General features: G+C 35.7%; 53 protein-coding genes, 1 tRNA gene, 1 riboswitch and 1 other annotated feature (2 of these 56 cut by a window edge). Of the genes, 46 read left to right on the forward strand and 8 right to left on the reverse strand.

Going from position 1 to position 57,671, the window contains the following annotated elements; translation table 11 throughout:
- Positions 1-421, reverse strand: the beginning of a protein-coding gene (gene ppsA / locus J2Z60_RS00280) for a phosphoenolpyruvate synthase (protein ID WP_209685189.1). 1,967 nt of this gene lie to the left of the window's left edge; the window shows 421 of its 2,388 coding nt (coding positions 1-421); the start codon lies at positions 419-421; its stop codon lies beyond the left edge, outside the window.
- 264 nt (positions 422-685) lie between these two features.
- Between ppsA and J2Z60_RS00285 the strand changes: the two genes are divergently transcribed.
- The 3 genes from J2Z60_RS00285 to J2Z60_RS00295 are packed head-to-tail and all read left to right on the forward strand — an operon-like array spanning position 686 to position 3,250.
- Complete coding sequence (locus J2Z60_RS00285) at positions 686-1,297, forward strand: GTP pyrophosphokinase (protein WP_209685192.1); 612 nt, start codon at positions 686-688, stop codon at positions 1,295-1,297.
- A gap of 1 nt (position 1,298) precedes the next feature.
- Positions 1,299-1,967 (forward strand): response regulator transcription factor, encoded by a 669-nt coding sequence (locus tag J2Z60_RS00290; protein ID WP_209685194.1) that lies wholly within the window; start codon positions 1,299-1,301, stop codon positions 1,965-1,967.
- 8 nt (positions 1,968-1,975) lie between these two features.
- Complete coding sequence (locus J2Z60_RS00295; RefSeq protein ID WP_209685196.1) at positions 1,976-3,250, forward strand: sensor histidine kinase; 1,275 nt, start codon at positions 1,976-1,978, stop codon at positions 3,248-3,250.
- 116 nt (positions 3,251-3,366) lie between these two features.
- Here the strand turns inward: J2Z60_RS00295 and J2Z60_RS00300 are convergent, their stop codons facing one another.
- Positions 3,367-5,751, reverse strand: coding sequence for a Xaa-Pro dipeptidyl-peptidase (locus tag J2Z60_RS00300; protein WP_209685198.1), 2,385 nt, complete (start codon positions 5,749-5,751; stop codon positions 3,367-3,369).
- A gap of 150 nt (positions 5,752-5,901) precedes the next feature.
- Here J2Z60_RS00300 and J2Z60_RS00305 point away from each other — a divergent pair, with 150 nt between their 5' ends.
- Positions 5,902-8,436 carry a M1 family metallopeptidase gene (locus tag J2Z60_RS00305; RefSeq protein ID WP_209685201.1) on the forward strand — a complete coding sequence of 845 codons (2,535 nt, stop codon included), beginning with the start codon at positions 5,902-5,904 and terminating at the stop codon, positions 8,434-8,436.
- Between the two features lie 82 nt (positions 8,437-8,518).
- On the opposite strand, the gene J2Z60_RS00310 is transcribed toward J2Z60_RS00305, so the two are convergent.
- From J2Z60_RS00310 to J2Z60_RS00320, 3 genes are all read right to left on the reverse strand, one after another.
- A complete protein-coding gene (locus tag J2Z60_RS00310; protein ID WP_209685823.1) occupies positions 8,519-10,144 on the reverse strand; it encodes an APC family permease in 1,626 nt (541 codons plus the stop codon).
- A 246-nt stretch (positions 10,145-10,390) separates the two neighbouring features.
- Positions 10,391-11,380, reverse strand: coding sequence for a diaminopimelate epimerase (gene dapF, locus J2Z60_RS00315; protein WP_209685204.1), 990 nt, complete (start codon positions 11,378-11,380; stop codon positions 10,391-10,393).
- Between the two features lie 3 nt (positions 11,381-11,383).
- Positions 11,384-12,742, reverse strand: a complete 1,359-nt coding sequence (locus tag J2Z60_RS00320) for an aspartate kinase (RefSeq protein WP_209685207.1) — start codon at positions 12,740-12,742, stop codon at positions 11,384-11,386.
- 126 nt (positions 12,743-12,868) lie between these two features.
- A riboswitch (Lysine riboswitch) is annotated at positions 12,869-13,041 on the forward strand.
- Positions 13,042-13,136: 95 nt separating this feature from the next.
- Here J2Z60_RS00320 and lysA point away from each other — a divergent pair.
- From lysA to J2Z60_RS00495, 35 genes are all read left to right on the forward strand, one after another.
- Positions 13,137-14,444, forward strand: coding sequence for a diaminopimelate decarboxylase (lysA, locus tag J2Z60_RS00325; RefSeq protein WP_209685209.1), 1,308 nt, complete (start codon positions 13,137-13,139; stop codon positions 14,442-14,444).
- Between the two features lie 16 nt (positions 14,445-14,460).
- Positions 14,461-15,171 carry a 2,3,4,5-tetrahydropyridine-2,6-dicarboxylate N-acetyltransferase gene (dapD, locus tag J2Z60_RS00330; protein ID WP_209685212.1) on the forward strand — a complete coding sequence of 237 codons (711 nt, stop codon included), beginning with the start codon at positions 14,461-14,463 and terminating at the stop codon, positions 15,169-15,171.
- Positions 15,172-15,173: 2 nt separating this feature from the next.
- Entirely contained in the window at positions 15,174-16,325 is a 1,152-nt protein-coding gene (locus J2Z60_RS00335) for an N-acetyldiaminopimelate deacetylase (RefSeq protein ID WP_209685214.1), read from the forward strand.
- Between the two features lie 2 nt (positions 16,326-16,327).
- On the forward strand, positions 16,328-17,257 hold the full coding sequence (gene dapA / locus J2Z60_RS00340) for a 4-hydroxy-tetrahydrodipicolinate synthase (RefSeq protein ID WP_209685825.1): 930 nt from the start codon (positions 16,328-16,330) through the stop codon (positions 17,255-17,257).
- On the forward strand, positions 17,250-18,029 hold the full coding sequence (gene dapB / locus J2Z60_RS00345) for a 4-hydroxy-tetrahydrodipicolinate reductase (protein WP_209685216.1): 780 nt from the start codon (positions 17,250-17,252) through the stop codon (positions 18,027-18,029). Before dapA ends, dapB begins: the two co-directional genes overlap by 8 nt.
- A 12-nt stretch (positions 18,030-18,041) precedes the next feature.
- Positions 18,042-19,229 (forward strand): aminotransferase class I/II-fold pyridoxal phosphate-dependent enzyme, encoded by a 1,188-nt coding sequence (locus tag J2Z60_RS00350; protein WP_209685218.1) that lies wholly within the window; start codon positions 18,042-18,044, stop codon positions 19,227-19,229.
- 1 nt (position 19,230) lies between these two features.
- Positions 19,231-20,289 carry an aspartate-semialdehyde dehydrogenase gene (locus J2Z60_RS00355; protein ID WP_209685220.1) on the forward strand — a complete coding sequence of 353 codons (1,059 nt, stop codon included), beginning with the start codon at positions 19,231-19,233 and terminating at the stop codon, positions 20,287-20,289.
- Positions 20,290-20,463: 174 nt separating this feature from the next.
- Positions 20,464-20,537, forward strand: a tRNA-Arg gene (locus J2Z60_RS00360).
- 127 nt (positions 20,538-20,664) lie between these two features.
- Complete coding sequence (locus J2Z60_RS00365) at positions 20,665-20,874, forward strand: hypothetical protein (protein WP_209685223.1); 210 nt, start codon at positions 20,665-20,667, stop codon at positions 20,872-20,874.
- A gap of 36 nt (positions 20,875-20,910) precedes the next feature.
- Positions 20,911-21,933 (forward strand): alpha-hydroxy-acid oxidizing protein, encoded by a 1,023-nt coding sequence (locus J2Z60_RS00370; RefSeq protein ID WP_209685225.1) that lies wholly within the window; start codon positions 20,911-20,913, stop codon positions 21,931-21,933.
- A 108-nt stretch (positions 21,934-22,041) separates the two neighbouring features.
- Positions 22,042-23,370, forward strand: coding sequence for a DUF2325 domain-containing protein (locus J2Z60_RS00375; RefSeq protein WP_209685227.1), 1,329 nt, complete (start codon positions 22,042-22,044; stop codon positions 23,368-23,370).
- An 83-nt stretch (positions 23,371-23,453) separates the two neighbouring features.
- Positions 23,454-24,293 carry a YitT family protein gene (locus tag J2Z60_RS00380; protein ID WP_209685229.1) on the forward strand — a complete coding sequence of 280 codons (840 nt, stop codon included), beginning with the start codon at positions 23,454-23,456 and terminating at the stop codon, positions 24,291-24,293.
- Positions 24,294-24,363: 70 nt separating this feature from the next.
- Positions 24,364-24,443: a sequence feature (ribosomal protein L21 leader region), on the forward strand.
- Positions 24,444-24,457: 14 nt separating this feature from the next.
- Positions 24,458-24,769, forward strand: coding sequence for a 50S ribosomal protein L21 (rplU, locus tag J2Z60_RS00385; RefSeq protein WP_209685231.1), 312 nt, complete (start codon positions 24,458-24,460; stop codon positions 24,767-24,769).
- Positions 24,770-24,786: 17 nt separating this feature from the next.
- Positions 24,787-25,086, forward strand: coding sequence for a 50S ribosomal protein L27 (gene rpmA, locus J2Z60_RS00390; RefSeq protein WP_209685234.1), 300 nt, complete (start codon positions 24,787-24,789; stop codon positions 25,084-25,086).
- A 63-nt stretch (positions 25,087-25,149) separates the two neighbouring features.
- On the forward strand, positions 25,150-26,259 hold the full coding sequence (locus J2Z60_RS00395) for an aminopeptidase P family protein (RefSeq protein WP_209685236.1): 1,110 nt from the start codon (positions 25,150-25,152) through the stop codon (positions 26,257-26,259).
- A gap of 84 nt (positions 26,260-26,343) precedes the next feature.
- A complete protein-coding gene (gene efp, locus J2Z60_RS00400; protein ID WP_209685238.1) occupies positions 26,344-26,913 on the forward strand; it encodes an elongation factor P in 570 nt (189 codons plus the stop codon).
- A 17-nt stretch (positions 26,914-26,930) separates the two neighbouring features.
- A complete protein-coding gene (locus J2Z60_RS00405) occupies positions 26,931-27,368 on the forward strand; it encodes an Asp23/Gls24 family envelope stress response protein (protein ID WP_209685240.1) in 438 nt (145 codons plus the stop codon).
- Positions 27,368-27,769, forward strand: a complete 402-nt coding sequence (gene nusB / locus J2Z60_RS00410) for a transcription antitermination factor NusB (RefSeq protein ID WP_209685242.1) — start codon at positions 27,368-27,370, stop codon at positions 27,767-27,769. The genes J2Z60_RS00405 and nusB overlap by 1 nt, the downstream gene beginning before the upstream one ends.
- 49 nt (positions 27,770-27,818) lie before the next feature.
- Positions 27,819-28,667 carry a bifunctional 5,10-methylenetetrahydrofolate dehydrogenase/5,10-methenyltetrahydrofolate cyclohydrolase gene (locus J2Z60_RS00415; RefSeq protein WP_209685244.1) on the forward strand — a complete coding sequence of 283 codons (849 nt, stop codon included), beginning with the start codon at positions 27,819-27,821 and terminating at the stop codon, positions 28,665-28,667.
- Positions 28,657-30,024 (forward strand): exodeoxyribonuclease VII large subunit, encoded by a 1,368-nt coding sequence (xseA, locus tag J2Z60_RS00420; protein WP_209685247.1) that lies wholly within the window; start codon positions 28,657-28,659, stop codon positions 30,022-30,024. Before J2Z60_RS00415 ends, xseA begins: the two co-directional genes overlap by 11 nt.
- Complete coding sequence (locus J2Z60_RS00425) at positions 30,008-30,250, forward strand: exodeoxyribonuclease VII small subunit (protein WP_209685249.1); 243 nt, start codon at positions 30,008-30,010, stop codon at positions 30,248-30,250. The genes xseA and J2Z60_RS00425 overlap by 17 nt, the downstream gene beginning before the upstream one ends.
- Positions 30,250-31,116: a polyprenyl synthetase family protein gene (locus J2Z60_RS00430; protein ID WP_209685252.1), complete on the forward strand. Its 867-nt coding sequence runs from the start codon at positions 30,250-30,252 to the stop codon at positions 31,114-31,116. Before J2Z60_RS00425 ends, J2Z60_RS00430 begins: the two co-directional genes overlap by 1 nt.
- Positions 31,116-31,931 (forward strand): TlyA family RNA methyltransferase, encoded by an 816-nt coding sequence (locus J2Z60_RS00435; RefSeq protein ID WP_209685254.1) that lies wholly within the window; start codon positions 31,116-31,118, stop codon positions 31,929-31,931. The genes J2Z60_RS00430 and J2Z60_RS00435 overlap by 1 nt, the downstream gene beginning before the upstream one ends.
- A 10-nt stretch (positions 31,932-31,941) precedes the next feature.
- Positions 31,942-33,618, forward strand: coding sequence for a DNA repair protein RecN (gene recN, locus J2Z60_RS00440; protein ID WP_209685256.1), 1,677 nt, complete (start codon positions 31,942-31,944; stop codon positions 33,616-33,618).
- Between the two features lie 10 nt (positions 33,619-33,628).
- On the forward strand, positions 33,629-34,078 hold the full coding sequence (locus J2Z60_RS00445) for an ASCH domain-containing protein (protein WP_209685827.1): 450 nt from the start codon (positions 33,629-33,631) through the stop codon (positions 34,076-34,078).
- A 120-nt stretch (positions 34,079-34,198) separates the two neighbouring features.
- Positions 34,199-34,813 carry a guanylate kinase gene (gmk, locus tag J2Z60_RS00450; RefSeq protein WP_209685259.1) on the forward strand — a complete coding sequence of 205 codons (615 nt, stop codon included), beginning with the start codon at positions 34,199-34,201 and terminating at the stop codon, positions 34,811-34,813.
- A 3-nt stretch (positions 34,814-34,816) separates the two neighbouring features.
- Positions 34,817-35,035: a DNA-directed RNA polymerase subunit omega gene (rpoZ, locus tag J2Z60_RS00455; RefSeq protein WP_209685261.1), complete on the forward strand. Its 219-nt coding sequence runs from the start codon at positions 34,817-34,819 to the stop codon at positions 35,033-35,035.
- Positions 35,036-35,096: 61 nt separating this feature from the next.
- The gene (priA, locus tag J2Z60_RS00460; protein WP_209685263.1) at positions 35,097-37,490 is read left to right on the forward strand and encodes a primosomal protein N'; all 2,394 of its coding nucleotides are present in this window, start codon (positions 35,097-35,099) and stop codon (positions 37,488-37,490) included.
- 17 nt (positions 37,491-37,507) lie between these two features.
- Positions 37,508-38,452, forward strand: coding sequence for a methionyl-tRNA formyltransferase (gene fmt, locus J2Z60_RS00465; RefSeq protein ID WP_209685829.1), 945 nt, complete (start codon positions 37,508-37,510; stop codon positions 38,450-38,452).
- Positions 38,445-39,764: a 16S rRNA (cytosine(967)-C(5))-methyltransferase RsmB gene (gene rsmB / locus J2Z60_RS00470; RefSeq protein ID WP_209685266.1), complete on the forward strand. Its 1,320-nt coding sequence runs from the start codon at positions 38,445-38,447 to the stop codon at positions 39,762-39,764. Before fmt ends, rsmB begins: the two co-directional genes overlap by 8 nt.
- Before the next feature lie 2 nt (positions 39,765-39,766).
- On the forward strand, positions 39,767-40,519 hold the full coding sequence (locus J2Z60_RS00475) for a Stp1/IreP family PP2C-type Ser/Thr phosphatase (RefSeq protein ID WP_209685268.1): 753 nt from the start codon (positions 39,767-39,769) through the stop codon (positions 40,517-40,519).
- Positions 40,519-42,507: a Stk1 family PASTA domain-containing Ser/Thr kinase gene (pknB, locus tag J2Z60_RS00480; protein ID WP_342590236.1), complete on the forward strand. Its 1,989-nt coding sequence runs from the start codon at positions 40,519-40,521 to the stop codon at positions 42,505-42,507. The genes J2Z60_RS00475 and pknB overlap by 1 nt, the downstream gene beginning before the upstream one ends.
- Entirely contained in the window at positions 42,507-43,397 is an 891-nt protein-coding gene (gene rsgA / locus J2Z60_RS00485) for a ribosome small subunit-dependent GTPase A (protein WP_209685271.1), read from the forward strand. The genes pknB and rsgA overlap by 1 nt, the downstream gene beginning before the upstream one ends.
- A gap of 11 nt (positions 43,398-43,408) precedes the next feature.
- Positions 43,409-44,071: a ribulose-phosphate 3-epimerase gene (gene rpe / locus J2Z60_RS00490; protein WP_209685274.1), complete on the forward strand. Its 663-nt coding sequence runs from the start codon at positions 43,409-43,411 to the stop codon at positions 44,069-44,071.
- Complete coding sequence (locus J2Z60_RS00495) at positions 44,059-44,733, forward strand: thiamine diphosphokinase (RefSeq protein WP_209685276.1); 675 nt, start codon at positions 44,059-44,061, stop codon at positions 44,731-44,733. Before rpe ends, J2Z60_RS00495 begins: the two co-directional genes overlap by 13 nt.
- A 75-nt stretch (positions 44,734-44,808) precedes the next feature.
- Here the strand turns inward: J2Z60_RS00495 and J2Z60_RS00500 are convergent, their stop codons facing one another.
- Together J2Z60_RS00500 and J2Z60_RS00505 are read right to left on the reverse strand one after the other, a co-directional pair.
- Entirely contained in the window at positions 44,809-46,128 is a 1,320-nt protein-coding gene (locus J2Z60_RS00500; protein ID WP_209685278.1) for an ATP-binding protein, read from the reverse strand.
- Entirely contained in the window at positions 46,128-46,841 is a 714-nt protein-coding gene (locus tag J2Z60_RS00505) for a LytR/AlgR family response regulator transcription factor (protein ID WP_209685280.1), read from the reverse strand. The genes J2Z60_RS00500 and J2Z60_RS00505 overlap by 1 nt, the downstream gene beginning before the upstream one ends.
- 156 nt (positions 46,842-46,997) lie before the next feature.
- Between J2Z60_RS00505 and J2Z60_RS00510 the strand changes: the two genes are divergently transcribed.
- From J2Z60_RS00510 to glf, 5 genes are all read left to right on the forward strand, one after another.
- Positions 46,998-49,424: a glycoside hydrolase family 3 C-terminal domain-containing protein gene (locus J2Z60_RS00510; protein ID WP_209685283.1), complete on the forward strand. Its 2,427-nt coding sequence runs from the start codon at positions 46,998-47,000 to the stop codon at positions 49,422-49,424.
- A 71-nt stretch (positions 49,425-49,495) separates the two neighbouring features.
- Complete coding sequence (locus tag J2Z60_RS00515) at positions 49,496-50,002, forward strand: hypothetical protein (protein ID WP_209685834.1); 507 nt, start codon at positions 49,496-49,498, stop codon at positions 50,000-50,002.
- A 29-nt stretch (positions 50,003-50,031) separates the two neighbouring features.
- Positions 50,032-51,048, forward strand: coding sequence for a glycosyltransferase family 2 protein (locus J2Z60_RS00520; RefSeq protein ID WP_209685285.1), 1,017 nt, complete (start codon positions 50,032-50,034; stop codon positions 51,046-51,048).
- Positions 51,049-51,232: 184 nt separating this feature from the next.
- Positions 51,233-54,238 (forward strand): glycoside hydrolase family 3 C-terminal domain-containing protein, encoded by a 3,006-nt coding sequence (locus tag J2Z60_RS00525; RefSeq protein ID WP_209685287.1) that lies wholly within the window; start codon positions 51,233-51,235, stop codon positions 54,236-54,238.
- Between the two features lie 74 nt (positions 54,239-54,312).
- Entirely contained in the window at positions 54,313-55,416 is a 1,104-nt protein-coding gene (gene glf / locus J2Z60_RS00530) for a UDP-galactopyranose mutase (RefSeq protein WP_209685289.1), read from the forward strand.
- Between the two features lie 122 nt (positions 55,417-55,538).
- Here the strand turns inward: glf and rpmB are convergent, their stop codons facing one another.
- Positions 55,539-55,724, reverse strand: coding sequence for a 50S ribosomal protein L28 (gene rpmB, locus J2Z60_RS00535; RefSeq protein WP_209685291.1), 186 nt, complete (start codon positions 55,722-55,724; stop codon positions 55,539-55,541).
- Between the two features lie 175 nt (positions 55,725-55,899).
- Here rpmB and J2Z60_RS00540 point away from each other — a divergent pair, with 175 nt between their 5' ends.
- A complete protein-coding gene (locus J2Z60_RS00540) occupies positions 55,900-56,262 on the forward strand; it encodes an Asp23/Gls24 family envelope stress response protein (protein WP_209685293.1) in 363 nt (120 codons plus the stop codon).
- A gap of 18 nt (positions 56,263-56,280) precedes the next feature.
- Positions 56,281-57,671, forward strand: partial view of a DAK2 domain-containing protein gene (locus J2Z60_RS00545; protein WP_209685295.1) — the 5' portion only. It continues 271 nt past the right edge of the window; only the first 1,391 of its 1,662 coding nucleotides appear in the window; it begins with the start codon at positions 56,281-56,283; the stop codon falls past the right edge of the window.

Here is a 57,671-nt window from a genome sequence, read left to right on the forward strand (position 1 = left end):
CAGCAAAGCTTGCATTTGGTAAATCTTCAGCCGTAGCACTTGATCTAACAGCTACAAACGGCTCGTTTTGATTCATTCTTTGAGCCAGTGAATCATATGCATTACTAATCTCATCTCTTAAGTCATCTGGCATTGGTGCATCAAGAATGAGCTTTCTAATTTGTGAGCAAACTTTATGAAGTTCCTCAGAATTTTCAGGATCTTTCAGCGAATCTAATAAGGCATCAATTTTGGGATTTAGGTTAGAATAGTTAATAAAATGACGGTATCCAGCAGCCGTTGTTGCAAAGCCAAATGGTACTGGGACATCAGTTTCTGAAGTTAATTCTCCAAGTGAAGATGACTTACCGCCAACAATATCTACATCCTTGCGATGTAATTGGTCAAACCATAAAACATAAGCCGAATTTCTATTTTCCATGTTTGTCACGACTTTCTATTGAAAACGCTTACTTAGTTTACAATTATTATTATAGCATTAAAACTGCATAATTTAGTTTTTTGATATTGTGGATCGGTCTAGATAGGCATGTTATATAGCGTCAAATCTTGAACTAACAGTGTTAAAAAAATTAAGAAACTATCTTTTTTCGTTAAACAAATATTTAAAAAATAAATTGTTTAGTGGTTAATTATTCTGCTAACAATATTTTTTGCTATCATAAAATAAAGGAGTGATTAATATATGGATATATATGGTGGCTATCGCCCAACATTAGAGAATATTTTAGATCAGGTATTAAATCGCTTTAAAGAAGTGAATCAGCTTTATCAAGACCAAACAGGTGATCGACTGTATGAGCATTTAATTGGGCGGGTGAAGACAGAAGATAGTATGACTGAGAAGTGTCAACGCAAGAACTTGCCACTTAGTCCATATTCAGCACTTAAGAAGAATCGTGATAGTATTGGAATTCGAGTAGTATGCAATTTTATTGATGATATTTATACTTGGATTGACTTGATTGATAGTTGGACTAGTACAAAAATTATTACCAAAAAAGATTATATTACCAATGCTAAGCCTAATGGCTATCGATCATATCATTTGATCTTGGAAGAAACATTTCCTTATCAAGATATTGAGGGCAATAATCCTGGCAAGTACTATATTGAAGTCCAACTGCGAACAATTGCAATGGATACGTGGGCAAGTTTAGAACACGAAATGAAATATAAACACCAAATTAAGAATCCTGAAATGATGGGCAATGAATTAAAAAGAGTAGCTGATGAATTGGCATCTTGTGATGTTAGTATGCAGACGATTCGCAAGTTAATTAGAGAAGAGGACTAGTATGAAGATCTTAATAGCTGAAGATGAACCACAATTATCTAAAGTTTTAGTCGCAGCAATGACTCATGTGAACTATGATGTAGATGCGGTGTATAACGGTAAGGAAGCTGTTGAACTAGCAGGTAAGAATTCTTACGATATAATTATTTTAGACATTATGATGCCAGTAATGGATGGAATTACTGCTCTGAAGAAGATCCGAGCTAGTGGTGATAAGACATATATATTAATGCTAACTGCTAAAGCTGAAGTTGATGATCGTGTCACAGGGCTAGATAGCGGAGCAGATGATTATTTAACTAAGCCCTTTTCTTTAAAAGAATTGCTTGCAAGATTGCGTTCTAAAGAGCGACGTGAAGATGACTTTACCCCGACAGAATTGGAATTTGGTGACTTGAGTTTAAATACCGAAGAACAGGAATTAATTAGTCATAATTCTATCCGCTTAAATAATAAAGAAACGCAATTAATGAATTATTTAATGCTTAACAAGGATAAAAGTTTGTCTACTGAAGATATTTTTAACCATGTGTGGAAGAATGAAGATAATGTAAACTCAGATATTGTTTGGATCTATATTTCATATTTGAGGAGTAAGCTAGAATCTATTCAAAGCAAGGTGCAAATTATCGGTGAAAAGGGTGGTAGCTTCACTATCATAGATAGGTAGGTGAGAAGATGATTCAAAGGTTTCGCTGGAAATTTATCTATATTTCACTGGCTTCGCTGTTTATTGTAATGGTTGTCACTATGGGGACATTATTGTTTATTAATTATAATCAATCTCAAAGTGAAGTTAGCCGGGTGATGACAGCTTTAATAAAGAATGATGGTCATTTAACCCCACGTAATGCTCAACCAGCCTTTGGCAATCAGGATGACGCAATTAATCGTACGTTTTTGGCGGGAAGATATAACCCTGAGGCTGTATATCAGTATCGTTATTTTTCTGTAAAAGTTAATTCTAAACAAAAAATTCAAATTTTAAATGATGCTAATGTTTATCAAGTGACTAGCAAGCAAGTTAAACAGGTTAGTAAAAATATCCTTAAACTAAATAAGGTAGAAGGAAATGTCGTCATTGGTCAAAACCGCTACCGCTATCGTAAGAGTAAAACTAAGCTTGGAGATAATATCATTGTTTTCTTAAATGAATCATTGATATTTACAAGATTTTGGTTATTATTAAGAATTTCGGTTGCCTTATCAATTGTAGCTTTAATTATCTTTGCTTTGATATTAATTGGTGTATCGAGGAGAGCGATCAAGCCGATCGTTGTAACTTACAATAAGCAACGTGAATTTATTACTAATGCTGGACACGAATTAAAGACGCCATTAGCTATTATTTCTGCTAATACGGAGATGGAAGAGATGCTAGGCAATGACTCTGAATGGCTACAGAGTACTAAAGAGCAGACTGAAAGGCTAACAGAATTAATTAACCGCCTGATTGCTATGGCCCGAACTGGTGAAACGGGTGAAGTTGTTGTAGGCAAGGTTAACTTTTCTGAGATTGTGAAGCAGGATGGGCAAGACTTCAAATCCATTATGCAAAAAAACGGACTCCACTATGATGTAAAAGTTAGTTCGAATATTTTTGTAAAAGGAGAGGAGCATTCACTAAAGGAAGTAGTTAATATCTTATTTGATAATGCTTGTAAGTACTGCGATAAAGGTGGACAAGTTAGCGTATCGTTAACTCGAGGACGATTGGGTAAGCATGCTATCTTGAGAGTTAATAATACTTATGTTGATGGTAAGGGAAAGGATTATCAGCACTTCTTTGACCGCTTCTACCGTCAAGATGAGTCGCATAGTTCTAATAAGTCGGGTTTTGGGATTGGCTTAGCGATGGCTAGAGATATAGTTGAAGCCTTTCAAGGTAAGATTGGAGTCCATTGGAAAAATGGTATGATTAGTTTTGTTGTTAACTTGAAGATAGTAAAGTAATTATTGAGAACAAAAATAGATCAAGAACTTTGTACTGAGATCTAAAAGTGTCTAACTTTTGAGGATCATTGCATTCTTGATCTATTTTTATTTATGTGCTTAATTTATTATAAATTTTACATTTGGCTATACTTAATCTCTGATTGACTAAGATCAATAGTATAAGTTTCATCTTCTAATGGACGCTTAGTCATACCTTGGTCAGTTGAGTAAACAATTAAGGTCAGGTGAGAGCTAGCAGGTACTCGGTAGAATGTAGGCTGTAATTCAAACTCTAGATTATAGAATTCACCTGGCTTAATTTCTTTTGCATGCTTCATGTCAGCGTAGTTTTGGACATTCATATGTCCTTTTGTAATTAACTTGGCATTGGTTTCTATATCGTTAACAAATTCTTTCATAACTTCAGTACCAAAGCGGTAACCTAGTTCTTGAATTTGGTCATTGAAAGACTTAGGAATAGGGGTTAGACGCTTTCTCTTGCCAACTTCAACTAGAGCTACAGAGATTTGACCTTTAGGAAGGCTAGTACTTACACGTAACTTTACCTTAGGGCGACCTACGATGGTAATTGGATGAATAAATTCATCTGTTTCAAAGCGGAGCTGTTGGTTGAGCCATTTTTCTTCACCGGAAATAAACTGGTATTGCCAGCTGCTTTCAGAAATCTTAGCCTCTTTGAATACCTTACCACCTTGGTCGATGAATGAAACTTTACTGTTATCTGCACCGCCACTCTTTAAGAGAGAGCCTTCTTTATCAGGGTAGTAAGTAACTTCTTGACCAAGTGAGTTATTCCAAGTAGGTTCTTGGTGCCAAGTGTCAGGGTAGAGGTTATCTTGAATCATGACATCATCCCATTGCTTATAGGCATTATTATCAACATTAAGTAATTCGTGGCAGAACCATAAATTCATAAGGTCTGAGAAGTCGATTGAGAGTAGGTTGTTCATATTGTAGTGAGGTCCTTGATGGAGGAAGAGCTTGTGAGCAATTGGAAGTTTAGCAACTTTTTGCCAAAGTTTATAAACATTTTTAGGTTTTACATTCCAATCATTTAAGCCGTGAACAGATATCCACGAGCATTTAATGCCATTAGTATGGTGACGATAATTGCGTGCTTCCCAGAAGTCGGAATATTGACCAGTTTCACGGTCAGATTTTTTGAGCAGGCGTTTTTGCATGGCGTCGAATTTAGCCTTAACCTTTACGTAATCACCAGCATCCCATAAGTTGGATTGACAGGTTTCGGCTAACATATCTAGATCCTCACCTTGGCATGCTTCTGGAGCAATAACTAATCCATGTTCACGATAGTAGTCATACCAAGAGGAGATAGCAGCTTCTGAAACGACAGTCTTTAAGCCAGCTACACCGGTTGTAGCAATTGCTATTTGTAATGTGCCAAGATAAGAGCGCCCAGTCATACCGATATTGCCATTGCACCAAGAGGCCTTGGTTTCATGCTGGCGAGTTCTGTCAGTATAGGCAATGCGGTCGCCATGTAGCCATTCGATAATTTCTTTAGCAGATTCGGTTTCTTCTGGTGCACCTGTAATTCTCAAACCATCACTACCGCGGGTGCCAATTGCACCAGCATAAACGTTAGCGAACCCTCTAGCAAGTAAATATTCATTTAGAGAATATGCTGCCTTATGCACCGCTTCTTCGCTTGCAGCAATATCTTCGCTAGATGGCTTGGCTGCCTTAACCTTAGGCATTGCTTCATACTTAGGATAAGTACTATTAGTTGCATCTTCTAAGTTTACATCAACATTGTGGTTACGTTGGGCATTATCAATGATCCCGCCAAAGTATGGATCAGCGGTATATAGAGCAGGAATAGGGAAGTTATTTGATTGATATGGTCTAAATACTGTTACTTGAAGCAAGTCAGCTTGACCGTCTTCATCAGTGTCTAAGTCGCTTTCAACGTAGACTACTTCGCGAATTACCTTGCTCATATCAAAAACTGGGAGCGATTTACCATTAAAGAACATGTGCTTGTTATTACCATAAAATTGGGTAAAGTAGCCACGCCCGGCTAAATTATCAATTAAAGTTTGACCGTTCTTAGCACGAGTATTAAGCAAGCGATAAAAGGCAGTTATTAAATCACTTTTATCAACTATGTCGTGATCGGCATAAGGTAATCCATTACGATTCATACGGTCAGTAGGGGCTTTTAAATCATAATCGTATCCCACATGATAACCTAATAATTGTAAGGCTACGTTGTAGAAAGCATCCCTACGTATTTTTTCAGGATTTTGAGCTATAAAGCTAGCCAAGGTTTGTTTATCGCTTACTGCGAATTCTGCTAGTTTAGCTTTTTTTGCTTCATAATTCTTAGCCTCGGCAAGGGAGTTTTCTACTAAAGTTGCCAATAATTCAGAAAAGGTAACTTCTTGCCAATCCGTAGGTAAGAAGTTAATTTCTTCTAATTCCTTAACTTGTTTATCGAAATCTGTTTTAATATAACCATATTGATTGTATTTCATTTTGAATCAATTCTCCTTTATCTAGGTCTACCTAGTTAGATTTTACTAGTTTTTTGATTAAAAAAGAAGAAAGGAAAATTCTAAAACTAGTAAGTAAAAGTTTAAAAGCTTATAATTAGTAGTTAAGATAAGAAAATTGGAGGAAACACAATGGCAGAAGTAAAACGTTTTTACGAAACTTTTCATCCTGAACACTATGATGTCTATTTAGACATTAGTCGTGCTGAGAAAAAATTCTCTGGTAAGGTTACCGTAGTTGGTGATGCACAAGAAGAATTGGTTAAATTAAACCAAAAATTCTTGAAAATTACTAACGTTAAAGTTGACGGGTCAGAAGTTAAATATGACTTCAATGACAAAGATGAAGTTATCAACATCGAAGCTGGTAAGGCCGGTAGTATCAAGTTGACCGTTGAATTTAACGGTCAGCTTACAGATTCAATGATGGGAATTTATCCATCATACTACAAGATCAATGGTGAAACTAAGCAATTAGTAGGTACTCAATTTGAAACTACATTTGCTCGGCAAGCATTTCCATGTGTGGATGAGCCTGAAGCCAAGGCAACATTTAGTTTAGCGATCAAGTATGATGAACAACCAGGTGAAACAATTATTTCTAACCAACCAGAAGAAAAGGTTGAAGATGGCGTTCACTACTTCAAAGAAACAGTTAGAATGTCTAGTTATTTAGTAGCTTTTGTCCTTGGTGATATGCAAAAGAAGCTTACTAAGACTAAGTCTGGTGTTGAAATTGGCATCTTTGCTACTAAGGCTCACAAGGCTAAGGAGTTAGACTTTGCTTTAGATATTGCTAAACGTGCAATTGAATTCTATGAAGACTACTACGAAACCCCATACCCACTAGAGCATTCATACCAAGTTGCATTACCAGACTTCTCTGCAGGTGCAATGGAGAACTGGGGATGTGTAACTTATCGTGAAGCATATTTACTTCTTGATCCAGATAATACTTCACTTGATATGAAGCAAGTAGTTGCGACTGTAATTACACATGAATTAGCTCACCAATGGTTCGGTGACTTAGTAACTATGAAGTGGTGGGATAACTTATGGCTTAATGAGAGTTTTGCCAATATGATGGAATATGTTGCAGTTGATGCATTAGAGCCTGATTGGAAGATTTGGGAAGCATTTCAGACCTCTGAAGTTCCTGCTGCCTTGCGTAGGGATGCTACTGATGGGGTACAATCTGTTCACGTAATGGTTAATGATCCAGCTGAGATTGATGCCTTATTTGATTCGGCTATTGTTTATGCTAAGGGTTCTAGAATGTTAGTTATGGTTAGAGCATTATTGGGTGATACTGCCTTGCGTGAGGGCTTGAAGAATTACTTTGCTGCTCATAAGTATAGCAACGCTACTGGTGATGACTTATGGAAGGCTTTAGGGGATGCAAGCGGCCTTGATATTGGTTCGATCATGCATTCATGGTTGGAACAACCTGGTTACCCTGTAGTTAATGCAAGTGTCAAGGATGGCAAGTTAACCTTATCTCAAAAGCAGTTCTTTATCGGTGAAGGTAAGGAAGTTGGCAGAAAGTGGCAAATCCCATTGAATGCTAACTATTCGATAGCTCCTCAAATTATGAAAGATAGAGAAGTTGTTCTAGGAGATTACGCTCAATTGCGCCAAGAAAATAGTTCAGCATTTAGACTAAATGTTGGTAATAATTCTGACTTTATTGTCAAATATGATAAAAAACTATTAGATGACATCTTGGCTGATGTTGATTCTTTAGCCCCAGTTGATAAATTACAATTACTACAAGACTTTAGGTTGTTAGCACAAGCAGGACAAATGTCATATGCAGATATTGTGCCACTACTTCCTAAGTTCGCAGATTCAACTTCGCCAATTGTTAATAATGCGCTTTACATGATTGCTAGTGCTTTACGTAACTTTGTTGAACCAGAATCTGATGAAGAAATGCAATTACGTAAGCTTTATGACATGCTTTCAAAAAAGCAAGTTGCACGTTTAGGCTTCTTAGCTAAGAAGGATGAGTCAAATGATGATAATTTAACTCGTCCATATGTATTAAGTGCCTCTCTTTATGCTCAGAATTCTAATACGATTGATAAGTTACACAGTCTTTACGAAGATAATAAAGACAATTTAGAAAGTTTATCAGCAGATATTCGTGGAGTTGTCTTAGAAAACGAAGTGAGAAACTTTGGCAATATGGGCTTACATGATAAGTTAATGCATGATTATGTAACTACTAGCGATCCAAGCTATAAGCAAGATCTTCGTGCTGCCATAACTTATACTAAGCAACCAGACTTAATTGATGCGATTGTTGATAAGTTTGAGGACTCACAAGTTATTAAGCCACAAGATTTACGTTCTTGGTATCGTGGCGTTCTAGCTAATAATTATGGTCAAGAGCAGGCTTGGAATTGGATTAGAGCTGAATGGTCATGGCTTCAAGATACTGTAGGTGGTGACATGGAGTTTGCAACATTTGTTACTGTAACTGCAAATATCTTCCATACTAAAGAGAGATTAGAACAGTTTAAAGAATTCTTTGAGCCTAAGATTAATACTCCAGGCTTAACTAGAGAGATTAAGATGGATATTAGAGTAATTGAAGCTAAAGCTAACTTAGTTGAAAAAGAGCAAGCCAGTGTTATTGCTGCCATCAACAAGGTTGTTAACTAATTAAAAATTTGCATTGCAAAAAATAAAAAAGATCGAGAATTTCATTTTAGAAATCTCGATCTTTTTTATAAGCTAATAAATATTAATCTTTAGTATTTACTAAGCCTGGCTTTCTATGACCAACTGCCCAGACAATAAGTAAGGCAATAATACCTTCAATAGCAATATATAGACCGCGAAGAGCAATCTTAGTGCCACCTAAGTATACACCGAAGGTGATGGCAGCAAGAATTAATACAATCATGATAATCCATTGACGCTTATCAAAGGCAATACCATATTGTTCTTCACGCTTTCTAATTCCAGGCAAAATTGCACCTAATCCAATCAAGACAATGACAGCAACGATATTGATGATCAACTCATACCACCAAGTTGCTGAACCTTGAGCAACGTCTTGTGGGGTAATACCCATGATAGTAGCTACTGCAGTAACTACTAATAAGAATAAGCCCACGCCCCAGGCAAGTTTGTTATTTTTAATGAAAACATATTGCGAAGGGAATTTGTCTGGATTCTTTCTGATTCGCATAAATGAATAGAAAATCCAACAAGTAACTCCTGGAGAAACGATTCCGTTCAAGTTAAGTAACCAGTTAAAGATGTCATTCATATCAGGTAAAAAAATACCCAAAATCATAATAAATGAAGACAGAGCAACTGTTAAGATATAGCCATTAACTGGTAATCCATTCTTGTCTTTTTTGCGTAAGAACTTAGGCATGTAGCGATCTCCGGTATCAGAGATTAACATTCTAGTCATTGCGTCTAATAGAACCGCTAATAAAGCACAGTTAAAGAAAACTGATGTCCAAGCCCAGAAGTATAATAGTCCCTTACCGATGCCATATTGTTGTCCAATCATGTCAAAGACATAGTAGGCACCGTTCATCTTCAAGTCGTTAGGAATATGGTAGGCATTGAAATAAATTCCAAGTGAAAATGATCCTAAAATGGTTAAAAATCCAGTAGTAACTGCTAAAGCAACCATTGCCTTGGGGAAGTCAAATTGTGGCTTCTTCATCTTAGTAACATAAGGTGCAACTAATTCTGAACCGTTCATGGCATAAATTAACATTGCAATAGTTGAGAAATAGTGCCAGTCAAATTTAGGCATGAAAGTCTGCATATTAATTGGTTGAGTTGCCATCTGACCGCCAGACTTGATCAAGCCAATAAAGCCTAAACCAACTAACATAATGATCATAATTACCATCATACCGCCACCAATGGTAGATAGAACTTCCATTGAATGTGAGAAGTGGTGTTCTACAACGATAAAGATAATAAAGATTACGAAAGTCATTAATGCAAATTGTGCATTCGAAATCTTGTCTTGAAATTTTTCTGATCCAGTTAGCGCCCATCCTAAGTCAACGATAATCTCGTTACCAGAGTCAACGGCATAAGGGATGGAAGCAGCCCAGTAAGTCCAAGCAGTGAAGTAGCCTAAGAATTCACCATCAGTTCCTCGAACCCAACTAGAAAGGCCACCACCTTCTTTATTAAAGACACTACCAAGCTGTCCGACCATTAATGAATACGGAATAACATAAAAAATTAACATTACAATCCAAGAAAAGATTACTGTCATTCCTTGATTTTGGAAGTTGTACATGATGTCATCAATACCGATAACTGTACATAGAGCCATTAAGAACAAGGTCTGCCAAGTAATATATTTCTTATTAGGATTTAGATCTTCTATTTTGTCCACGATATAACATCCTTTACTAGTATTATTAATTTGCTTTACTAGTAAAAATTGTCGGAGATTTGTTTTTTAATTTTACATTCAATTAAATTTTTCCTCTCAAATAGGTTAACGTTTTTATTGTACAAATTAATAAGAATATTTGCTAGATAAGAAAGCGATTACGATTTAAAAATATAAAAAATAGTTATTTTTTGCATGTTAAAAGAGAGCCTAATAGAGAGGCTCTCTTTATAAAAATTATAAGTTATTGTAATTGGGCAATTCACTAACAAATTTTTCGTAATTATTTTGTTCACCAGTTGACTCGACTTTTATTTTAGAGAAGTCTAAATTGTGCAAGTCACTTTCATCTATTTCAATTTTGTCGGTAAAGGTCGCATTGCCAATTAAATCCATCCAATATTGTTGATGATCGTAATGAACCGTAACTTTAACCATGCCACCAGGATTATAAACTTCAATAGGCGTGCCTAATTCACCCATTTCAGGATGGGTAAGGCATAGGGCAAGGGAAGTAGCTGACATTCCAGTTCCACATGCGTTAGTGAAGCCAACTCCACGTTCAAACGTTCTGACAAAGAGTCTGTTTTTGTCAATAATCTGAGCCAAATTAACATTGACTCCATCATAATAATAGGGATTATCAGAGTTGAGCGCTTTTCCAATTGCACCTAAAATATCGCTCGTAACTACTTCATGGTTAACAAAGCTAATTAAGTGCGGATTAGGTACTGCAATTGATGTGAATTTTAAGCCAGGATATAGTTCAGGTATAAACTGGTCAATAATTCTTTGATGACCTAAATTGGCAAAAGGAATATCTTTTTGATCAAATTTAACTGGCGAAATCTCTACGGCAAAGGAAGGTACACCTTTAGCAAGGTCAGCTTGCTTGCTGACATGAAGGTTAGCATTAAGAGTTTCAACTTCAAATTCATCTTGATTGTATTTTTCAGAGAGGTAACGTGCTACCGTGCGTAAGCCATTACCACACATTGAAGCTTCACTACCATCGGCATTAATGACTCTCATTTGCCCTAGCGCATTAGGCTGCTTAGAATTATTGACTACTAAGACCCCATCACTTCCATTGAGAATACCAGTAGTAGGGGAGGTAATCTTTTTAGCTAAGACTACTAATTCTTCATCAGTTAGTTGATTTTGTAACTTGGTCTGATCAAGAATGAAGAATTGATTTTGAGATCCGTGAACTTTTAATAATTGCATAGGCTACTCCTTAAAAAATTGTTGATAAATCTGTTTAACAGCTTGGTCAGCATCTTCTTTTTTGGTGCCGATCATAATAGAAATTTGGGATGCTCCTTGGTTTATCATACGAGGATAGATATTACTTTTAGCCAGGCAGTTAATCATTTCGCTATTGACATTATGATGTAACTTCATCCCTTCACCGACAACCATGATAATTGCATAATCTTCGATCCATTCAAGCTGGTCAGGGTTAACGGTTGATTGAATCTCGTCACAAATAATATCAATTAATTGGTCATTTAGATAATCTCTATTAAAAATAATAGTGATATCGTCAATCCCTGAAGGCATGTGTTCATAAGAAACATTGTGCTTAGAAAGAATCTGCAGGATCTTTAGGGTAAATCCGGCTTCTTTATTAAGTAAATACTTGTGTAAGTATAGTGCTGAAAAGTTTTTCTGACTAGTAACTCCAGTAATCATATGATTAGGGACGAAGTCTTTTTCAGGAAGGATCATTGTACCTGGGTTTTGTGGATCGTTGGTATTTTTAACGTTAATTTTGATTCCGCCTTGGATTGCTGGAATTAAGGCTTCATCATGAAAGACAGAGAAGCCTGCATAAGAAAGTTCTCGCATTTCTCGGTAAGTCATAGTCTTGATTGATTGGGGATGTGAAATAATATTAGGATTTGCTGCAAAAATACCATTCACATCAGTAAAGTTTTCGTATAAGTCAGCGTGTAAGCCTCTTGCCAAAATTGCCCCAGTAATATCAGAGCCGCCTCTAGAGAATGTAGCGATATTTCCTGATGGTGTAATACCAAAGAATCCTGGGAAAATGATTTTTTCATCGGGACTAATCTTTATTTTATCGAGGGTAATATAAGTTTCAGGACTAACAGCTGCATCGTTGGGTTGACCGGTGACTGTCAGGTTAACATCCGCAGGGTCGAGATAGCGCGCTTTAATATCTTGATGCCTTAGAATCATGGCAATTAGTCGGGCGTTTAATCGTTCACCATGAGCCTTAAAGTTAGCTAGTAAGTAATCATTAGTAGGATATTCTTGAGTAGCTAAATTAAATAAGATTTTTCTAATGTCATTTAATTCATTATCTTTTAATTTGAAGTAATGACCTATCTCTTCATAACGAGAAAAGATTGCGTTTTGTATTTGTTCAGTATTTTTATGTTCAAGTGTGGTCTTTGCATATTTGATTAAAAGATCAGTTACCTTGATGTCACCATCATATCGTTTGCCGGGTGCAGATACAACCACAACTTGACGTGATTGATCTGCTAAAATTATATCCAGTGCATGTTGGACATTTTCACCGGTAGCTAAGGAACTACCACCAAACTTTACAATCTTCACTATAGATCCTTCTTTCTGAGGAGAATTATTTTAATTGAATTCTAACATAGATTTTTAAAACTGCAATAAAAATTAAAAAAGATAAAAATACTGTTGACTAATTTTTAATATGAATATAAAATGAATTCAAATCGAAGAGGTGCAGCCGACAAGATTAACAATTAATGGTCTGGCAAGGCAATGATTAATTGTGAAAGGGGAAGTTGCCGAAGTGTAAGTAACGCCAACTACTTATGCTGGGTCGCAGTTTAAGAAATTGCGGACTGTCGCGAGACAATCGCGGAGCGCTATCGATCATAAGATTAAGATGAATTAATCCATTGTTTGTGATGCGCTACAAGCAATGGATTTTTTTCTTAGCGCTTCTCCTCAAAAGAAGTCAAAGGAGCATACAATGAATTCACAGATTATACCTAACCTAGTTAATGATAAAGGACATTTGATGATTGCTAATCTTGATACTCTTGAATTAGCTAAAGAGTTTGGTACGCCTTTAGTTGTTTATGATGTTGAACGAATTAGAAATCAAATTAGATCTTTTAAGAAAGTCTTTGAAGAGGAAAAGGTAAACTACGCTGTAAGTTATGCAAGTAAAGCATTTTCTACGATTGCAATGTATCAAGTCTGCAATCAAGAAGGCGCATATACGGATGTAGTATCTGCTGGTGAGTTATATACTGCGCTTCAAGCAGGGTTTCCAATGGAACGAGTAAGCTTTCATGGAAATAATAAGTCAAGACAAGAACTTGAAATGGCAGTAGATCACCATGTAGGTAAGATAATGGTTGATAACTTTTATGAAATTGAGTTATTAAGTCAAATACTAGAGCAAAAAGATTCTCATATTGATGTAATGCTTAGAATTACACCAGGAATTTCAGCTCATACTCATGAATATGATCAGACTGGTCAAGTCGATAGTAAGTTTGGCTTTGACTTAGAATCAGGACAAGCAGATCAAGCTTTGAAAGAAGTTCTAGCTAATCCAAGAATGAATATGCTAGGGTTACATGCACATATTGGCTCACAAATCTTTGAATTAAATGGCTTCCAAATGGCGGCTAAGAAGTTGATGGAAGTTGCTGCTCACTGGCGGGATAAATTTAACTACGAAAGTAGAGTTATCAATGTTGGTGGTGGTTTTGGCATTAGGTATGTAGCAAGTGACCAACCGTTGAAGGCCGAGGACTTTGTTAGAACAATCATTCAAACTATCAAGCAAGAAAGTCAAAAATATAATTTATCACTCCCCAAAATTGAGATCGAACCGGGACGATCTATTGCTGGCCCTGCAGGTTACAACTTATATACTATTGGCAGTCGTAAAGAAGTAAAGGGACTTAAGCCGTATATTACAGTCGATGGCGGAATGGGGGATAATATTCGTCCAGCCTTGTACCAAGCGGAATACGAAGCAGTGCTAGCTAAAGATCCACAAGCTCAAAGTATAGAAACTGTTAGAATTGCAGGCAAGTATTGTGAATCAGGGGATATCTTGATCTCTGATCAAGCACTGCCTAAGAGTGAACCAGGAGATATCTTAGTGATGCTTGATACTGGGGCTTATGGCTATTCAATGGCTTCTAATTATAACAGAAATCCTCGCCCAGCCGTTGTTTTTTGTGAAAATGGTCAAGCTAAATTAGTAGTAGAGCGTGAAAGTTTAACAGATTTAGTTCACCTAGATCGTTCATACTTATAAGGAAGGAAAAAGAAAAATGGCACAATTAGATGCAAAAGAAATTATTAGCTATATTGGTAATGCTCCTAAAAAGACACCAGTGAAAGTCTTTATTAAGGGAAATTTAAATAAGATAGACTTTCCCAAAAAAATTCAAAACTTTACTGAAAATAATTCTGGTGTAATTTTTGGGGATTGGAGCATTGTAAAGTTATTTTTAGATGAAAATCGTGATTTAATAAGTGACTATCATGTTGAGAATAATGCCCGCAATTCTGCAGTTCCGATGCTTGATTTAAAGAAGATAGATGCTCGGATTGAACCAGGAGCTTTAATTAGGGATCAAGTGATAATCGGCAAGAATGCAGTGATTATGATGGGTGCAATCATCAATATTGGTGCTGAAATTGGTGAAGGTACAATGATTGACATGGGAGCTGTCTTAGGCGGACGTGCTATTGTTGGTAAAAACTGTCATATTGGTGCTGGAACTGTACTTGCTGGTGTAATTGAACCTGCTAGTGCAGAACCTGTAAGAGTCGACGATAATGTTTTAATTGGTGCTAATGCAGTGGTAATTGAAGGTGTTCATATTGGGCAAGGAGCAGTAGTAGCTGCTGGAGCTATTGTGACACATGATGTTGAACCTAATACTGTAGTAGCCGGTGTACCAGCTAAGTTTGTCAAAAATGTTGACGAAAAGACCTCAAGCAAGACTGGCTTAGAAGATGATTTAAGAAAGATATAATTATGACAGTTTTAAGTGAATCAGAATTAATTCAAATTCGACGTCATTTACATCAAATACCCGAACTAGCTCTACATGAATTTCAGACGCATGATTATTTAATAGAAGAAATAAAAAAGTTTCGACAAGATTATTTAGAAATACAAGTACCTCAAGCTTTACCAACTGCAATTATGGTATTAGTTCATGGGAGCAATCCTCAAAGAACAATTGGTTATCGGGCAGACATTGATGCCCTGCCTGTTGAAGAAAAAACAGGTTTACAATATAGTTCTCAAAATTTGGGGATAATGCATGCTTGTGGTCATGACATTCATATGACGGTTGCTTTAGGCTTGTTAAGTTATTTTAGTGAATATCAACCAATAGATAATTTGATGTTCTTCTTTCAACCAGCAGAAGAAAGTGAGAGCGGTGGCAAAAAAGCTTATGAATTGGGCATCTTTTCAGAAAAGTGGCGTCCAGATGAGTTCTATGGACTTCATGATAATCCAGCTTTACCGGCTGGGAGTATTGGTTGCAGAATGGGAACATTATTTGCTGGAACTACAGAAGTAAATATCGACTTAATAGGCAAGAGTGGACATGCTGCTTTTCCTCAAAATGCTAATGACACTGTAGTAGCAATGTCAAGCTTAATTATGCAGATACAGACAATTATTTCTCGTAGTATTGACCCAATTAAGAGTGGTGTTATCACACTTGGTAAGGTTGAAGCAGGTACGATTAGAAATGTAATTGCTGGTCATACCCGGATCGAAGGAACAATTCGTGGTTTAAGTCAAAAAATGATTTTAGAAATTGATCAACGTTTAAGAGATATTTGTGCCGGGATTGCTCGTAGCTATAATATGGAAGTTAATTTAGACTTAAATCAAGGTGGTTATTGGCCAGTTGAAAATAATCCTAAACTGACCGAAATATTTATTTCTTATATGAAGAAAAATCCAAATGTTGAGTTTATTGAAACTGAACCAGCAATGACAGGTGAAGATTTTGGTTATTTATTGGCTAAATTTCCAGGGACAATGTTTTGGTTAGGGGTTAATGATGATTCACAGCTCCATTCGGCAACTTTTACACCAGATGAGAGTAGTATTTTTAGGGGAATTGAAGCAATTAAGGACTTTTTAAATTATAGAATGAAGGCGTAATGATGATAACTTTGAAGCAGGCAGACCTCTTAACTGCAATTGTCACTCCATTTAATGAAAAAAATAAAATAGACTTTGCAAGTTTAACAAAGCTGACTAATCACTTAATTGAAATGGGGTCGAATGGATTCGTAATTGGTGGGACAACTGGTGAAACTCCTACACTTACTCATGATGAAAAGATTGAACTTTATCGCAAATTTGGTCAAATCGTTGCTGGACGTGTACCAGTAATTGCAGGCACTGGATCCAATAATACAGCTGAAACTATTGCTTTTACTAACGAAGTAGCTAAGATACCGGGAATTGATTGTGCCTTAGTTGTAGTGCCACCTTACAATAAGCCTAATCAAAGAAGTATGATTGCCCATTTTACAGAGATTAGTCAAAAAGCTTCCTTACCAATTATTATTTATAATATCCCTGGTCGAACGGGAGTTAAGATGACCCAAGAAACTATTGTTGAATTGGCCAAATTGCCAAATATTGTCGGCATTAAGCAGTGTGCTTCATTAGAGGAACTAGAGTATGTAGTAGACCATACTGATGACTTTCAAGTCTTTACCGGTGAAGATGCCCAGGCTCTATCTGCAAGAGTATTGGGAGCAAGTGGAGTAATTTCAGTTGCTTCTCATAGTTATGCTAAACAAATGCGGGCGATGTATGATTCACTTTATGCTGGTAATTGGCAAAAGGCTGGTGCAATTCAGCGTTGGCTAACTCCGAGAATGGATGCCTTGTTCATGTATCCTTCACCATCGCCTATTAAGGCATTACTTACTGCTCAGGGATTTTCAATGGGCGGATGCCGTTTGCCTTTAGTTGCGCTAAATAAAGAAGAAAAAATTAATCTTGCCCAAAATTTGGGCCTAGCTAAAGATGCCTTATTTGGTGAGTTGCCTTTAGATTTAGGAGGGGATATTAATGACTAAAAAAGTTTTGATTGCTGGCTTTACTGGTGCAATGGGTCAAAAAGTAATTAAATTAGTCAACAGTTTAGATGATTTTGAAATAGTTGGTGGTCTATCTCCAGAAATAAAATATGAACCTAAAGAATATGGTCTAAGTAATGAAGTTAAACTCTTTAATCAAAGAGATGCAATACCGGATCAGTTCGCGGATATTTGGATTGATTTTACTACTCCAAGTGCAGTTTATGAGAATGTTAAGTATGCCTTGACTCATCACATTGCACCAATTGTTGGGACGACAGGATTAACCGATAGGCAAGAAGATGAATTAAGCCTTATTTCTAAAAAAGAAAAAATTGGTGGTTTAATTGCACCTAACTTTGGTATGTCGGCAGTATTGTTGATGAAGTTCGCTAAAGAAGCGGCTAAATATTTTCCTGATGTTGAAATTATCGAAATGCATCATGCCGATAAAAAAGATGCCCCTTCAGGTACAGCATTAGCAACAGCTAAAATGATTGCCCAAAATCGTCCACCTCATCAAAGCGCACCCGATGAAGTAGAAACTTTGAGTAATGTTCGCGGAGGTGACTATCAAGGTATTAAGATACATTCTATTCGCTTGCCAGGATACGTTGCCCATGAGCAAGTTATGTTCGGTGGGACAGGAGAAGCATTAACTCTTAGACAAGATTCATTTGATCGGCAAAGTTTTATGAATGGTGTCAAAGTTGCCCTAGAAAAAATTGATACGTTACATGAATTAGTTATAGGATTAGAAAATATCCTTTAGATAGGAGAAGTTATGCCAGAATTAGCACATGGTCTTGAAGATTCATTAAGTAAGAAAGTTAGCAGTATTGATGCTTCAGGAATTAGAAGTTTTGATGATGAAATATCTAGTATAGATGGGATTATTAAGTTAACTCTTGGTGAACCCGATATGAATACTCCAGAGCACGTTAAACAAGCTGCAATAAGAAGTATTCACGAAAATGACTCACATTACAGTCCTAATCCGGGTAAGCTTGAATTGCGTCAAGCTGTATCTAAATATCTAAAAAATAAAATTGGTATTGAATATGACCCAGAATCTGAAATAGCAATTACAGTTGGCGCTACAGAGGCAATTATTGATGCATTAAGTGGAATCTCTAATCCGGGAGATAAAATTATTATTCCAACTCCAGTATTTTCACTTTATTGGCCAGTAGCTGCCTTAGCTGATGCAGAGTCTATCTTAGTTGATACTTCACAGGATAATTTTATTTTGACAGCTAAACATTTGGAAGAAGTAATCCAAAAAGAAGGTCCAAGTGTTAAAGCTTTAGTCTTAAATTATCCTACTAATCCAACTGGAGTGGAGTATTCTAAAGAAGAAATTGTAGCTTTAGCTAAGGTGATTGAAAAGTATAACTTATTCGTTATTACTGATGAGATTTATAGTGACTTGATCTATGGTGTTAAGCATTATTCAATTGCTAGTCTTATCCCAGAGAGAACAATTTATATCTCAGGCTTGTCTAAATCTCATGCAATGACCGGCTACCGTCTAGGTTATATAGTCGGACCTAAACAAGCTATGCAGCAAATTGGAAAAGTCCATGCCTTTACTGTAACTTGTGTTAATGATGCTTCACAAGTAGCTGCAATCGAAGCTTTAACTAACGGCTTAGATGATACTGAAGAATTTAGAAAGATTTATGCCAGAAGGCGTGAATTTGTTTATCAAGCTCTTCAAGATATGGGCTTAGAAACCATTAAGCCGCAAGGTGCTTTCTATATCTTTATCAAAGTTCCAGATAGATATGGTAAGGATGACCTACAATTTGCTTTAGATCTAGCTAAAAAGGCTCGCGTCGGGATTATTCCGGGTTATGTATTTGGTCCTGGTGGAGAAGGATATGTACGTTTATCATATGCCGCTTCTGATGAAAAATTACATGAAGCGATGAAGAGAATGAAAGAATTTTTGGATGAGGAAGTTAACTAAAATGACTAGAGAATATAATGTTGCAATCTTAGGTGCTACTGGTGCAGTTGGACGCAGAATGATTGAACAATTGGAGCAATCTAGTATTCCTGTTAAAAGTGTAAAATTACTTGCTTCTGCTCGTTCAGCTGGTAAAAAGTTAAAATTTAAGGATCAAGAGCTAATAGTAGAAGAAACTACCCCAGAATCATTTGAAGGGATAGACCTAGTATTATCTTCAGCTGGTGGTAGTGTATCTAAGAAGTTTTTACCAGAAGCAGTTAAACGTGGTGCAGTCTGTGTTGATAATACTAGTGCTTTTAGGATGGATGAAGATGTACCATTGGTTGTTCCGGAAGTTAATAGCGAGCAATTAAAGCATCACCATGGCATTATTGCTAATCCAAATTGTTCAACTATTCAAATGATGATGGCGCTTGAACCAGTAAGAAAGAAGTTTGGTTTAAAGCAGATTATTGTTTCAACCTATCAAGCAGCTTCTGGTGCAGGACAAGCAGCAATTGAAGAATTAAAAAAAGAAGCGCAAGCTTACTTAGATGGTAAAGATATGCAAGCAGATGCTAAAATCTTGCCTACTAAAGGAGATAAAAAACATTATCCTTTAGCATTTAATTTACTTCCTCAAATTGATGTCTTAGAAGATAATGGCTATTCTCATGAGGAATGGAAGATGATCCATGAAACTAAGAAAATTATGTTAAATGATATGAATTCACAAGACATTAAAGTAACGACCACTTGTGTAAGAGTACCAGTTCCAATTTCTCATGGTGAAAGTATCTATTTCACAGTTGAAGATGAGAATGCGACAACTGATGAAATTAGAAAGGCAATTGCTAACTTCTCCGGTAACGTAGTAGAAGATGATATTAAAAATCAAATCTATCCGCAACCAATTAATGCCGAAGGAAAGCGCGAAACTTTTATCGGTAGGATTCGTCCTGATTATGAAAATAAAGGTGCTTTTAATATGTGGGTAGTTTCTGATAACTTACTTAAGGGAGCTGCTTGGAATACAGTTGAAATTGCTGAATACTTAGTAAAGATGGATTTAATTTAGTAGGTAAGAATCTTTTAGTTTTAACAAACTAGAAGATTTTTTAAATTAATGCTTGAGATTAACAGAAAAAAACTATATACTATTAGATGTTGTGAGAAATAACATAATTCTTTTAAGAAAAAAGTTATTGACAACTCCCTAGCAAATATGTATACTAGTATTTGTTCTGTTGATGGTTTGGTAGCTCAGCTGGATAGAGCAACGGTCTTCTAAACCGTGGGTCGTGAGTTCGAATCTCACCCGAATCACTTATGTTACGACATCCGTTAATTGGGTGTCGTTTTTTGTTGACTAAAATTACGAATTGTTTATTTCTTACTTTTCATAAGTTGTGGTATATTCTTTTATACTGATAAGTATAGAAGTGAGGTTTTTATGTCAAAAAAGCAATATCCAGAATTAGTAGAACTATTTTATAAATTTAATCAATCATCCAAAATTAATTTAGATAAAGAACTTATTTTTAATTCTTTAAAGAAAAAAGGCTTTTTAGATGATAACGGTAATCCAATATTGAATGCCGACACGTTAAATTTAATTAAGACAATTAAATCTTATGAAGTTAAAGGACAAGAATATAAATAAATTTGAGTTACAATAATTTAACGAAGGTGAAATATTATGACTGAAAAGATAGATAGCGCAACTGGTGCTTCACAAAAGGAATTAGCAGAATTAAGACAAGAAAATACAGAAAACACTCCCAGCCCATGGCCAGGACCTAAGGGAATGATTCCTGTAACTAGTGGTCAGGCTGACGATGCAAATGTTCATAATCGAGCATACTTGGATAATATATTAGTTGAAATGCGTGTGATTGACAGTATTGAGCCTGATATGACGACGGAAATATTTGGTAGAAAATATTCTTCACCATTGACGCTAGCTGCTGTTTCTCACTTAAATAAGGTTTTAGATGATAAATCACGCAAGCCTATGCAAGAGAAGGCTGCAGCTGCTAAGAACCTGAATGTTCTTAACTGGATTGGTATGGAAACTAATGAAGAATACAAAGAAATTGTTGCCGCAGGTGGTGATACAGTTCGAATTATTAAGCCGTTTGCAGATCATAATAAAATTCTAGAAGAGATTAAGGTGGCCGAGCAGAAGAATGCCGTTGCTGTCGGAATAGATATTGACCATGTACCTGGTGTAAATGGGAGGTATGATATTGTTGACGGTATCCAACTTGGAGCAATTACTCAAGATGATTTGAGAACATATGCTGCAAGTACAGACTTACCATTTATTGCTAAGGGAGTTTTATCAGTTAGGGATGCTTTAAAGGCTCGCAATGCAGGTTGTCAAGCAATTGTTGTTTCGCATCATCATGGGCGCATTCCGTTTGGCGTGCCACCTTTGATGGTTTTACCGCAAATTATTAAAGCTCTAGTTGGCAGCAATATGACAATTTTTGTTGATGGATCATTAATGAGTGGTTTTGATGCTTATAAAGCTTTAGCTATGGGAGCTGATGCCGTTTTGATCGGCCGTGGAATTTTACCCGAATTACTTGATGATGGCGCAGCTGGTGTTGAAGATAAGATTAGGGTTATGAATGCTCAACTTTCTGAAATGATGATGTACACTGGCGTAAAAAATATGAATAGCTTTGATTCAAGCGTATTACATATCAATAATTAAGGTATATTTGAGGAACAGGTGTTTTTAATTAGACATCTGTTTTTTCTTTATAAAAGTAAGTAGTATAATTTTTTCTTGTAAGAAATAATAATAGAAAGAAGGTATCGAATGTACGATTATCGTAATAATTTAAAAATAATACTTAGTAAAACAAGTGGTGATGATAAAAGCCTTCAAAATAGCTTAACTGCTATTAAGGCGATTATTGGTATGTCCAATGATGATACAAATGTTCCAACTTCTAAATCTTCCAATAATCAAAAAAACGACGAGCTAGTTCGTACTATGTTGCAAGGAGTTGCTCGTCTATTAGAACATCCTGGTGATGAAGATGCTAAGCAAGCTAGCAGCAGTGCCTTGCATAAATTGACTTTTGTACCAGGAGTAAGTAAAAAATATGGCAAAGCTTTAGGCAGGCTTGACCGTGCAATACAAGCTTCAACTGAAACAAAAGCTGCTGCTGAAAATAGAATTTTTGAAGAGGCAATGAAAAAGCCGATTAGACAAATCAAACGAGATTATCGTACTGGCAAGCGCTATACAGTTATTCGTACACTTACTGGGGCTGAATTAACAACAGATAATGGAGATGTAGCCTTTGAAGTTAAAGAATCTCAAATCCATTCATTGAACTTAAAGACAGGGGATATTGTAGAGGCAATTGAAGATAAAACGTCATCGCCCTATGAAGCAGAGGTATTAAGGATTGTTGGCTTTAGGAATTTGCGTAAACGTGATTACGATCCAATTGATGACTTTAAGTACGGGGTTGTTCAAGGTAGTCAAGGGAATCTAAGTGTTTCAAGAAATATTAAAGGTGAAAGACTAAAGATTAGAGGAAAAACAGTTATTGTACCAGTTGATTCAAGCTATTATCAGGATGGCAATGTTCACTTAGAGGATGGTTCAATTGTTGACTTAGCTTGGTATAGTGAAGATGTACGTCTTAAGCGCGATCCAGCAAGTGCTGTTCATGTTCGCTGGATATATGAAACACAACAGCCCAAGCGAATTAGTAAAGGAAATAAGAAAAAAGACACTAAAGAAAAAAATCCAAACCAGCAATTAGATAAGCTTGATCTTAACTTACACTATCAGCGAGTCGGTATTGCCATTGGAAATAACCAAAATGAAGCTATTTTAGAAGGAATTGTTAATCGCTATAATGGAATTCCAATTGCAATTAATGCATTTGAAGGTAAAAAGAAAGTTATCGAAAATCAATTAAAAGATCTTGACATTGTAATTTTAGTGACTGCTTTTGCTGCGCATGACAGCACTTGGAATATTCGAGAATTTGCTAGTAAATACGGTATCAAGTTTGCGGTAAGTTCAAGTAAAGGATATCAGGCTTTTGAACGGGCACTTTATCGGGCAGCTAATGGATTACCTGCTTATGAAGGTACACAAAGTATCGAATATAAAACTTTAAAATAACATAAATAATATGCATAAATGTTGATGATAAGTTCCTTATATAGATAAAATAATAATATAGTTATTTTAGAAAGGACGCTTACATGAATAAAAATCTTAAAAAACGTTCCTGGATGAAATGGATAATCTTTTTAATTGGTTTAGAGATTATTGCTATTTCAATTAACTTTTTCTACGGTCCAATTAATATTGCGGCTGGTGGCTCAACTGGTATTTCTATATTAGTTGATGCTGTTTGGGGAGTTAATCGTTCTTTAATTGTGCTGATTGTCAATATCTTTATGCTAATTTTGTCTTGGTTTTTCCTTGGTAAAAAAATAACTCAAAATATTGCTATAGGAAGCCTTCTTTTGCCACTTTTAATGCAGATTACTCCTAGCTTTAAGTTGACTAATAATTATCTATTAGCTGTGATTTTTGGTGGTGCATTAATGGGACTGGGGGTTACCCTGCTATATCGTATAAATGCATCAAGTGGTGGAACTACTGTTATACCGATGATATTGAAGAAATATTTTTATATTGATTCATCAATTGGTCTATTAGGAATTGATATGATTATTATCTTTCTTAATGTGTTTGTTGCTGGTTGGGAAGCATTCTTATTGGCTGCCTTATCACAAGTTGTTACTTCAATTACTATGAATTATACCGAAGCTGGATTTGATAGGAAGTATCAGATCCGTGTGATGAGCAATAATCACTTTAGAGAATTAAAGAAGATATTAATGGAAGATACACAAGGACTTACTTTATATAACGTCGAGGGTGGCTATAGTCAAGATGAAAAACAACAGATTTTAGTTGTAGTTGACAGACGTGATTATGGACCATTGATTTCCAAGATTCATGAAATCGATCCAGATGCATTTATTATTACAGATACTGTCGTAAGAGTTCATGGCGGACAGTGGGAAATATAATTTTTTAATAAAAATTATTGCGAAAAAATGTTCTAGGTAGTACACTATAAGAGTTGTATTTGTGGAAACCTCACATCTGCAACCGCACGTTTTGAGGTAACAAGTAAGTTAACGTTAACTTCACCTTAAACGGCGAGTCTAAGTATTATTTCGGAGGTGTACAAATGTACGCAATTATTAAGACCGGTGGTAAGCAATACAAGGTTGCTAAGGGTGACAGCGTTTTTGTAGAAAAAATTGAAGTTGAACCTGGTCAAGAAGTAACCTTTGATGAAGTTATCCTTGTAAATGACGGCAAGTCAACTAAGATTGGTACTCCTGTAGTTGAAGGTGCTAAAGTTGTTGCTAAAGTTGAAAAGCAAGGCAAGGAAAAGAAAGTTGTAACTTTCAAGTACAAGCCTAAGAAGCACTCACATACTAAGTATGGTCACCGTCAACCTTACACTAAGGTAACTATCGAAAGCATTGAAGCTTAATTGAGAGGTGAAAACAAATGATGATTAATAATCTTGAAGCACTTAAATTATTGGCTCACCACAAGGGTGGTGGTTCAACTGCTAATGGTCGTAACTCAGCTGGTCGTCGTTTAGGCGCTAAGCGTGCTGACGGTCAAGCAGTTCACGCAGGTTCAATTATCTACCGTCAACGTGGTACTAAGATCCACCCAGGTAAGAATGTTGGTCGCGGTGGCGATGACACTTTATTTGCTTTAGTTGAAGGTGTAGTTAAGTTTGAACGTTTGGGTAGAAACAAGAAGCAAGTTTCTGTTTACCCAGTTGAAGAAGCAAAATAATTACTCTTTTGCAAGACTGGACGCTCGTTGAGAACGTTCGGTCTTTTTTTGAAGGTACAACATATGACAGCACAGCAAGAACTTTTAACGTTACTCAATAATCGTATCACTAGAACCACAAATTTAATTAAAAAAGAAAATGCAGACGCTATAATAGTTTTTAGTCAGCCTAACTACCGCTTTTTGACTAATTTTACTGGTGAAGAAGCAGAGCTAATTTTAACAGCTGAGGGTGAAAGAATTTTACTTTCAGATTCGCGATTTAAAGATCAAATTAAGCACCAAGCTCCCGGTGAATTAAAAGTAATTATGCAAACAATGGATAGAACTCAAGAAATCGCTAAGCAATTAAAAGCATTAGGTTTGAAGAATGTTTTAGTTGAGGGAGAATTTATCAGTGCAACTCAATTTGAATCTTTAAAAGCAACCTGTCCAGATATTAATTTTACCCTGAGTGCTGAATTAATAGAAAAGGTTCGGACAGTTAAAGATAGTTTAGAATTAGCTGCTTTACAAAAAGCAATTGATATTTCAATGACGAGTTTTAGGGATCTATTACCATTGATTAAGCCTGGAGTTAGTGAACGTAAGCTTGGTGCTAAGCTGGATTACTTTTTTAAAGTTAATGGTGGCGATGGACCGTCATTTGATACTATAATTGCATCTGGTTATCGTTCAAGTTGGGCTCATGGCGTAGCCAGTGATAAAAAGATTAAAAAAGGTGAGCTAGTCGTAATTGATTTTGGTAGTTTTTATAATGGATATACAGCTGACATTACTAGAACAGTAGCTGTTGGCCAAGTCGAGCCAGAACTTGAGAAAATATACCAAATTGTCCTTGAAGCTCAACGTCGTGGTATTGAAGCTGCAATTGCTGGTAATACTGGTGGCGATATTGATAAGGCAGGACGTAATTATATTAAAGAACAAGGTTATGGCGAATATTTTGGCCATGGTATTGGTCATGGCATTGGATTAGAAGTGCACGAGTTGTGTACGCCAGCAATGCCTTATTCAAAAGAAGTGTTAAAGAATAACATGGCAATAACGGTTGAACCAGGGATATATTTACCTGATCGCGGTGGTGTTAGAATAGAAGATGATATTCTAATTAACGATAGTAATCCAATTACTATGTCGAACTTGCCCAAAGATGAGCTAATGATTTTGTAAAATTTAGTAATTTCTCTTGTACTTGTTGCGTAACTTGTTGCAAAATTGGTAAGATGTTTATATGTAGAAATGAGGTAATTTATTATGACAATGATTTCCGTTAATGAGTTCAAAAACGGACTTACAATTCAATATAACAATGACTTGTGGCGTATCGTAGAATTCCAGCACGTTAAGCCAGGTAAGGGTAGTGCCTTTGTTCGTTCAAAACTCAAGAGTTTAAGAACTGGTGCCGTTCAAGAATATACTTTCCGTTCAACCGCCAAAGTTGATACTGCTGATATTCAAACTAAGCAGATGCAATATCTTTATAATGATGGTACCAGCTTTGTTTTCATGGATACTAATACTTATGAACAACTTGAAATTCCAGAAGCACAAGTTGAAGAAGAATCTAAATTCTTAAAAGAAAACATGATTGTTAACGTAATTACTCATGAAGGTGAAACTTTAGGTGTTGAATTACCTAATACAGTTGATTTAACTGTAGCTCAAACTGAGCCAAATATTAAAGGTGATACTTCTTCCGGTGGTGGTAAGCCAGCTACTATGGAAACTGGCTTAGTTGTTAATGTACCATTCTTCATTAATGAAGGAGATGTATTAACTATTAACACTGCTGATGGTACTTACGTTTCACGTGCAAATAAGTAATTTAATCGAGGTTTATTATGGCTGATAATTCAACTATTCTTTTATCAAGCAATGAAAATGGCGACGAAACTCGTGTTGACTTGAGTGTTCTGGAAGTCATCTTAGGAATTGCTGCCAGAAAAGTCGATGGTGTCAGCGAAATGCGTGGCTCATTAAAAGCTGGTATTGACTTGCTTTTTGGTCGTACTAATCACGGTAAAGGTGTTTCTTTAAAAGTAGATGAAGATAAGCTAACCGCTGATGTTTATGTTTATTTAGATTATGGCGTAAATGTTCCGCAAGTAGCAATGAAGCTTCAAAAGAAACTTACTTTGCAACTAGAGCAAATGACTAACCTAAAGCTAGAAAACATTAATATCCATGTTGTTGGATTAATTTCTGAAGAAGATAAGAGTTCTGCTCAAGCTGATACTGAACTCTTTGCAGCAAATACAGAGGGTGAGGCACAAGACTAATGACCCAGCATGATATGAGAAGAATTGCTTTGCAGACCTTATACCTTGCTAATCAAAGTCAGGACCCAGATGTAGAGGAAATTTGCATACAAGCACAGAAGGCTTTAGATATAAAAAAATATCCTGAATTTTCAAAAAGTTTAGTTGAGGGTGTTTTAAAACATAAGGCAGATTTAGATAATCAATTAAGTAAATTTATCAAGGAAGGCTGGAGAATTGATCGCTTGAATCAAATTGATCGTGCAATTCTCGAATTGAGCCTTTACGAAATTCAAAATAGCAGTGTTATTGAACCTGTTTCTGCCGTAAATGAAGCATTGAACTTGTGTGATGAATTCTCTTCACCTAAATCTAAGGCTTTTGTCAATGGTATTTTGGGTAATTTCATTAAAAAGAATTAATTTTTAAAGGTCGGCAATTTGCCGACCTTTTTTACGAGGTGAATAATTAATGGCAATAATTTTAAACGGGAAAAAGCTAGCAGCTAAGATTAAAGAGAATATTAAAAAAGATGTTGAAAGTCTAAAATCTCAAGGTATCTTCCCAACAATTTGTGTAATTGAAGTGGGAGATGACCCAGCAAGCAAAATTTATTTACGCTTAAAAAGAAAATTAGCCAAAGAGGTTGGTATTAATGAGCGGGCACTTCATTTTCCAAAAGAAATTACTCAAGAAAGTCTTTTAAATGAATTAAAAAAATTGAATAAGGATCCTAAAGTTAATGGAATCATGGTACAATTACCTGTTCCAGAACATATTGATGAAACAAAAATCTTTGATACTATTGATCCTATTAAAGATGTAGATGGTTTTCATCCATTTAACCAAGGTAAACTCTGGCAAGGCAAAGATAATATTGTTCCAGCAACTGTTCGTGCTATTATGACATTAATTGATGAATACAATATCAATGTTGAAGGCAAAAATACTTTAATAATTGGACGTAGCACAATAGTAGGTAAACCGGCAGCAGCAGAATTGCTTAATAGAAATGCAACCGTAACAATGGCTCATTCAAAGACTACGAATTTAAGTGAGCTAACTAAAGCAGCTGACATCATTGTTTCTGACGTTGGACGTCCTCATTTAGTTACCGGCAATATGGTTAAAGATGGGGTAGTAATAATTGATGTTGGAATGAATAGAGAAAACGGTCATTTAATGGGTGATGTCGAGTATAATGAAATTGTACCTAAAGCCAGCGCTATTACTCCTGTTCCAGGAGGAGTAGGACCATTGACAGTAGCTAGTCTAATGAAGCAAGTTGTTATATTGACGAGGATGCAAAATGACAGATAGTCAAGTATATTTATCGGTAAGTGATCTGAATTTTTATATATCACAAAAATTCAAAAACGATCCTTACTTGCACAAGGTTTTCTTGCAAGGGGAATTGTCTAATTTTAGAAATAGGATCCATTCGCACCAGTATTTTTCTCTAAAGGATGAAAAGTCTAAAATCAATGTGGTAATGTTTAGGCAGTACTTTGATAAGCTGAAATTTAAGCCCGAAGAAGGTATGAAAGTTTATGTATCTGGCTATGTTAGCACTTATGAAAAACAAGGAGCATACCAGTTTTACGCTGAAACTATGGAGCCAGCTGGGTTAGGCGCATTATATGAACAACTACGACAACTTCAAGAAAAACTTAGTAAGGAAGGCTTATTTGATATTAATCATAAAAAGCCAATTCCTAAATTCCCTGATAAAATTGCTGTTGTAACTAGTGCTTCTGGAGCAGTTATCCACGATATTATGGTTACTGCCAATCGTCGCTTTCCCCATGCTGAAATTGATCTTTTCCCCTCAAAAGTTCAGGGTAGCGATGCAGCAGGCACGATAGTTGATTCTTTAAAGCAGATACAAGCCGCAGGTAATAAGTATGATGTGGTGATTATTGGTCGTGGTGGAGGATCTTTAGAAGATTTATGGCCATTTAACGAAGAGATTGTAGTGCGTCAGATATATGATATGGCAATACCGGTTATTTCTTCAGTAGGTCATGAAACAGATACTACTTTAGCAGATTTAGTAGCAGATCAAAGAGTAGCTACTCCAACTGCTGCTGCTGAAGTGGCAACGCCCAACTTAGCTGATGTATTGACGCAAATAAATCAGCTGCGAGCTCATCTTTATGCTGGCATGCAAGCAATTATTACACAAAAACGTAAGCAAGTTGAATATCTGAATAATAGTTCTATTTTTAAAGAGCCAACTAGGCTTTATGACCAATATGCTCAAGATGTAGATATCTTAAAGCAACGCTTACTACAGGCTCAGCGTAATCTCTTTAAAGAAAAAATTAGCCAATATCAGTTATTGCATCAACGTTTAAAATCTGTTAATCCTGATAAAAGCTTAAAAGAAAACAAGCAGCAGTTAAAATATTTAACTACTAACTTGCAAAGAGCTATGGCTATTTACCTTCAAAACAGGCGTCATCAATTGGCTAGTCAAATTCAAAAATTAGATGATAATAGCCCATTAAAGGCAATAAGTAGAGGATATGTTTATACCTCTAATGAAGCAGGCACAACAATTACACAAGTAAGCCAATTAAGAATAGGTGAAGTAATTAATTTAAGGTTTAAAGATGGCATTGCTCAGGCACAAGTAACAGAAATTAGGAGAAATAAAGATGGCAAAAAAGAATAATTTTGAAGAAGAATTAAATCAACTGCAAGAAATAGTTACTAAATTAGAAAATGGTAATGTAGCACTTGAAGATGCTCTATCAGAGTTCCAAACAGGAATAAAATTAAGTCATGATTTGGAAAGCAAATTAACTCAAGCTGAGCAAACTGTTGCTAAACTTATCAATCGTGATGGCAGTGAACAAGAGCTCGATCCTACTGATTCTGCAGCTCCAGAGGAAAAATAATGAACTTTAAAGAATTTCAAAAAAAATACACACCGCAAATTAATAGCTTTTTAGAAGAACATCTAATTAATGAAATAGTTGATCCCAAGCTTAGCAAGATAATGTCATATTCAGTTATGGCAGGTGGAAAAAGGTTACGACCGCTTTTATTTTTAGCTACTTTACATACCTTAGCTAAGCCTATTACAGCAGAAGAAATCAGAATTGCATGTGGAATTGAGCTGATACATACATATTCATTGATCCATGATGACTTGCCGGCAATGGACAATGATGATTATCGTAGGGGGCGTTTAACCTCACATAAAAAATGGGGTGAAGCAGAGGCAATCTTAGCGGGAGATGCTTTACTGCCAATGGGGATACAGTGGATCGCTCAAGGTGGTAAAATGTCTGAATTAGTTGAAATAATTACTCGTGCTGTTGGTCCGAACGGAATGGTTGGTGGTCAATATCTTGATATTGATTCAACTAACAATGATTCGGTTAAAGATGATGCTCATTTTATTAATAAGATGGAATGGCTTAAGACAGGATGCTTAATTAAAGCAAGCGTTGAGATGGCCGCAATTTATGGGCAAGCTACTGATAACGAAAGGCAAGCATTAGCTGACTTTAGCTATTATTTTGGCCGATCATACCAGATTTATGATGACTTGGTGGATGTAATCGAAACAACTGAAGAAGCTGGTAAAGCGACTCATAAGGATGAAGCCGTAGGCAAAAATAATACTTATACTCTTTTAGGCTTAGAAGCTAGTCGTGATAAATTGCGTAAGATGATTGCAGATGGTAAGGATTCTTTAGCTGATTTTGAAGAGAAAACATTAACTGAATTCTTTAATATTTATGAAAAGGTGCTCTAATGGTAAAGAAGAAACGTGCAGATATTTTATTATTTGAACAGGGACTCTTTCATTCACGTACTGCTGCTCAGCGTGCAATCATGGCTGGTTTAGTTAGTGACCACAATCATCAAAGAATTGACAAAAGTGGCGAAAAGTTCTCAGAAGATGAAGTCTTTTATATTAAAGAAGATGGCAAAAAATATGTATCTCGTGGTGGTTTCAAATTAGAGAAGGCACTTAGAGTTTTTAATATTGATCTTAAGGATCGTATTTGCTTAGACATTGGAGCTTCAACTGGTGGCTTTACTGATGTAGCTTTACAAAATGGAGCAAAATTAGTCTACGCGCTGGATGTTGGATATAATCAATTAGCTTGGAAGCTGCGTGATGATCCTAGGGTAATTGTTATGGAAAAACAAAACTTTCGTTATAGTAAACCAGTTGACTTTACTGATGGATTGCCTAGCTTTGCTATGACTGATGTATCGTTCATATCTTTAGATTTAATTATGCCGCCGATGTATGAAATCTTGCAGGATCAATGTGATGCTGTCTGCTTAATAAAGCCACAATTTGAAGCTGGTCCGGAGAATGTTGGCAAGCATGGAATTGTACACGATCATAATGTACATCAGGCTGTGGTAGAACATACTATCCAAGAAGCCACAGATATTGGCTTTAATGTATTGGGAGTAGACTACTCACCAATCAAGGGTGGCAAGGGTAATATCGAATTTTTGATTCATTTAGGCAAAAATTTAAAAGATCCTGGTCAAATTTTATGGTCAGGCAGTGTTGAAGAAGTAGTGCAAAGAGCAGTTGATGGACTATAGAGGGTGAAAAATGCTAATCGAACTTGATATTCAAAATTTCGCTATTATCAAGTCATTGAAAGTGCGCTTTCAAGAAAAAATGACTGCCTTAATCGGTGAAACAGGTGCTGGTAAATCAATTATAATTGATGCAGTGTCGCTGCTTTTGGGCAGTCGTGCTCAAAGCGAAATGATTAGAACCGGAGAAAAGAAAGCAATCATTACCGGCTTATTTGGAATTAATAAAAAAAATAATAGTATCAAAGACTTATGTCAAGAATATGGTTTACCGTATGATGACAACCAGATTGTAATTAGTCGTGAAATTTCAATTAAGGGTCGTAATGTAGTAAGAATTAATGGTCAATTAACAACGATTAATGTTCTTAAATCAATCGGCAAGAGTCTAGTTGATATTCATGGTCAAAACGATAACCAGATCTTAATGGACCAAGATAGACAGATTGATTTAGTAGATGATTATGCAGGAGCTGAGTTTAAAGAAAGGCTTGCAGATTATCAAAGTAATTTTTATCAGTGGAGAAAACTCTCTAAAAGACTACGACAAATTAGAGAAGATGCACAGCAACTAGCGCAAAAGCAAGATATTCTTGAATTTCAAAATAAAGAATTAGAGGAAGCTAAGTTAGAAGATACTGAAGAAGACATAAAGTTAGAGGACGAATTTAATGAACTAAGCAATTATCAAAAGATAGCTGATACTGCGAATTACTTTATGCAGCTTTATGATGATGAAGAGCATGGCTTAGCAACTCTTTTAGGGGATGCACAGTCAGCTGCTGATGATTTAGGAGATTATGGTAAAAAGTTTCAAAATTTCGCTCAAAGCTTTACCGATGGGGTCTATTCATTAAATGATGCGCGTAGTGAGTTAGGTGATTTAATGGATTCGATGGATTTTGATGAAGAGCGCTACCAATATGTAGTTAATCGCATCAGCCTGCTCAATACACTTAAGAAAAAATATGGTCCAACTTTAGAAGATGTTTTTAAATTCTATGCTAAAGTTCAACAAGAGCTTAAGCAATTTTCTACTGGTGGTCTTGATGAAGAAAAGCTGAAAGAAGAAGTAAAGACTCTAGAAGAAAAAATGACTAAGCAAGTTCAATATTTAAATCATGAGCGCATTAAATTAGCCCATAACTTAGAAGCAAAGATTAAACATGAATTGACTGATCTTTATATGGACAAGGCTCGCTTTGGTATTGATATTGCGCAGACTGAAACCTTTACCAAATTAGGCACAGATTATATAACTTTTATGATTGCACCTAATCCAGGCGAAGCTCTTAGACCATTAGTAAAAATCGCCTCTGGTGGTGAGCAGTCACGTTTAGTATTAGCTTTGAAAACAATTTTTAGTCGGGTAGAGCCGGCAGGGACAATGATTTTTGATGAAATTGATACCGGTGTATCTGGTAGAGTATCTGCCGCGATTGGCAAAAAAATGAAGTCAATTGGTGAACATAAACAGGTAATTACTATTACCCACTCTCCTCAGGTTGCGGCTGCAGCTGATAATCGTTATTCAGTGACTAAAAATGTTGAAAATGGGGCGACCTATACTAATGTAGTTGCTCTTGATTACAATGGTGCCATTGTAGCGATTGCTAAGATGATGGCCGGACAAAATGTAACTGCTGCAGCTAAACAAAACGCAATTGACTTGATGAGAAGCTTTGAATAATGGTAAAGAGTTGAATAGTATGATAGAAGAATATTGGCGCACCTTTTGCAAAAAACATGGAATTGATGTTCACACGCCATATAGTGCATGGTCTTTTGGGTCAAATGACGAAGAAGCAGATCAACTAGCAGACCTAGTTAATCGAAAAATAAAGACAGCTACAACATCGGCTTATGAATTATATGATAAGGATGAATCGGTAGCTCAAGTGGGAGAATATAATATAATTTTGAATAGTAGTGATACTCCTGTTTGTGTTATTCAAACTAAAGTTGTAGAAATTATACCCTATAATTTAATTTCAGCTGAGCACGCTTATCATGAAGGCGAAGGTGATAGAAGTTATAGTTATTGGCGTAAAGTCCATGATGAGTTTTTTACAGCTGCGTATCAACAAGAGGAGAAGCAATTTTATCCGCAGGCTCCAATGGTTTGTGAATTATTTGAAAAAATTGAATAAAAATTGTTTCACAAATTGTTAGCAGGAGCAATTTTTTATATAATAGGCTATGAACTTATTGCACAAACTTGATTTTTAAAGTAGTATTATCTTGTTACATATTATTGTTTAGGAGATAAAATGACACGTCAAGGATTATTATTAGTTCTTTCTGGACCTTCCGGAGTTGGTAAGGGTACCGTTAAAAGTGCTATGGTAAAGCAGAAGATTTTTTCATTTGAATATTCGGTTTCAATGACTACTCGTAAGCCTCGTCCGGGAGAAGTAGATGGTAAAGATTATTACTTTGTAAGTGAAGATCGTTTTCAAGAAGCGATTGCTAACAATGAGTTATTGGAATATAACTCTTATGTAGGTAATCATTATGGGACTCCACTTGCTCCGGTTAAGCAAATGCTTAAGGAGGGGAAGGACGTTTTACTTGAAATTGATGTCAATGGTGCCCGTCAGGTTCGTAAGCTAATGCCAGATGGTGTCTTTATTTTCTTAACCCCACCCGATTTACACGAGCTTAAGCATCGAATCGTAACACGTGGTACTGACTCTGATCAAGTAATTGCGATGCGAATGAAGCAAGCACGTAAGGAAATTTTAATGATGCAAGATTACGATTATGCAGTTGTTAACGACACTATAGCTAATGCTGTTGACCATATTAAGTCAATTGTAGAAGCAGAGCATGTTCGTGTTCCTAGAGTTATTGATGACTATCGTAATATGGTTGAGGAGGACTAATTTATGAAGATTACTTATCCATCAATTGATAAATTATTAGCACATATTGATTCACGTTATTCACTATCAGTACTTGCTGCTAAGAGAGCTCATGAAATTCAAGCTGGTGCTCCAGGAGCTTTAGAACATTATAAGTCTGATAAAGCAGTTGGTAAGGCACTTGAAGAAATCGCTGCTGGCAAGGTTACAATTGATCCAGAACATCACGCAAGTCTTGATTAATAATAATTATTATCTACCTTCATTGCCTTGGGGCAATGGAGGTTTTTTGTTAGGTGATTAAATGATTGCACAAGTTATCGTTGATGTAGCTAGTAAACAAACTGATCGGATTTTTGAATATAATATACCTAGTCAACTGGATGATGTTGCAATTGGCTCACGTGTGGTTGTGCCATTTGGAAGACGTAAAGTTCAAGGCTTTGTTGTGGGATTGAGTAAGACTACTAGTTTTCAAGGTAAGTTAAAAGACTTATTATTAGTAGTTGATGAAATGCCACCATTAACACCAGAATTGGTAAAATTATCTGAAAAAATGGCACAAGATATTTTTTCTTACCGGATTACGATTTTACAGAGTATGTTACCGCAAGTCATGCGAGCTAATTATCGTAAGATTTTAGCTCCAATTGATGATGAAGCTAAGCAAATGCCTTATTTTCAAGGAGAACCAATTGATTTGAATAAGGTAACTGATTTAAAGGAAATAGTTTTTATCAAAAAGTTATTGCGGCAAAATAAGGCAAAAGTTGAATATATTGTTGAAAATAAAGCCCATAAAAAAACAGAAGCAGTCTTTTATTTAGCCAAGGAAAAAAATGAATTTATTGAAATTTACGAGAATTTGCGTAAATCAGCAAAAAAGCAACAAATTCTACTGCTTGACATTCTGAATGATTATAATGCTTATCCTAAGCGTGGTAAACAGTTGCAAGAAGAATTAAATATTTCCTCAGCTGTGTTAAAAAATGCGATTGAAAAAGGTTGGTTATTAAAAAAAGAAATTGAAGTTTACCGTAATCCACTTCAACATTTAAAAAGTGACTTTCACAAAAAAATCACTCTTAATCACGACCAGCAATCTGCCTTTGACGAAATTAAATCAGCTATCAATCAAAATAAGAGTAAAACTTTTTTATTAGAAGGTATAACTGGCAGTGGAAAAACTGAAGTATATCTACATGCTATTCAAGAGACACTGAATAGTAACCGAACAGCCTTAATGTTAGTGCCTGAAATATCCTTGACTCCACAAATGGTGCGCCAAGTTAAGGAAAGATTTGGCTCTAGTGTTGCAGTACTTCACAGTGCATTGTCAGCTGGTGAAAAGTATGATGAGTGGCGACGTATTCGACGCAAAGAAGCTCAAGTGGTTGTTGGTGCTCGAAGTGCAATCTTTGCGCCATTAGACAATATCGGGTTGATTGTTATTGATGAAGAACATGAATCTTCCTATAAGCAAGAAGATAATCCACGTTACCATGCGCGTGATGTGGCAATTTTACGTAGTAAGTTTCACAATTGCCCGCTAGTACTAGGGAGTGCTACGCCATCTTTAGCAAGCAGAGCCAGGGCACAAAAAGGGCTATATGAACTTTTGAAATTAAATGAACGAGCAAATAAAAAATCTTTGCCAGAAGTTAATTTAATTGATTTAAAGCATGTTGAATTTGCTGGGGGACAGTTTGATTTATCAGTAGAGTTAGTTGAGGCGATTAAGGCAAAAATTGCTAAAAAAGAACAAGTTATTTTACTGTTAAATCGGCGCGGATTTGCTAGCTTTATGTTGTGTAGAGATTGTGGTTTTGTTTTAAAATGTCCGAATTGTGATATATCATTAACTTTTCACAAAGATACTCAGCAAATGCAATGTCATTATTGTGGTCATACAGAAAGTATTCCTAGAGTTTGCCCTCGTTGTAATAGTCGCAAGATCCGTTTTTTAGGAACTGGAACGCAGAAAGTACAAGAAGAAATAACCGAATTAGTACCACAAGCTAAGATTCTGCGGATGGATGTAGATACTACTAGAAAAAAAGGCAGCTATAAGCGAATTTTAGATAGCTTTGGTCGTGGGGATGCCAACATTCTTTTAGGCACTCAAATGATAGCAAAGGGGTTAGACTTCCCTAATGTTACTCTAGTAGGAGTTATTAATGCCGATACATCATTGCAAATTCCTGCTTACAATGCATCAGAGAAGACGTTTGACTTATTGACACAAGTAGCAGGGCGAGCAGGACGAGCTGACAAGACTGGGCAAGTGTTAATACAGACTTATAATCCTGAACACTATGCGATTAAATTATCACAAAGTCAAGATTATGAAGCCTTTTATCGACACGAAATGCAAGTACGCTATCAAGGCAATTACCCACCGTTTTTCTTTACTACATTAGTTTCGATTGCTTCCAAAAATGAACAAGCTGCAGCTAAGGAGGCCTTTTTGATAAAAAGAAAACTAATGACCAAGCTACATCAACCTACAATTATATTAGGACCAACACCTAGTAGTATTACTAAAATTAAGAATCAATATTATTATCAAATCCTGGTAAAATATAAGAAAGAGCCCCATTTAAATCAAATTTTGCATGAAATTCAAGATGATGCTCAATTAGCAAAAAAGCGGGGCTTAAATGTTTATATTGATAATGAACCAGAGAAAATAATTTAATGAAAGAAGTTGAAATAATGCCATCAGTTATATTTTTAGGAACTCCAAAATTTGGGAGCGTTGTTTTGCAAGGACTAATAGATGCCAAGTATGACATTAGAGCTGTTGTTACTCAACCAGATAAAAAGGTTGGTCGAAAGCAGGTTTTACATGAGTCTTCTGTTAAGCAAACCGCTAAAGCTAATAACTTGCCAGTGTACCAACCAGCTAAGTTATCAGGATCCGAGGAAATGGCTGAATTAATTAAGATTAATCCTGATTTTATTATTACTGCGGCTTATGGTCAATTCTTGCCAACTAAATTTTTGAATGCTGCTAAAATTGCACCAGTCAATGTTCATGGCTCATTATTACCAAAGTATCGCGGTGGCGCTCCAATTCAATATTCACTTATCAATGGTGACGCTGAAACGGGTGTTACGATTATGCAAATGGTCAAAAAAATGGATGCAGGTGATATATATGCTCAAAAGTCTATCAAGATTGAACCAGAAGACAATAGTGGTACCCTATTTGAAAAATTAAGTATTATTGGTAGGGATCTCTTACTTGATACTTTACCCAAGTTTATTGATAATACTATTACTCAAGTTCCTCAAGATGAAGAAAAAGTCGTCTTTTCACCAAATATATCTAAAGACCAAGAGCAAATTAAGACGACTATGACTGCTAGTCAGGCTAATAATTTGATTCGCGGTCTTAATCCAGATCCAGGTGCTTATTTGCTTTTTGATAATAAGCGTCTTAAGGTTTGGCAAGCTGAGGTTAGTCCAGATAAAACTGATTTACCTGCGGGTAGCTTAGTTTCTAATAAAAAGAGATTTGCACTTGCTTTTGCTGGCGGAAGTGTATTGGATTTACTTGAAGTACAGCCCAATGGTAAGAAAAGAATGAATATTAAAGATTTCGCTAATGGTCAGGGAAGTCGTTTTAAAATTGGAGAAAAAATTATTAATGACTAATGCGCGTTCAGTAGCCTTAGAGATATTAATGAAGGTCTTTAAGCAGAAATCTTATTCTAATATTGCTTTAAATAATGCCTTACAAAAAGGTGATTTGAGCGAAATTGATAAGAATTTAGTTACTAATATAGTTTATGGGACTATTCAATATAAAATATTTTTAGAATATCAGTTAAAGCCATTGATCAAAGGAAAATTAAAGGACAGATTTATTGAGCCCTTGCTATTAATGTCGGCTTACCAGTATTTTTTCTTGGATAAGATACCAACAAATGCAATATTTGATGAAGCTAATAAATTGGCTAAGCAATATGGCAGAAGAAATTCTGGTGCCTACCGAATGGTTAATGGAATTTTACGTTCATTAGATCGTCAAGGAAAAATTTTACCAGATAAAAATAATATAGTTGCTTATTTAAGTGTCAAAGAATCATTTCCTGAATGGCTGGTAGAATATTTAATTAACAATTTTGGCGAAGCTAAAGCCCAAAGTATTCTTTCTGCATCTAATCAACCTGCTTCTAATAGTGTTAGGATAGCAGTTGCACCAGAATTTTATCGTGAAATAGAAGATGAAATCATTCAAGAAGGCTATCAGTATGAAACTTCTAAGTTAACTAATCATAACTTATTATTAAATCATGGAGGCATTGCCCATACTGATCTTTTCAAGCAGGGGAAGATTACAATTCAAGATAGTGCATCCTCTTTAGCTGTTGATGCTTTTGATTTTACTGGTCAAGAAGAAGTATTAGACGCTTGCAGTGCTCCTGGAGGTAAGACAGTTCAAATTGCCGAAAACTTAACTACTGGTAGTGTAGTGGCACTTGATATTCATGAAAATAAATTGAAATTAGTTAAAAAAGCTGCTAAGCGCTTAGGAGTAAGTGACAAAATAAAAACTAAAGCACTTGATGCAAGAAAAGCACAAGAATACTTTAATAAAGAAAAATTTGATAAAATTTTGGTAGATGCACCTTGTTCTGGATTAGGTTTAATAAAAAGAAAACCTGAGATTAGGTATGAGAAGTCATTAGCTGATATTAGAAATTTAAGTAAAATTCAACTTGATATTTTGGATCAAGTATCTGACTTACTAAAGTCAGGTGGAGAGCTAGTATATTCAACTTGTACTATTTCTAAGGAAGAAGATGAAGGCGTTGTTAATACCTTCTTATCTCGTCATCCTAACTTTTCTTTAGTTCCAATACAGGTGGGTAATTTACCTAGAAAAGACCAGGTGCGGATTTTTCCAGATGAATATAATAGCGATGGATTTTTTATTGCTAAATTAAAAAAAGAGGTTAAATAATTTTGATTAAAACAGCATACGCTTCAAGTATTGGTCGCGTTCGTGAAACGAATCAAGATTTTGTAAAAGTATTTAAAAATCAAAGTGATATTGTAATGGGAATAGTTTGTGATGGTATGGGCGGTCATCAAGGTGGAGATGTGGCTTCAACTATGGCTGTCAGCCACTTAGGTCATAATTTTTCTAAGACAGACTTTACCGATCCGAAGTTAGCTGAAAAGTGGCTAACGGTGCAATTAAAATTAGAAAATGAGGTAATCTTAGAAACTGCTGATCGCTTTGCAGATTTAAACGGAATGGGGACAACAGTTGTTTTAGCCTTAGCTTTTGAAGAAAAAGTTTTAATCGCACATTTGGGTGATTCACGTGCGTATCTATATGGTAGTAATGACTTTAAGCAAATCACACAAGATCATTCTTTAGTTAATGAATTAGTAAAAATGGGTGAAATTACTGAACAGCAAGCGCGCAATCATCCTCAAAAAAATATAATTACTGAGACTTTAGGGGTATCAAGCACAGTCAATCCTGAATTTGATAATCTTGAAGTTCATGCTGGTGATATATTTTTATTATGTACAGATGGGCTAACTAATTCTTTGACTGATCCTCAAATTCAACAGATCCTAGCGACTAAGAATTTAACTCTTAAAGAACGTTGTAATAAGCTTATTAATGAAGCTAATCGCCTTGGAGGTGGTGACAATATCACTGTCTGTTTATTAGCCTATGTAGAAAAGGAGGCTGACAAATAGTGATAGATAAAGGCTATCTGCTAGGGGGACGTTATAAAATCATTTCGGTTTTAGGCGAAGGTGGGATGGCTAATGTTTATTTGGCAGAAGATATAATTTTGCAGCGTAAAGTAGCTGTTAAGGTTTTGCGATTAGATTTACAAAAAGATCCGCAAACAATTCAGCGCTTCCAAAGAGAAGCCCAGTCAACTAGTGACTTATCTCATCCAAATATTGTATCTATCCTTGATGTAGGCAGTGAGCATAATCGCCATTATCTGGTGATGGAGTATGTAGATGGTCCCGATTTAGAAGAATATATTCAAAAAAACAAGCCGATTCCTTTTGAAAAGGTAATCAGCATTATGGACCAAATTTTAAGTGCGATGAATTTAGCTCATAGACATAACGTCATTCACCGTGATCTAAAACCACAAAATATTTTGATGGATAAAAAAGGCAATATAAAAATTGTAGACTTTGGTATTGCGGTTGCACTTAATCAAAGTACAATGACCCAGACTAATACAGCAATGGGGTCGGTTCACTATATGTCACCTGAACAGGCTCGTGGTAGCATGGCTACTAAACAATCTGACATTTATTCATTAGGGATCGTCCTATATGAGCTATTAATGGGGAAGGTTCCATTCACTGGTGAAAATGCTGTAGCAGTGGCTTTGAAGCATTTTCAAGAAAAAACGCCATCTTTAAAAGCACAAAATCCTAAAATTCCACAAGCCCTTGAAAATGTAGTTTTAAAAGCTACTGCTAAGAGTCCACATGATCGCTATAACTCTGTTTTAGAAATGAAACAAGATCTAGATACAAGCTTAGACCCTGACAGAAGAGGAGAATTACCGTTTAATCCTGAGCATGATCCTGAGCAAGATGAAACGATAATTTTGCCAGCTTTAAATGGTTCTGTTCATGACAAGGCTTCAGATAATAATGAGGATAACTCTAAAGATAAAGTAAACACTACCTCTGCTCTTAAGCCAAGCTTGTGGGATAACATTAAGAAACATAAATGGTGGTGGATCATTGCAATGGCAGCCTTTTTAGGGATAATGATTACCCTAATTGTGGCTTTAGACCATAAAGACGATGTCAATGTGCCTGATGTCTCTAATATGACTCCAACTCAAGCTAGGCAAGAGCTTGCTTCTTCAGGTCTAAAAGCAGGAACCATTACAAAAAAATATTCCAATTCGATAAAAAAGGGTCGAGTGGTCAGGTCTGTACCTAGTTCCGGATCTACCTTAAAATCTGGAAGAATAGTTGATCTAATCGTTTCTAAAGGACAACATTACGTTTTAGTTCCTGATGTGACCGGAATAACTTATCAATCTGCTCAAAAACGCTTAAAAAAATTGGGCTTTAAAGTTCAAAAAGATGAAGATTACTCCTTCGTTACTGCTAACGGTAATGTTATCTCTCAAGATATTGATCCAGGTCAAAAGATGAATCCATCTAAGACAACGATTAAATTAATCGTTTCTAAAGGAATGCCACCAAATCGTGTTGCGACAATAAAACTAAGAGATTTAATTGGTTATTCATTAAAAGGTGCGCAAGATTACGCACGGGACAATAATCTTAACTTAAATATTAATCAAGAGTATTCTGATAAACAAAAAGATACTGTTATTAAGCAATCGCCACAGGCAGGCACTGAACTTCATGGCGGTGAAACTTTAAGCTTAACTATTTCTAAAGGCAAAGAAGAGTCTGACGATAGTGATGACCATGATAGTAGTAGCAAAGATATTACAGTAACTAAGTCATTTACTATCCCGTATCAACAAGATGATAGCAATAATAAAAAAGGCAATCATGTACAAATTTATGTTTCTGATGCAAGTCACTCTTTGGATAATATTTATCGTGACTTATATATTTCAAAAGATGAAAGCTTTTCAATTCCATTTAATTTAAGTAAGGGTGCAGGTCATATTAAAATTGTGCGTGATGGTAAGACGCTATTAGATGAGGATATAGATAAATAATGAAAAAAGTAACAGGTACAATTGTCGGAGCAATTTCTGGTTATTATGATGTAGAAACCGAACAAGGAATTGTACGTACACGTGCTCGAGGAGTTTTTAGAGATCGTAAGCAAAAGCCACTAGTTGGTGATAGGGTAGTAATCCAGTTAGATAATAAAGGTATGAATTATTTAATTGAAATTTTACCCCATTCAAATGAAATTGGTCGCCCAGCAGTGGCTAATGTTGCTGAGGTATTATTAGTAATATCCAGCGTCGAACCGGATTTTTCAACGGAATTATTAGACAGGTATTTGACATTCTTTGCTTGGAAGGACGTCAAGGTGTGCATATACCTTTCTAAAACAGATATCGCACCTAAGGATAAATTAGAAGAGATAATTCAAAGCCTATCCTATTATTCAAAGATAGGATATAGTGTTTTTACTAGTGCTAAAGACTTAGAAGATAAGCTGCCTGACTTAATTAAAGAAAAAACTATCTGGACCTTAGCTGGTCAATCGGGTGCCGGTAAGTCAACTTTATTGAATAAACTTGAAAAAACAGCTAATCAAGCGACAGGTAAGATTTCGACAGCATTAAATCGTGGTAAGCATACTACTAGAAAAGTTCAACTTTTTAAATATGGCAGTGGTTTTATTGCTGATACACCAGGATTTTCTGCTATAGATTTGTATAAAATCAAGCTCAACGATTTAGCTAATTGCTTTTATGAATTCTCTAAAGCAAGTAGTGGTTGTAAGTTTAGAAGTTGTCAGCATATTCATGAACCCAAGTGTAATGTTAGGCAATTACTTGAATCTGGCGAGATAAGTTCAAGCAGATATGATGATTATTTAAAGATTAGGCAAGAGATTTCGGATAATCGCATGCCCGAGTATTTAAAGTGAGGTTTTAAATAATGATTGCACCATCAATCTTAAATGCAAATAATATGAATTTAGGACATGATATTGAAGCGGCTGCCCAATGCGGGATTAGCCGCTTTCATATTGATATTATGGATGGACATTTTGTGCCCAATTTGTCATACGGACCTGAATTAGTTAAGAATTTTAAAAATCAGTTTCCAAATTTAGAAGCTGAAGTTCATTTAATGAGTAATAATTTAGATGTCGTGTTGCCTGCCTTTGTAAAGGCAGGAGCTGACTTAATAGAGTTTCACCTAGAAGCAACTAATAAGCCTGATTCATGGCTAACTTATCTTCATCAGCATGGATTAAAGGCAGGGTTAGTTATTTCACCAGATACGCCAGTAGATAAAGTTAAGCCATTTTTGGATAAGATCGATCAATTATTGATTATGAGTGTTTATCCAGGTTTTGGTGGACAGAGCTTTATTGAAAAATCGATTGACCGCATTAAGCAAGCTAGAGAATTGATAACGACAACTGGACGACAAGTTCCGATCGAGGTTGATGGTGGAATTGACGAGGATACTGTTGGTAAGGTAACTCAAGCAGGAGCTGATATTTATGTGGCTGGTTCCTATATTTTTAAAAGAGGTCCTATAGCAGAACAGATTAATAAATTGAATAAGGTGATAAGTTCATGCAAGCAGTAGCATTATTAGGTGGTCCAAGTGAGCAGTGGCCTGAAAATATTGAACAGATTTTTAGGGATGCTAAAATAGCCGGTCACTTAATTCTAGCTAGTGATCGTGGTACTCTCTTTCTCAAAAGATGGGATATTCTACCAGACGTAGCAGTTGGTGATTTTGATTCTCTAAAAAAAGATGAAAAGCTTATTTTAAATGATATTCCAGATGTGCGTTATTCTCAGCCAATTAAAAACTATACTGATTCTGAGCAGCTTTTTTTAACGGCATTGGCTGATTATCACGTCGATAATTTATTTATCTATGGTGCTACTGGTGGCAGATTAGATCATTTTTTTGTAAATATTTTTACATTTTTAAGACCAGAATTGTGCCGATTTGTAAACCAAGTTGAGCTGGTTGATAAGCAGAATGTATTTAAATTCTATAGCCCAGGTAAGTATTTAATTAAGTATCGCAGTGGATATAAGTATATTGGCTTTGGCAATTTAGAAAAAACAATAGATTTTTCTATTTTAGATGCTAGATATGAATTGAATAATTTCTCTAGTGAATATCCTAATTTCTTTTCTTCAAATGAGTTTATTAATCACAAGGATTTTGAAATTAAATTTAAAGCAGGAATAATTTTGGCGATTTATAGCAAAGATATTAATCGCTATCGTTAAAACAAAAATGCAAGAAATACTTTCTTAGCTCTTAACTGAGTCAAAAAAGTAATTCTTGCATTTTCAATATAGCTGTTAGCTAAGCGGCAATAGTAAGATTAATTTGAACCAATTATCTTTATTAGTAATTGTTAGTGTGCCACCATATTTTTTGGCAATTAACCTAATGCTCTTTAGACCGTAGCCATGGGGTTGGCTATGGTCTTTTTTTGTTGTAGTTGGCAGACCATTAGATCCTAACTTAGTTGCCTGAGTGGTGTAATTCCGCAGTGAGTAAATTACCATGTTGCCTTTTTTTGTAACCCTTAAGTCAATCAATCTTTTTTGTGGATCAGTGACTTTACTTTCGGCTTCGATGGCATTATCTAGCGAATTCCCTAATAAACTACATAAGTCCATGACATCTATTTTATTTAATAGTTTTCCATTAGCGATACAAGTAAAAATTATATTATGTTCGATGCAGTAAGCATTTTTTCTAGTTAGGACAACATCTACAACTGGATTACCAGTCTTGACATCAGACTTAAACTGCTTAATATCATCTCTCAGAGAATTAATATAAGAGAGACGTTTTTTTGAATTTTGCTCTAGAGCAATTACATCTAATTGATGCTTAAGATCATGGAAGCGTCGATTTACGGTTTCAGAGCTTTCTCGGTAAGCTTGATATTGTTCATATTGAGATTGGAACATACTATTCATTTGAATTAAGTCATTATGTAGGTAATGTTCGTAGCGCTGATTCTCTTGTATATAAAATAATAATAATCCACACAGGTCAACCATGGTCCGCATCATGAAGATTGAACTTGAATTATTTAGTAGTGAATTCTGCTTAAACATAAAGCCTAAGTTTGATGTTGCAAAGATCATCATCGCAATAACTAAACTATTCCAGGCTGATTTTTTACTGATGTTTAAATTAGCATATCGCAGTCGGTCATTGTTTTGCAGCAAAAATAATAGCCAAATAATTAAGCTATATATTAAAAACATTAATACCGCTTGAAAAAATGGTCGCCAGATTTGATAGGCATAAAATTTAAGGTAGCAGACAATTTGCCAAGCACTAGCCGCTAAAAATTCAGCTATGATAAATGTTTTACTCGTTTGATAAATTAGGACAGTTATTGAGCGCCTGCTACAAGAAAATATTGTTAGAAACATCCAAAAGACATTGATTAAAATACCTAAAATCCAAAATTGAATATAAAATTTATCAGCTAAAAATTGCAAAATAAATTGCCCAATTCCAAAGCCTGTAAGCATTAACCAAGTTGACCAAGAGATTTTACTTCTCCTAATTTGAACAATAGCTAGAGTTGAGGCAAGTATCTCAGCTAAGGCAGTATAAGAACGCGGTATATTAGGTAGGGATAATAACTGCTGCATTATGAGTCACTACTTCCTAAAAATTCAGTCAACGCCTGCATAAAGGCCTTTTTTCGAGGACGACTAATCTGGAGGTCATAAGGACCGACTTTAACAATATTACCGTTAACTTCTGAAATATGCTTTAAGTTGACTATATAGCCATTATTACAGCGAAAAAAGTTATGTGGCGTTAGGATTTCTTCCATTTTTTTAGTTGTGTCAAGCATATCTAATTGTTCTTCTTTATCGGTAATTAGATGCAAATGAAGGTAATGCTTCTCACTTTCTACGTAGTACAGACTATCAAGGTACACCTTCTTTAATCCTTGTAGGGTATTGAACATAATGCTTTCTTGTTTAGATTGAAAGTTTTGGTTAATCCGCTTAAAATGTTCGCTAAAATTAAAATATGAAACTGGCTTAAGTAAAAAGTCACTAGCATTAACTTGATAGCCTTCTATCGCATATTGGACATAGTTAGTGACAAAGACAATTAACACATTCTTATCATGCTTGCGAATTTTTTTGGCAGTAGTCATACCGTCCATTTTTGGCATTTGGACATCTAGATAAATCGCATCATAGTTTTCAGTATAGTGAATAATTAAGTCAAAGCCATCATTAAAAGTAACTATATCAAACTTAATATGATTTTCTCTTTCATATTGTTTAAAACATCCCAGCAGCCGATTTAATTCATCTTGGTTATCTTCGACAATTGCAATTCTCATAAATAGAACCCTTTCATTATTATGCTTTTTATTTTTCCTTAAAATGCCCAAAAATTCAAGTTGTGTAAAATTTTATGCAAATTATGAACCACGCGCTATAAAACCGCTTTCTTTGTTTTAAACTAAAGCTAGTTTAAATCGGTGGTGAAAAAAATTATGCTAAAAAATAAAGAACAAATTGAAAAACTTACTTTACAAGAAAAGGCAGCCTTAACTGCAGGATCCTCTGAATGGGAAACATACGAAGTTAAAGGCAAGGTGGGGAAGATATTTTTAGCAGATGGTCCTTTCGGATTGCGTAAACAATCTGGAGCTGGGGATCATTTGGGATTGAATGCTAGCGAGCCAGCAACTTGCTTCCCTTCGACTGCTACAATGGCAAATTCTTGGGATCCTGAAGTTCCTCAAGAAGTTGGCGAAGCATTAGGAATAGAAGCCGCAGCTTTAAAAGTTAATCAAGTACTGGGTCCAGCTTTAAATGTTAAGCGAAATCCGCGAGGTGGTAGGAGCTTTGAATATTTTAGTGAAGATCCTTATTTAGCTGGTAAGATGGCGGCTAGTTTAATTCGCGGAATTCAAAAAAATGATACAGTTGCGACACCTAAGCACTTAGCAGTTAATAGCCAAGAAACGCGTCGAATGGCTTCTAACTCAGTAGTTGATGAGCGAACTTTGCGCGAGATATATTTGACTAACTTTGAAATTGCGGTTAAAGAAGGCAAGCCTAAGTCAATTATGTCATCTTACAACTTGATTAATGGCACCTATGCTAATGAGAATAAAAAGTTACTTGATAATATTTTAAGAAAAGAATGGGGATTTGATGGTTATGTCGTTACTGATTGGGGTGGAGATAATGACCATACAGCAGGTATTAAGGCTGGATCAAATCTTGAAATGCCAGGAGTTGGGTCTTTGGCAGCTCAAGAAATAGTAGAAGCGGTAAAGACCGGTAAATTATCTGAAAACGTGCTAGATAGGAGAGTTGATGAGCTTTTAACCGTAATTAATTATTCTAGTAAACAAAAGCCAGCTAAAGTTGATTGGAAATATCAACATGAGATAGCACGTGATGCAGCTAAGCGTTCAATTGTTCTATTAAAGAATGAAGACCATGTGCTTCCTTTAACTGGAAAAGAAAAAGTAGCATTGATTGGTGACTTTGCCAAAAATCCACGATATCAAGGTGCTGGTTCATCAATTATTAATAGCAAGCATCTAGAAAATTTATTCGATACTGCCAAAGATTATGGTATTAACCTAGCTGGCTATGCTCAAGGTTATGATAGATTGGGTAAGATTAATGAAAAGTTAGTTGATGAAGCAGTAAATTTACTAAAGCATAGTGACTTAGCGATTGTTAATATCGGCTTGACTGAATCTGCTGAAAGTGAAGGCTTAGATCGTTCAAATCTACAACTCCCTAAGAATCAATTAGACCTAATCAAGCGTTTGTCAACTACTGGGAAAAAGGTAATTGTCGTCTTATCAGGTGGTGCTGCAGTAGAAATGATGTGGCAGACTCAAGTTGATGCCATTGTTCATGAATACCTAGGCGGTGAAGCCGGTGCTAGTGCTGTCTGGGAAGTGCTAACTGGGAAGTATAATCCATCTGGACGTCTATCAGAAACTTACCCACTTCAAGAAAATGATATACCTTTTAATAATGAATTCCCGCAAAGCAATCCTAATGTTTATTACAAGGAAGGGATATTTGTTGGCTACCGCTATTACACTACAGCGGGTATTGAGACTCAATATCCATTTGGCTATGGATTAAGTTACACTAAGTTTAAGCTTGATAACTTACAAGTTAGTCAAGCAGGAATTACAGTTGATGTAGAAAATATCGGTCAAGTCAAAGGAAAAGAGACTGTGCAGCTATATGTTGGTAAAGAAGATTCCACTATAATTAGAGCTGCTCGTGAATTAAAGGGCTTTAAGCAAGTTGAACTAAATCCAGGTGAAAAGAAAACAATCTCAATTGCCTTTGATGATAAAACATTTAGATTCTTCGATGTTAATTCTCATGACTGGCAAGTTGAAAAGGGCACTTATCAGATTATGATTGCTAAGAATGTCAATGATATTTGTTGTCAGGCTGAATATGAAATTAGCAATGGGATCATTCCCCAAGTTAAAGAAACAGATAGCTATAAAAGATATAAGGCTGCTGATTTACATAGTATTTCAGAGAGGGATTTTGAAGAGTTATATGGTAAGAGTTTGCCTAAAGTTAAAATGAAACCTGGCATGGATCTTAATTACGAGAGTACACTTTCTGATTTGATTTATTCAAGATCTTGGCTAGGGAGAATGATTGCCAAGTGGTTGAAGAAAAAAATTAACCAAAGTTTAGCTAATGGAAAACCCAACTTAAACTTCTTGTTTAACTACAATATGCCAATTAGAGCAATCTTTAAAATGACGAATGGCTTAGTAAGCCAAAAGATGGCAGAAGATTTAGTTTTCTTGTTTAATGGACATTTTTGGCGTGGATCAGGTCGATTAATTCGGGATTACTTTGCTAATCGAAAAAATATCAAAAATGCTTCTTGGTATAAAGATGGAGGAAAGGTATAATGGCTGATATAGTTGCAGTTAATGATGAATTTGCATCTCTTAGAAAAAATAGCGATGGCTTAACTAAGTGGATGCTCAAGCATAGGGAGAATGGCTTGATTCATGGTATTTTAAAATGGCAAGTCAAATATCCCAATATATACCAATTCATTGTATTTAACTTATTAAGTAACTGTGCAACAATTACTAATTTTATAGTCTTATGGCTTAGTACATTGCTATTTTTTAAGGATATGACAAGTCCGTTTAATTGGTGGATTTTTGATTATTCTAAAACTTCAACTGGTGGAATAGGTGGCTTTTATTCTTTTATTTTAGCTTATGTATGTGCACAGATAGTGAATTATTTTGTCCAGAGAAATATCGTTTTTGGGGCTAAGTTTGGTACTTGGAAGTTATTCTGGTATATTATAACTGTTATAATCGCTGGAATTGTATCAATATGGATGCCGCCGCATATTATTGCTTGGACAGCTCCTTATATTCATGGATTTTCAGCAACTGTGGCTAATATATGCAATATCATTGCCCAAGTAATGATTAATTGGCCAATGATGAAGTTTGTAATTATGAAATAATGTCTTGGTAGAACGGATAGGAAAATTTTATGAGTAAATTATTGTCAATTATTGTTCCAGCATATAATTCTGAAGATTACATTGAACGCTGTGTTAATTCTTTGTTAGTCGGAGGAAAACGTGCCCAAATTATCTTAGTTGACGATGGTTCTACTGATCGTACCCCGGAGATTATGGATGGGTATGCTAAGAGTTTTCCTAATCAAATCGAAGTTTTACATGAAAAAAATAGTGGCCATGGTGGAGCAATCAATAATGGCTTAAAGCTAGTAAAAACTAAATACGTCAAGGTAGTAGATAGTGATGATTGGCTTGACTTTGAAGGCTTTCAGAAGATGCTGGACTTTTTAGAAGGATTAGAGCATCAGCATCAAGAACTAGACATGATTATCAGTAATTATGTTTATAACAAGGTCAACGCTAAGCGTAACCATGTTATTGCCTTTAAGCACTTGCCAACAGGGCGGGTCTTTGATTGGGATGAGGTAGATTTGCGTATGGGGCAATATTTAATGACTCATGCGCTTATCTATCGTACGAGTATTTTAGTTGATGAAGCTAAACTGCAGCTCCCTACTAATGTGTCATATGACGATAATATTTACGTTTTTGAGCCTTTGCGTTATGTTCACAGAATGTACTATGTAGATATTGATCTTTACCACTATTTTATTGGACGTAATGACCAATCGGTCAATGAGAATGTTATGTTGAAAAAGATTGACCAGCAGCTGATGATTAATAAGCGAATGATTAAATACTATGGTGAAAATATCGACATGAATACCCCCTTAGGTCGATATATGCGTTATTATCTTGAAATCATTACGACAATTTCTTCAGTTATTTTGATACGTCAAGATTCTCCATATTACACTTCTTTAAAAGATGAATTATGGGAATATCTTAAGTCTTATGACAGTGAACTTTATAAGAAGTTAAGGCACCGTCCTTTGGGAATTGGTGTTAACTTTAATGGTAAGTTAGGTCGCAAGTTAGTATCAGGCTTGTATAGACTAGCTCATAAAATATATCAATTTAATTAATTATCTAGCTTATAAGCAGGACATAGTTTGAGCAGGACTATGTCCTATTTTTGTGCAGATATTATGGACATATGCAATTTATGCTACATTTTTTGCAAAAAATGTATTTAGGCCCTAAAAGAAAGCGATTACGTGTATCATAGCAACTGTAAGCGATTGCAAGTTTATTTTTGGAGGGAAAAATATGGATAAGCAAAAGAAGAGGAATCTTCGAAGTATGCTTATATCAGTTGGTGTAATTATTGTTGCATTATTAGTAGTTTACTTTGGTGCACAAATTATTATAAATCAACTTGAACATACAGGGATGGTAACCGAGCGCGATGTGCAAAGCACGATTACCTTAACAAGTAAATATTTTATTCCGTTAGCTGTTATTTTAGGATTGATTGTCTTAGCTTTAATAGTCTTTTGGAATAAGAGCAGGAAGTTTAATTTCTGGCTAAAATGGGAATCTTTTGTAGTATTTTTGGTAGCTTTGGTAGTTACACTAAATGTAGTTGTATTCGAACCTATGCAAGCCTTGATGAATGTTAATTTTGCTAATGTTAAGCAAGTTTCTGCTTCGGCAGTTAATGAAGGTAAGCAAGTCACTAATCAGATTGCAAATGAAGGTACGATTCTTTTAAAGAACGAAAAGAATTATTTACCTATTAAAGCACAGAATATTAACGTCTTTGGTTGGGCTTCATCTAATCCACTTTATGGTGGTACTGGTTCGGGTGCTGGTAACACTACTAATGCGACTGATATTTATCAGAGTTTAAATGATGCTGGATTTAAGACTAATGACCAACTCTTAAACTTCTATAAGAAGTATCGTAAAGATCGTCCAACTGTTTCAATGTGGACACAAGATTGGACCTTGCCAGAGCCTAAAGTTAGCCAGTACTCAACTAGTATGATGAACCATGCTAAAAAGTTCTCAGATACAGCAATGGTCGTTATTGGTCGCTCAGGTGGTGAAGGTGCTGATCTTCCTACTGATATGAGTAAATTACCAGCAAAATTAAAAAATACAAGTACAGGTAACTTAGACGGTGGCTCAAATGGTGTGTATGCTGGCAATAAAGGCGACTTCAAAAAGGGACAATCATATCTTGAATTGAGCCAAACTGAAAAGAATATGTTACAGATGGTTAATAAGAATTTTAAGAATGTGATTGTCTTAATCAATTCCTCTAACCCAATGGAATTAGGATTCTTAAATCAATATTCACATATTAAGAGTGCCTTGTTAATGTCTGGTCCAGGTATGACAGGATTTTCAGCATTAGGTAAAGTTTTAAATGGTGAAGTAAATCCATCAGGTCGTACACCTGACACTTATGTGTACGATTTGAAGAAGAATCCAAGTTATAATAACTTTGGTGACTTCAGATATAGAAATGTTAAAGATGCAACGTTTGTAAATTATGTTGAAGGTATCTATGTTGGCTATAAATACTATGAAACTAGATATTTAAACAATGAAAGTGGTTATAAGAAAGCTGTTCTTTACCCATTTGGTTACGGTCTGTCATATACTAAATTCTCTCAAAGAATGAGCAATTTGAAGCGTAATTTTAAGAGTGGTAAATTTAGCTTTGATGTAACTGTAAGAAATACAGGTAAACGTGCAGGTAAAGATGTTGTCCAAGCTTACTTCACCGCACCTTATAAGAATGGTGGCATTGAAAAGTCTGCAACTAACTTGTTAGACTTCGCTAAAACCAAGAACTTAAAGCCTGGTGAAAGTCAAACTATTCACTTTAGTTTTAATCAAGAAGATTTAGCTTCATGGGATTCAAGCAACGGCGGACGTTATGTGCTTGACTCTGGTCGCTATCAAGTTCAAATTAAAAACAATTCACATGATGTGATTGCTAGTCGTTCATTTAATTTGAATAATAAAGTAGTATACGATTCTTCTAACAAGCGTCCAAGTGACAAGGTAGTAGCTAAGAATCAATTCCAGTATGCCAAAGGTGACAATGTCACTTACTTAAGTAGAAAAGATAACTTCGCTAACTTTGACAAAGCTACTAAGGCTCCAGCAGCTGCAACTTTATCTAAGCATTATCTAGAAACTGCTACTATCGTAAGCAATAAGAATTATGGCAAGGCTCCTGAGGCTAGCGGTAAGATGCCAAGTCAAAAGCAAGCTAGCAACATTACCTTAAGTGACTTACGTGGTAAAGATTATAATGATCAAACATGGAATAAATTGATTAATAAGATGAGTATTAACGATATGAGTAAGGTAATCCAATATGGTGGTTACCAAACATTTAGGAATGCTCGCATTGGTAAGGTTGAAACTTATGACTTTGATGGTCCTTCAGGACTAAGTTCAACATTCGTTAAGATGAATACCACAATGTTCCCAGCAGCTGAGATGATTGCTTCAACTTGGAACAAGAAGTTAGCTTATGACCGTGGCAAGAGCGTTGGTAAGCAAGGTAAAGAATCTGGCGTCTTTGGTTGGTATGGCCCAGCTATGAATATTCACCGTTCTGCATTTGGTGGTCGTGACTTTGAATATTACTCAGAAGATCCAATCTTATCTGGTAATATGGGCTCAAATGAAGTTGCTGGCGCTAAGAGCCAAGGTGTTTACTCTTATATTAAGCACTTCGCTATGAATAACCAAGAAACTAACAGAATGGCGGGCTTGATGACTTGGTCTAATGAACAAGCTATTCGTGAAACTTACTTAAAGGCTTTTGAAATGTCGGTTAAGCGCGGTGGTGCTACAGCTGCTATGGATGCCTTTAACTTTATTGGTAATCGTTGGTGTGGTGCTAATAAGCAATTATTACAAAATGTGCTTCGCAATGAATGGGGCTTTAGAAGATTTGTAGAGACTGACTACTTTGTAGGTAAAGGTGTAATGAATGTGGATGCAGCTATTGCTAATGGTGGCGATCTAGCATTGTCAACTACTGGTGTAGGTGCAAAAGTTCAATATACTGATAATCCAACCCAAGTTCGTTATATGAGAAAAGCTGTTCATAATATTCTTTACACTATAGTAAACAGTGGTGCTTACGATAGTGCTAACTATAAGAAGGGTGAAAGTACTTTACTTCCATACCAGAAGAGCTTCATTACTTACTTTGTAGTTGCATATGTGGTAATAGCATTGATTCAAGTGCTAGTAATCTTCTTATATAGAAGAAAATACGTTAAACCTACTAGTCAAAAATAAAAGATACAATTAAGATTAAAAGCGTGAAGTTAATTTTTCACGCTTTTATTTTTGAAAAATAGGTGATTTAACTAATGAAAATTTTGATTGTAGGGTCTGGCTTATACGGTGCAGTCTTTGCCCATGAAGCCACTAAAAGAGGTCATCAAGTAACCGTAATTGAAAAACGTAACCATATTGCTGGTAATATTTATACTGAAGAGATCGATGGGATTCAAGTACACAAATATGGTGCCCATATCTTTCATACTTCGAATAAAAAGGTCTGGGATTATATTCAACAATTTGCGGAATTTAATCGTTATACTAATAGTCCTGTGGCCAATTACAAGGGACACATGTATAATCTTCCATTTAATATGAATACTTTTAGTGAAATGTGGGGCGTTCGTACACCACAAGAAGCTATGGATAAGATTAATGAGCAACGCAAAGAAATAGCTGGTAAAGAACCACAGAATCTTGAAGAGCAGGCAATTTCTTTAATTGGTCGTGATATCTATGAGAAATTAATCAAAGGCTATACTGAAAAGCAATGGGGACGTAAGGCTACTGATCTGCCTCCATTCATTATTAAACGATTACCAGTGCGATTAACCTATGATAATAATTACTTCAATGATGATTACCAAGGCATTCCTAAGGGTGGCTATACTCAAATAGTAGAAAAGATGCTTGATAACCCTAATATTACTGTGAAGCTTAATACTGATTTTTTTGATAAGAAAGATGAGTATTTAAAGAGTTTTGATAAGATTGTTTATACAGGACCAATTGATCAATTCTTTGATTATAAGTTAGGTCATTTAGAGTATCGTTCCTTAAGATTCGAAACGGAAGAAAAGAATGTTGGCAATTACCAAGGTAATGCTGTAATTAACTATACTGAAGCCGAAATTCCTTATACCCGTATTATTGAACACAAGCACTTTGAATTTGGGAAGGGTGACGAAGATAAGACAATTATTACTCGAGAATATCCTGCTGAATGGAAGCCAGGAGATGAGCCATATTACCCAGTAAATGATGATAAGAATAATGAATTGTATGCTGAATATAAAGACCTAGCCGATAAAGAAGATAAGGTTATCTTTGGTGGACGCTTAGGGCAATATAAGTATTACAATATGGATCAGGTAATTGCCGCTAGTCTTGAAGCTTTTAGGAAGTGGAAATAGATTAAAATAGCTAAAAAAGATTAAGAATTCCGTTTTTAGAAATCTTAATCTTTTTATGTTGCACAAAAATTGCAAAAATAAAACCCCTCAGAAATATCATTTCTAAGGGGCTTGGTTGTCAATTAGACACGCGTAACCTTACCGGACTTCAAAGCGCGAGCAGATACCCAAACACGCTTTGGCTTACCGTTAACAAGAATGCGAACTTTTTGAAGGTTTGGCTTCCATGAACGCCGCACGGAGTTCAAAGCCTTTGAACGCTTGTTACCAAAGACCGTCTTGCGGCCAGTAATAATGTCTTTTGCCATTTGTGCTAAACCCTCCTTTATCTGTAATAGTACCTACTTAATTTATCACATCGACGATTTTTATGCAATAATATCTAGTTTTTTTCTTGATAATAATTAGCTTAGCTTGATATGGAATGCTGCTATGTTAAAATAAATTGAGTAAATTTATTCTTCAGTAATGGAGGAAGCACATATGGCAGTAAAAATTAAGACAAAATATGGCATGATAGATATTTCTAATAATGTCATTGCAACCGTTGTTGGCGGTGCTGCAACTTCTAATTATGGAGTTGTAGGCATGGCATCTAAGAATGCAATTCGTGATGGCGCATTAACTATCTTAAATCATGAAAATTATCGCCGCGGTGTAGTAATTAAATCAAAAGATAACGATATTATTGTTGATGTTTATATTATTGTTGGTTATGGATTGAAGATTTCTGAAGTTAGCCGCAATGTTCAAGATAGTGTAAAATATAATCTCGAAAATCTTTTAGGCATTAAGGCAAAATCTGTTAATGTAGTCGTTCAAGGCGTTAAGATACTTGACGATTAATGATCCGGAGGAGTTATTGTGGTTTTAACTGAAATAGATAGTCAGAAGTTTAAAGATATGGTGCGTGCAGCTACTCACCGTATGAGTAAGAACTCAGAGTTTGTTAACAAGTTAAATGTTTTCCCAGTCCCTGATGGTGATACTGGTACTAATATGACCTTAACTATTGAAAGCGGAGCTAAAGCAGTTAATGAAAATAATAGCCAAGTAGTTGGTGATTTAACTGAAGGCTTAGCTAAAGGGATGCTTATGGGAGCACGGGGTAACTCTGGTGTTATTACTTCTCAGCTGTTCCGTGGCTTTTATAAGTCAACTACAGGTAAGGCAACTTTAAGCGCTCAGGACTTGGCTGATGCCTTTTCTAACGGGGTTGCAACTGCATATAAGGCAGTTATGAAGCCTGTTGAAGGAACTATCTTGACTGTAGCACGCGTAGGGGCTGAAGAGGGTAAGAATAAGGCAGCAGAAACTGAGGATGTAGCTGAAGTTATGAAGGCTGTTGTAGCAGGAGCTAGAAAGGCTTTAAAGTCAACTCCTGATCTCTTACCTGTCTTAAAGCAAGTAGGCGTAGTAGATTCTGGTGGTCAAGGTTTAGTCTTTATCTATCAAGGATTCTTAGAAGGATTGCTTGGCGAAAAGGATGATGCCTACCAATTAGATGAAAACGAAATGGATGAGTTGATCAATGCAGCTCACCACCAAGCAGAAGCTGCCCAAGTACAATTATCTACTAGCGATATTAGTAATGGCTACTGTACTGAAATTATGGTTGACCTAGAAGCTGATGTTCCTAACAAGCAAGAATTCAATCTTGAAGAATTTAGACAGCACTTATCTAAGATTGGTGATTCTTTACTAGCTGTTTCTGATGGAGAAGTTGCTAAGGTTCATGTTCATACAGAGCATCCTGGTGAAGTCTTTACTTATGGTAGCAAGTTTGGTGAGCTTGGTAAGATTAAGATTGACAATATGCGAATTCAACATGAAACAATCGTTGAAAATAACGAAGAAAAAGAAGAAGCCGTTGACTTCGCTGTAATTGCTGTTGCTTCTGGTAATGGTATTCGTGAATTGTTCAAGAGTGAAGGTGTTAACAGGATTATCTCTGGTGGTCAAACCATGAATCCTTCAACTCAAGATATTATTGACGCTATCAAGAAATCTGGCGCTAGCAAGGCAATTGTATTGCCTAATAACGGTAATATTGTCATGGCTGCTAAACAAGCTGCTGAAGTTAGTGATATACCTGTAGGTATCGTACCAACTAAGACTATTTCTCAAGGCTTGACTGCAATGCTTTCATTTGATCCTGATGCATCAGTTGAAGAAAATGTCGAAACTATGTCTGAAGATTTGGATGCCGTTGTTTCTGGTGAGGTGACTCGCGCAATCCGTGATACCGAAATTAA

This window comes from Lactobacillus colini (assembly GCF_017874575.1).
Lineage (GTDB): Bacteria > Bacillota > Bacilli > Lactobacillales > Lactobacillaceae > Lactobacillus > Lactobacillus colini.

Coding starts and splice junctions, on each gene's coding strand:
- rplU (WP_209685231.1), top strand. CDS start 24,458: ATGTACGCAATTATTAAGACCGGTGGTAAGCAATACAAGGTTGCTAAG.
- J2Z60_RS00495 (WP_209685276.1), top strand. CDS start 44,059: ATGCAAGCAGTAGCATTATTAGGTGGTCCAAGTGAGCAGTGGCCTGAA.
- rpoZ (WP_209685261.1), top strand. CDS start 34,817: ATGAAGATTACTTATCCATCAATTGATAAATTATTAGCACATATTGAT.
- efp (WP_209685238.1), top strand. CDS start 26,344: ATGACAATGATTTCCGTTAATGAGTTCAAAAACGGACTTACAATTCAA.
- J2Z60_RS00295 (WP_209685196.1), top strand. CDS start 1,976: ATGATTCAAAGGTTTCGCTGGAAATTTATCTATATTTCACTGGCTTCG.
- gmk (WP_209685259.1), top strand. CDS start 34,199: ATGACACGTCAAGGATTATTATTAGTTCTTTCTGGACCTTCCGGAGTT.
- recN (WP_209685256.1), top strand. CDS start 31,942: ATGCTAATCGAACTTGATATTCAAAATTTCGCTATTATCAAGTCATTG.
- lysA (WP_209685209.1), top strand. CDS start 13,137: ATGAATTCACAGATTATACCTAACCTAGTTAATGATAAAGGACATTTG.
- J2Z60_RS00350 (WP_209685218.1), top strand. CDS start 18,042: ATGCCAGAATTAGCACATGGTCTTGAAGATTCATTAAGTAAGAAAGTT.
- J2Z60_RS00370 (WP_209685225.1), top strand. CDS start 20,911: ATGACTGAAAAGATAGATAGCGCAACTGGTGCTTCACAAAAGGAATTA.
- J2Z60_RS00515 (WP_209685834.1), top strand. CDS start 49,496: ATGCTCAAGCATAGGGAGAATGGCTTGATTCATGGTATTTTAAAATGG.
- dapD (WP_209685212.1), top strand. CDS start 14,461: ATGGCACAATTAGATGCAAAAGAAATTATTAGCTATATTGGTAATGCT.
- rsmB (WP_209685266.1), top strand. CDS start 38,445: ATGACTAATGCGCGTTCAGTAGCCTTAGAGATATTAATGAAGGTCTTT.
- J2Z60_RS00505 (WP_209685280.1), bottom strand. CDS start 46,841: ATGAGAATTGCAATTGTCGAAGATAACCAAGATGAATTAAATCGGCTG.
- nusB (WP_209685242.1), top strand. CDS start 27,368: ATGACCCAGCATGATATGAGAAGAATTGCTTTGCAGACCTTATACCTT.
- priA (WP_209685263.1), top strand. CDS start 35,097: ATGATTGCACAAGTTATCGTTGATGTAGCTAGTAAACAAACTGATCGG.
- rpmA (WP_209685234.1), top strand. CDS start 24,787: ATGATGATTAATAATCTTGAAGCACTTAAATTATTGGCTCACCACAAG.
- J2Z60_RS00525 (WP_209685287.1), top strand. CDS start 51,233: ATGGATAAGCAAAAGAAGAGGAATCTTCGAAGTATGCTTATATCAGTT.
- J2Z60_RS00355 (WP_209685220.1), top strand. CDS start 19,231: ATGACTAGAGAATATAATGTTGCAATCTTAGGTGCTACTGGTGCAGTT.
- J2Z60_RS00335 (WP_209685214.1), top strand. CDS start 15,174: ATGACAGTTTTAAGTGAATCAGAATTAATTCAAATTCGACGTCATTTA.
- J2Z60_RS00285 (WP_209685192.1), top strand. CDS start 686: ATGGATATATATGGTGGCTATCGCCCAACATTAGAGAATATTTTAGAT.
- J2Z60_RS00300 (WP_209685198.1), bottom strand. CDS start 5,751: ATGAAATACAATCAATATGGTTATATTAAAACAGATTTCGATAAACAA.
- J2Z60_RS00425 (WP_209685249.1), top strand. CDS start 30,008: ATGGCAAAAAAGAATAATTTTGAAGAAGAATTAAATCAACTGCAAGAA.
- dapA (WP_209685825.1), top strand. CDS start 16,328: ATGATAACTTTGAAGCAGGCAGACCTCTTAACTGCAATTGTCACTCCA.
- J2Z60_RS00500 (WP_209685278.1), bottom strand. CDS start 46,128: ATGCAGCAGTTATTATCCCTACCTAATATACCGCGTTCTTATACTGCC.
- J2Z60_RS00365 (WP_209685223.1), top strand. CDS start 20,665: ATGTCAAAAAAGCAATATCCAGAATTAGTAGAACTATTTTATAAATTT.
- J2Z60_RS00510 (WP_209685283.1), top strand. CDS start 46,998: ATGCTAAAAAATAAAGAACAAATTGAAAAACTTACTTTACAAGAAAAG.
- J2Z60_RS00380 (WP_209685229.1), top strand. CDS start 23,454: ATGAATAAAAATCTTAAAAAACGTTCCTGGATGAAATGGATAATCTTT.
- J2Z60_RS00405 (WP_209685240.1), top strand. CDS start 26,931: ATGGCTGATAATTCAACTATTCTTTTATCAAGCAATGAAAATGGCGAC.
- J2Z60_RS00395 (WP_209685236.1), top strand. CDS start 25,150: ATGACAGCACAGCAAGAACTTTTAACGTTACTCAATAATCGTATCACT.
- J2Z60_RS00430 (WP_209685252.1), top strand. CDS start 30,250: ATGAACTTTAAAGAATTTCAAAAAAAATACACACCGCAAATTAATAGC.
- glf (WP_209685289.1), top strand. CDS start 54,313: ATGAAAATTTTGATTGTAGGGTCTGGCTTATACGGTGCAGTCTTTGCC.
- dapB (WP_209685216.1), top strand. CDS start 17,250: ATGACTAAAAAAGTTTTGATTGCTGGCTTTACTGGTGCAATGGGTCAA.
- J2Z60_RS00290 (WP_209685194.1), top strand. CDS start 1,299: ATGAAGATCTTAATAGCTGAAGATGAACCACAATTATCTAAAGTTTTA.
- J2Z60_RS00375 (WP_209685227.1), top strand. CDS start 22,042: ATGTACGATTATCGTAATAATTTAAAAATAATACTTAGTAAAACAAGT.
- J2Z60_RS00415 (WP_209685244.1), top strand. CDS start 27,819: ATGGCAATAATTTTAAACGGGAAAAAGCTAGCAGCTAAGATTAAAGAG.
- J2Z60_RS00435 (WP_209685254.1), top strand. CDS start 31,116: ATGGTAAAGAAGAAACGTGCAGATATTTTATTATTTGAACAGGGACTC.
- rsgA (WP_209685271.1), top strand. CDS start 42,507: ATGAAAAAAGTAACAGGTACAATTGTCGGAGCAATTTCTGGTTATTAT.
- rpe (WP_209685274.1), top strand. CDS start 43,409: ATGATTGCACCATCAATCTTAAATGCAAATAATATGAATTTAGGACAT.
- J2Z60_RS00305 (WP_209685201.1), top strand. CDS start 5,902: ATGGCAGAAGTAAAACGTTTTTACGAAACTTTTCATCCTGAACACTAT.
- rpmB (WP_209685291.1), bottom strand. CDS start 55,724: ATGGCAAAAGACATTATTACTGGCCGCAAGACGGTCTTTGGTAACAAG.
- J2Z60_RS00520 (WP_209685285.1), top strand. CDS start 50,032: ATGAGTAAATTATTGTCAATTATTGTTCCAGCATATAATTCTGAAGAT.
- fmt (WP_209685829.1), top strand. CDS start 37,508: ATGCCATCAGTTATATTTTTAGGAACTCCAAAATTTGGGAGCGTTGTT.
- dapF (WP_209685204.1), bottom strand. CDS start 11,380: ATGCAATTATTAAAAGTTCACGGATCTCAAAATCAATTCTTCATTCTT.
- J2Z60_RS00540 (WP_209685293.1), top strand. CDS start 55,900: ATGGCAGTAAAAATTAAGACAAAATATGGCATGATAGATATTTCTAAT.
- xseA (WP_209685247.1), top strand. CDS start 28,657: ATGACAGATAGTCAAGTATATTTATCGGTAAGTGATCTGAATTTTTAT.